This window comes from Prochlorococcus sp. MIT2302, assembly GCF_059772385.1.
The window spans coordinates 1803767-1861437 of the sequence record NZ_CM186285.1 but is presented as its reverse complement, the minus strand read 5'-3'; the positions used below and the strand labels follow the sequence as shown (position 1 = coordinate 1861437).

Here is a 57671-nt window from a genome sequence, read left to right as displayed (position 1 = left end):
GGCTTTGATACTGTTTACGCGATGGCCGATGAGATTGACGACAAATTAATTGGTCTAAACAGTAGCGCTATCAGTCTTGGGAAAGGATCAATAAAAACCGTTTCTTTTTGCTACTTTTCAACCTGTTTCCTTTTAGCTTTTGGTGCTTTCAAAGCAAATTTAGGATTAACGTTTTGGCCTTTTTGGTTGATAGCAGCATTGGCAATGCAAAGAGAAGTTATCTTATTAAATTCAAAACCAAAAGGTATTAAAAGTTCAGGTTCGCATTTCAGTAATCAAGTTCGAATTGGCAGCTTTTTACTTCTCGGCATGGTGTTAAGCAAGCTTATTTAATCAATCTCTTCAGTGATATTCGCAAATGACTGCCCCTCTAAAAAAAGGCGATCTTTTCCACATAGTTGCCGCAAGTTCGCCAATAAGTAAAAAAGAAGATCTACTATCCGGAATAAAAGTCCTTGAGGATTGGGGGTTAATATGCAACGATTTCGATGCAGTAGATAGATCATGGGGATATTTAGCAGGCAATGATGAAGTTAGATTCAATAACTTACACTCAAATAATCATTACCCTCTTTTAGCTTTTGCTAGAGGTGGCTGGGGATCGGCGAGATTACTTGAAAAAAAACAACCATGGAGAGAAGGTTGGTTGATTGGATTTTCTGATTTAACTTCAATACTTCTTGCACGGCTCGCAGGTGGGTTTCAGGGAGGAGTTCATGGTCCCCTTATTACAACCTTGGGTTCCGAACCAGACTGGAGTAAAAACAGACTTAAATCAATTTTGTTTGGTAATTCTGTACCAGATATTTATGGAGACCCATGGGGAGGCGGCATCTCAAAGGGGCACCTAATAGTTGGCAACCTCACCGTACTCACTCACTTGATAGGGACTCAACATCTACCAAATTTCAACAAATCAATACTAATCATCGAAGATATAGGAGAGGCTCCGTATAGAATCGACAGAATGCTAACTCACTTAAGATTGGCTGGAGTTTTACAACAGCTGTCTGGCCTAGGTTTTGGCTCTTTTACTTATTGTGATAACGAGGTAGACGTCGAGGGAACCAAGACGTTTGAGCTTCTTGATATTTTCAAAGATCGAACACAAGATCTTAAAATTCCAATTGTTTCAAATTTGCCAATCGGACATTGCCGTGGGAATGCATCACTTCCACTAGGTAGGCAAGCTATCTTGAATGGCGACTTAGGGAGTCTTAGTCTTTTAAAGTAGACAATAAAGACTCTGCAATCACAAGATCAAATGGAGTTGTCACTTTAATATTCGAAGGTCCAGCATCATATATTTTCACTGGTAATTCCAAGCGTTCAAATAAGGATGCATCATCGGTTACATCCCACCCTTTTGCAATTGCCTCACTATGTGCATGCTTCAGTTTGTTTACGGGAAAACCCTGAGGTGTCTGAGCAGACCACAAATCTGAGCGAGGAGGGCTCTCAATAATCTCACCATCTTTATCAACCTTTTTAATTGTGTCCGTTACTTTTGACGCGGCAATAACAGCTTGGCCCTTGGAAACAATCTTTGAGATTTCATCGAAAACAAATGATTTCACCAAGCATCTTGCTCCATCATGAATCAGGACAGACTTAGCATCACTGGGAAGAGCAGCTAATCCCAACTGAACTGACTGCTGTCTTGTTGATCCCCCATTAATCCATTGAATTGACTTTACTGAGTTATCAAAAATTGAACATATTGAATTTTTGTCTTTCGGTTGTCCAATAATTCCAATCCAAGTAATTGTTTTAGAGTCGAAAGCTGCTTTCAAAGTCCACTCTAAAACCGTTTTACCTGCAACCATCAAAAGGAGTTTATTTCTATCAGCACCCATTCGATTCCCACTTCCTGCAGCGGCAATTAACAAATGCACAACTAATTCCTCTCTATTGATTATCTATTTAATATATTCGACGGCAAAAATGACTATTTTTAGTGTCTTAGCTTAAAGTCTTTTCAAAAAGCAAGTGACTCAATAGTAAGTTAAATAAAATAAATATTCGATTCTAACAATCTTAAAACCATAAAATTATGACATTATCAAATTTACTTGAAGGTCAGACTGCAATTGTTACTGGAGCCAGCAGGGGTATTGGTAAGGCTATTGCAATTCTTTTAGCAAAAGAGGGAGCAGAAGTAATCATCAATTATTCTTCATCTTTGGAGAATGCAAATAAAGTGGTAGCAGAAATAAGTTCTTTTGGAGGGAAGGCATACCCTCTTCAAGCTGATATTTCTGATGAAAATTCAGTAAATGAATTAATCAAAACAGTTTTGGGGAAAAATAATAAAATTGATGTTTTGGTCAATAACGCAGGTATAACTAAAGATGGACTTCTAATGAGAATGAAAACTAACGATTGGCAGAAAGTTTTAGATCTTAACTTGAGTGGTGTTTTTTATTGCACAAGAGCTGTGTCTAGGCAAATGTTGAAGCAAAAAAAAGGAAGGATTATTAACATAACTTCTGTGGTGGGGTTAATGGGAAACCCAGGGCAAGCAAATTATTCTGCAGCCAAGGCAGGAGTAGTAGGTCTTACACAAAGTGCTGCGAAAGAGTTCGCAAGCAGAGGAATTACTGTAAATGCAGTCGCACCAGGTTTTATTTCAACTGATATGACAAAAGATCTAAATAGCGGATCAATTCTTTCTGCTATTCCGCTTGGACGATTCGGAAATCCTGAGGACGTTGCAGGGGCAGTTAGATTTCTTGCAGCAGATCCATCAGCAGCCTACATAACCGGCCAGACAATTCAAGTTGATGGTGGAATGGTTATGAGTTGAGCTAATTTCAATTTTGTATGGGCTGACCTAATTCATCTCTCAATCTTCTTATCCTTTGCAATAATTTTAGTCTTCTACTTCTCGCCGTAGCCGTAAGAAATATCCTCAAAGGGAAATAAATCAAAGTCATAGTCCCGGCCAAGCCAGCCATGAGAATAAAAAATAAAGCCCCAGGGTCATTCATATGTTGACACTAACTACCTTCTGCAAAAATTGGGAATAATTTATGATTTACGATTCGGCTTTCCCCACTTATTTAGCCTCCCCTAATGTGTGTTTCCTATGGGAGATTAAGATTAATTCAAACCAAATATGGCAAAACTTCTAAGTTTTTCGGACGAATCACGTGGTGCTCTAGAAAAAGGAGTAAACAATTTAGCTAATGCTTTAAAAGTCACAATTGGACCTAAGGGTAGAAATGTAGTTATTGAAAAAAAATTTGGAGCCCCAGATATCGTTAATGATGGAGTAACTATCGCTAAAGAAATAGATCTTGAAGATCCTTTTGAAAACATAGGAGCAAAGCTTATTGAACAAGTTGCTTCAAAAACGAAAGAAAAAGCCGGCGATGGCACAACCACTGCAACAGTTTTAGCTCAATTCATGGTTCAAGAAGGGTTGAGAAACACTGCAGCCGGAGCAAGCCCAATCGAATTAAGACGGGGCATGGAAAAGGCAGTAGCTCAAGTCGTTAATGATCTTAAGGAAAAAAGCAAATCAGTCAGTGGTGATGCTATTAAACAAGTTGCAACAGTGAGTGCTGGTGGAGACGAGGAAATAGGTTCAATGATTGCAGATGCAATAGACAAGGTCAGTTTTGATGGAGTAATAACAGTTGAAGAATCCAAGTCTCTAGCTACTGAGCTAGATATCACTGAGGGGATGGCTTTCGATAGGGGTTATAGCTCACCATATTTTGTTACTGATGAAGATCGCTTGATTTGTGAATTTGAAAACCCCTCAATATTAATAACTGACAAAAAAATTTCATCCATCACCGATCTCATTCCAGTTCTGGAAACTGTTCAGAAGAATGGAACACCCTTAGTAATTCTTGCCGAAGAAGTAGAAGGTGAAGCATTAGCTACGCTTGTAGTAAACAAAAACCGCGGGGTTTTACAAGTGGCAGCAGTCAGAGCCCCCTCATTTGGCGAGAGGAGAAAAGCTGCCCTTGGAGATATTGCTGTGCTTACTGGCGGTACATTAATAAGCGAAGACAAAGCAATGAGTCTTGAGAAAGTTCAAATCTCTGATCTAGGTCAAGCCAGAAGGGTAACGATTACAAAAGACAGCACAACAATTGTCGCAAATGAGAATCAAACCACAGAATTATCTAATCGCATTGCCTCTATAAAGAGAGAGCTTGATGAAACAGATTCTGAGTATGACCAAGAGAAGTTAAACGAGCGAATCGCTAAGCTTGCAGGAGGTGTAGCCGTAATAAAAGTAGGAGCTCCTACTGAAACTGAATTAAAGAACAGAAAGCTGAGGATTGAGGATGCTCTAAACGCAACTCGTGCAGCTATTGAGGAAGGGATTGTTGCAGGCGGTGGAACAACTCTATTAGACTTAAGTGAAGGGCTTGAAGATTTATCCAAAAAGCTTGAAGGTGATCAAAGAACCGGAGTTGAAATCATAAAAAGAGCATTGTCGGCTCCAACTAAACAGATAGCTATAAATGCTGGATTTAACGGAGATGTTGTTGTCTCAGATATCAAGAGATTAGGTAAAGGCTTTAACGCACAAACTGGAGAGTATGTTGATTTACTTGAAGCAGGAATATTAGATGCTTCAAAGGTAATACGTCTTGCTCTTCAAGATGCTGTTTCAATAGCCTCACTTTTAATAACAACTGAAGTTGTTATTGCAGACAAACCTGAACCACCAGCAGCACCTGGTGCTGAAGGCGGAGACCCAATGGGCGGTATGGGCGGTATGGGCGGTATGGGCGGTATGGGCGGTATGGGCGGTATGGGTATGCCAGGAATGATGTAAGGAAGTGAAAAGGTCTATACTTTTAAATTAAAAAAGATCAAACATCAAATTAAACTTATTTTCTTAATAACCACTTCCTGAGATAACTATATTTAGGTTTTGGTGGTAGAGGTATCAAAGCTTGAATCTCAGAATTAATTTTCTTGTCTATGATTGAACTCTTAGACTTGTATTCATCATTTTCTTTATTAATTATGTCATAGGATTTCATTTTAAACGATTCATCAATCCCATCCTCAGTTGGCTTAAGTTCTTTGGTTTTGATTTCTTTTTCTTTAGTATCGTTATTATTGATATTATTTGGTTCATCAGCTTCAAAAGAATTTTCTTCTAGTTTATCTATGTTTTGATTATTTAAATTATTAGGTTTTTTATTCAACTGGTTTAAGTCTAGATTTTCCAATTCTTCCAAACTTTCGACTCCAAAACGATGTGCCCATTGAGATTTCAGGAGGGTGTATAAATTACTGTCATTGGCCTCTAGAGCGTCTATGATTTGTTTTTGTAGGTGATACTTTCTAGACTCCAAGGTTCTTCTGAATCGCTAGAATAAGATTATCAAGCAAGTTTGCGATTTAAAAGAGGTCTAATAAGAAAAAACAACCCTATTGTAAGAATAAATAGAATTAATAAGCAAGAATATCCATTTATTTCTCCATAGGGAGCGTTGATTAAAACTAAATTTAGATCTACAGAATTTTTATATGCCATTCGTATCGGTTCAATCGCAAATGTTAATGGATTTATTGATGCCATCCATCCAAGCCATTTAGGCATGAAAGATATGGGGGCCAAAGCTGTGCTTGCGAAAAGAACAGGTAAATTAGCAATAAAGATAATCGCAATTAGCTCTATATGTCCAGGCAATATAAAGGCCAATCCAAGACTTAAACCAGTTATTGCAAATACCAATAACAATAGGGTTATTGCTATCAGAAGGAAACCTCCCAGACTTGGCCAGCCATAACCTAAAAGAGCAGAAGTTGCCATTATTGCGAAACTCTGCAAAAGGCTAATAGAAGTTATATAGATGACTGAAGAAATTACAATTGAACTCCTACTTGTCAATGGAGCAACTAACAATCGATTAAGGAAACCAAATTCTCGATCAAACATCACAGGTAGTCCTGCATTAAGAGCTCCACTAAACGCAGTAAAGACTATTAAACCCGCGCCAAGAAATTCTCCATAGCTACTGTTCCCTGGCAAAAAATCTATGGGAGCATTAGAGAATAACGCTGCAAAAAGCAAAAGCCATATTAAAGGCTGAAGGATTCCTGCAAATAATGTTGAAGGTCTTCGAATTAGTTGAATGAAAAGCCTCCATGTCAATGCAGAAGTCTCTTGTAACATTTCATTCAAATCATTTCTAGATTGCTTATCCTTAGGAATTGATGGATTAGTAGTGATCATGTTTTTAATAATTTAGGAGTAATACAATCAATTAACGCATCGATTTCTTTTTCTCAAGATTTAAATCTCTTTTACCAGCAAGTTCTAATTCAGCGTCCATAAGAGTTTTACCAGTTGCTTGCAAATAAACATCATCTAAGCTTGGTCTACTGTGAGAAAGTGCAAAGACTTCAAAATTTTCTTTTGAAAGATGACTCGACAGATTTGAGATAACATTATTACTTTTAACTAAAAAATTTAAAGAATATCCTTGCTTTTGATTCACTACTACATTTGATACGCCATTGATATTTTTAATTAATCTCCTTACAGATTCAGCCTCTACTTCATCACTAAATTCTCGAACCCTAAGCGTAACTCTGTCACCACCAAGTTCTTTTTTTAAATCATCTGGTTTTCCACATGCAATGACTTTTCCTTTATCAATAATAGCCATCTCATCTGCCAACTCATCTACCTCCTCGAGATAATGACTACTTAAAAGAATAGTAGTTTCCTTATTTCTAAGTTCCTTCAATAATTCCCAAATAACTGATCGACTTTCTATGTCCAACCCAACAGTAGGTTCATCAAGAATCAATAATTCTGGTTCATGCAACAATCCTGAGGCAAGATCAAGTCTTCTTTTCATTCCTCCCGAAAAAGAACCACATCTTCTATCAATCCATTCATGCATATCTAGTCTCTGAATTAATTCGTCAATTCTCTTTCTCTTACGTTTGCTGTCTAGATGATAAAGGTCTCCTTGAAGCTGCAGCAATTCTCTACCTGTAAGTATTTTATCGATTGCAACATCTTGAGCGACATAACCCAATTTGCGCCTAATTTCTTTTTCCTCAAGCAAAGCATCAAGTCCCCCAACCTCAACATGACCAGAATCAGGGGAAAGAAGAGTACAGATAATTCTAATTGCAGTGCTTTTCCCTGCTCCGTTTGGGCCCAACAAACCATACAAAGAACCTTTTGGAACTTCAAGGTTAAGTCCATCTAGAGCCCTGACAGGACCATAAGACTTAAATAAATCTCTTAGTTGGATGAAAAACATCTAAAAACAGATTGCCTAAAAACAAGTTAATATCACCTAGCAAAGTCTAATTAATATCACTAAGCATGGTTATAAAGTTTTTATTTTAATTTTATAGATTTACGAAAATATCATTGAAGAGTCTTTAATTAAAGCTATCAACTGATCATTAAAAACAATTGATACCTCTAATCTACTAATAACAAGCAAAAAACAAACTCCAAACATATAAAGAATAGACCACCTAAACAAACCCTTAGCCCTATCTAAGTCCTCTGGATCATCTCTTAATCTGGAGACCAATTGAAGAAGTCTTGAATTATAAGGTAGTAATAACATTCCATATAACAAGCCTCCTGCGGGCAAGACAAAGCACCCTAAAAAACTTAGAAAGACTGTTAGATAGCCATAAACAGATATAGCTTTTGCCGTAACGAATGGGCCACTTACTGTTGGGAGCATAGGTATACCAACAGATCTATAGTCCTCTCTTAATAATATGGCCAGAGCCCAAAAATGTGCTGGAGTCCAAACCATTACCAAGGAGAATAGCCACCAACCACCCAACCCAATATGGCCTGCTGCTGCCGAAGCTCCTACAAGAGGGGGAATTGCTCCAGCGACTCCTCCGAAAACTATATTTTGAGAAGTTCTAGGTTTTAAGAATGCTGTGTACAGGAGAACATAACTACAAAGTCCTAAAAGAGTAAGTCCTGCTGCTAAGCAGTTAACTCCACTTACCAAAAGAGTTGAAGCAGCAAGTGTACAAGCAATTGCTCCAATAAAAACAGAAGACTGAGAAAGGCGACCAGAGGGCAATGCTCTATTACTAGTGCGTTTCATTCGCTTATCAAGGTCTTGCTCCCACAAGCAATTAAGAGCTCCTGCGGCTGCAGCCGCAAGAGCTCCTCCACCCAAAGTGCATGCCAATCTTGGAGAGGGTAATGGCCATTCCTCCGAAAGAGCCATTCCACCAACAGTGGTTGCCAGTAATAGAGGAATTAATCTTGGCTTGGCAACCTCTAACCAAGCTGGAAGTTTAATACGCTTTCTAGAAGGAACAATTTCCTCGCGATTAACGGGCTGTGAAATTACATCTGATGTAGAGCTAACCATGACATGTCTCCAAAGTTGATTGATTTAAAAGAAATGATTGAGAAGATTCATCAATTCCTCTACCTTTAAAATTCAATGCTGCTATTACGGCCACTAACAAGCAGGCAATTAGTTGATGACCAATTATAAGACCAGGTTGACTCATGCTTAGATGAATAGAAAAAACACCTAATAAGATTTGTAAGATGATCAAAAAAACAATTGTCAAAAGATAAGGCCACTGCTTAGCAAGAACATCTCTCTGAAAAGATGAAACAATTACGAATAAAATCACCAAAAAGCTAACTAGGACAGCACTAGTACGGTGCATTCCTAAAAGATTGCAAGAATCTCCAAAAGCCAAGCATCTTTGAGCTGACCACGAGGTTGCCACCCGACTACCTAATAAAGACTGAGCTACAACTGAAAAAAGAGATAAAAATCCAAAGGAACGAAGCCAAAGTGGAAAAAGTGACTTACCAGGGTTGAGTAGTTGTTGAGTCACGCTACTCATAATTGCAACAAGAGTGAGTGCAACTGCAAGATGAGCCATGACGATTAAAGATGGCAATAGCTGCAGTACCGTCAAAGCACCTAAAAAACCCTGAAAAGCAACCAATAAAGTTAAGAATCCATAGGTCCAAGGAAGCCATGTAGGTAAAGTTCTTGCCCAGCGTAAAGACAGCACAAATTGAGCAATTAAAGCAATCCCTACAAAAAATGCATCTAAACGATGAAACCATTCCAAGAAGACTTGTAAGTTCATTTGCCTCCCAGGCAAAAAAGACCCATAACATAAAGGCCAGTCTGGGCAAGCAAGGCCAGCCTCCATAACTCTTGTTGCACCTCCAATCACGACAAGAGTGATCAGTGCAACTACCACATGAGCGGCAAGTTGGCCCAATCTAAAGAGTGGCTTTGTTGGATAAATAACCTGCACGTATGCAAAAATCCATCAAGATCATTATTAATTCAACGTAGCGATTACTTTGTACACGTCACCTGAATACAAGGACTGCAACATAAAGATTGTCTTTTAAAAAAAATTATTCATCTTGAATTAACAATTAGCCGATACATTAGTTACTTTTGCCCATAACCTATAAATAGAACAGGAGATCTTCTTGCCGAAACTGACGGGCATCTTAACTCTAACGTCAAGTTTAATTCTTGGCGTAGCAGGAGTTTGGATGGCGTACAACGTCAATATGCTTCCCGTGAGCGCGAGCGATAATGCTCCTGTTTATGATGAACTATATCGAGTCCTATTCATTATTGGCTGCATACTTTTCATAGGTATGACTGCTTTAGTAATTTATAGTCTTATTCAATTCCGTCGCAGGCCTGGAGAAACTGGTGACGGGATTGACTTAGAAGGTAATATTTCTTTAGAAATCTTTTGGACAGCAGTTCCTGCAATTGTTGTTTTATTTGTAGGTTTATATAGCTACGATATTTATGATCGAATGGGTGGCATGCAACCTTTAATGCATGATCACAGTGGTCAAATGGATAATCAAGCCGGGAGGTTTTGGGGAGGTATAGGTTCTGGGCCAATTGAATCTTCATCCACAAAAAATTCATCTTCATTACCAATTGAGTTAACTGCAATGCAATTTGCTTTTATTTTTCACTATCCAAAAGGAGATATTATTTCTGGCGAACTTCATGTTCCTGTTGGAAGAGAAGTTAATTTAAGAATGGAGTCTAAAGATGTAATACATGCTTTTTGGGTGCCTCAATTCAGACTCAAGCAAGATGTAATTCCAGGCCAACCAACGATTTTAAATTTTACTCCTACAAAAGCAGGTAATTACCCAATTGTTTGCGCAGAATTGTGTGGCCCTTATCATGGTGGGATGAGATCAAACGTAATAGTTGATGAACAAGAAGACTTTGATAATTGGTTAAAAGAAAACTCTAAAGAGTCAATTTAGATTTATGACTATTTCACTTAAACCAAGTAACTCGCCTCCAGAGAAGCTCCAACCAACTGGATGGCTGAAATATCTGAGTTTTAGTCTCGATCACAAAGTCATAGGTCTTCAATACTTAGTTTGTGGTTTCTTGTTTTATTTAATTGGAGGATCTTTAGCTGGAGCGATAAGGGTAGAGCTCACAAGTCCCCTCTCAGATTTCATGCCTAGAGAGGTTTACAACCAAGTTTTGACGCTCCATGGCACAATCATGATTTTCCTATGGATCGTGCCTGTAGTAAATGGTGCATTTGGCAACTATTTAATACCTTTTTATGTTGGGGCAAGGGATATGGCCTTTCCAAGACTGAATGCTGTTGCCTTTTGGCTAATACCTCCCTCCGGGTTGATGTTGATAACAAGCTATTTCATAAATGGAGCAGCACAATCTGGGTGGACAGCATATCCACCTTTAAGCATTACGACTCCAGCCGCCGGTCAAATAATTTGGATACTAAGCGTATTACTTTTGGGTGGAAGCTCAATTTTTGGTGGTATTAATTTCATCGCTACAATCCTCAAGCTAAGAAGACCTGGACTAAAATTAATGCAATTACCCATGTATTGCTGGGCAATGCTTGGTACAAGTATTCTCGTCGTTTTATCAACTCCTGTTCTAGCAGGTACTTTAATATTGTTGAGCTTTGACATAGTTGCTCATACAGGTTTCTTCAACCCAAGTCTTGGTGGAAATGTAATTGTTTATCAACATCTTTTTTGGTTTTACTCTCATCCTGCTGTTTATATCATGGTCTTACCTGCCTTTGGCTTGGTAAGTGAAATACTACCAATCCATAGTAGAAAGCCACTATTTGGCTATACAACAATGGTCTTTTCAATTATGGGAATAGTTGTTTTAGGCCTAGTTGTTTGGGCTCATCACATGTTTACGAGTGGAACTCCTCCATGGATGCGCTTATTTTTTACAATCGCTACTGCTTTTATAGCTGTCCCTACAGGTATAAAATTTTTCAATTGGGTTGCAACCTTATGGGGAGGGAAAATATCACTTAATGCGGCCATGCTATTTTCCTGCGGATTTATTATTAACTTTGTCTTAGGTGGAATAACGGGAGTTGCCCTAGCTCAAGTTCCTTTTGATGTTCATGTGCATGATACCTATTTTGTTGTTGCTCATTTTCACTACATAGTCTATGGAGGTTCAGTCTTTGTTATCTTCTCTTCTATTTATCACTGGTTCCCAAAATTTACCGGAAAAATGCTCAATGAAAATCTTGGGAGATTCCACTTCATAATTACTTTTATAGGCTTTAATCTTTGTTTTGCTCCTCAACACTGGCTAGGTTTAAATGGTATGCCTCGACGAGTTGCTGAATACGATTCACAATTTCAATTAATCAATCAAATAAGTAGCGTAGGTGCATTGTTAATGGCTCTAAGCACTATCCCTTTTCTATGGAATATTTTTCAAAGCATCCTCTACGGGGATGACGCTGGTGACAATCCATGGAATGCATTAACACCTGAGTGGTTAACAAGTTCACCTCCTCCTGTTGAGAATTGGGAGGGAGAAGCCCCACTAGTTCTAGAACCATATGGTTATGGAGAAAAAAATTCAAATAACACTCAGGAGGTAATTACATGACTTCGATAGTTCCAAAAGAACAATCTTCAGAGAACAAAATCTCAACTGAAGAGCATGAAGATTTTCGTTTGTTTGGTTTAATAGCTTTTTTAATCGCAGATGGAATGACCTTTGCAGGTTTTTTTGCGGCATATCTAACTTTCAAAGCAGTCAATCCCCTTGGTCCTGATGCTATTTACGAACTAGAACTGCCATTACCAACTTTAAATACAGTCTTACTTCTAGTTAGTAGCTTTACATTTCATCAAGCCGGGAAATTCCTAGAAAAGAATGAAGCAAAACAATGTCAAAAATGGCTTCTAATAACAGGCTCTTTGGGAGTGGCATTTTTAATCAGTCAAATGTTTGAGTACTTTACTTTGCCTTTTGGATTAACAGACAACCTTTATGCAAGTACTTTTTATGCATTAACTGGCTTTCATGGGCTTCACGTAACACTTGGATCAATAATGATTATGATTATTTGGTGGCAAACACGTATTCCATTTGGTCGAGTGAATAATGAAAATAAGTTCCCATTTGAGGCAGTAGAGCTCTATTGGCACTTTGTAGATGGTATTTGGGTTATCTTATTCATCATCCTTTATCTGCTTTGAGAGGTAAATATTGATACTAAGCAAGAAACTTTCAATTAATTTGTTGCACAATTCTACTTATTGGTCAGAATTATATTAAATAAAACAGTCTGAAATGCTTGTTGGAAAAGAACTCCTCGATAAAGCAAGATCTTTGAGCAGCCGTCCAGAAGACGAAATAGCTAAAGGATGTGGTTATGTCGGCCCAAGCGGGAGAGTTTTACGTAAAAGTTTTTACCGTGCTCTAGTTGAAGCCAAGGGTTATAAACTTCGCTCAAATGGTCCTGGCAGAGCAGGCAATAGATCTTCAAGAGGAAGACAAGCAGAATTTCGAACTAAAGTTCATGGTAATGGCAATCTTCTTATAGGACATGCCTATACGAAAAAACTAGGTCTAGAGCCTGGACAGGAGTTTCGTATTGATGTACGAAAAGACTCTGGAGCGATAAGTTTGTTACCACTAAAGAAATAATAAATCTTCTAAAGAAATTTATATTTAATAAATATAAATTCCTAGTTCCAACCTTGCTCATTAAGCCACTGAGAGCTAATTAATGGTGGAGTTTTTGAAAAAGAATCATTATTTTGTACCTTTAAAAGTTTTTCTGCATACTTTGCCATCAAGTCAACCTCTAAATTAACTTTTTCGCCAATTTTCAAATACTGCAAGCATGTCTTTGTCCAAGTATGAGGTATTACAGCTACTGAGAATTCACACCCACCATTACATATCTCAGAGATAGTAAGACTAATTCCATTCAGGCTAATACTAGCTTTATCGCACATATACCTACAGAAATTCATATCATCCCAAGATACTTTCAAATTCCAGGAGTTTTTCAAATTTTCAATTGAAATAATTTCACCTAGACCATCAATATGTCCGCTAACAATATGTCCACCTAACCGATCAGACAAACGTAATGCTGGTTCAAGATTTACATAACCATTTTTCTGAGCTTTTTCTGCAAGATTTGTTCTCTTAAGAGTCTCTTCACTTATATTTGCGAAAAAAGAATCATTGATTAATTCAGAAACTGTTAGACAAACTCCGTCTACAGAAACACTATCTCCAAGATTGAGTGGAGAAAAAGGATTACATCCATCAACAATTACCCCCAAATTATTTTTCTTGATCGTGCCAATGGACTGAACTAAACCAGTAAACATTATTGTAACCGCCACTTTTAGAATGCTAGTTATGGTATTTAGAAATGTCTCGAAAAAGTTTATTTGGATTTCATATGTAGTTTGTTATGAATTATTCCAATATAAAGCCAAGGCTTTTTTCTCATCAGAACTAAGTATTGGCAATGACCAACATTTATTCCAAACACTCTCTTCTGGTAGAAAGATAGATTGATACCTTTGAGAAACATTTATATTTTTTCTCCTCAAGTCAGAAAAGCTAGTTGGTGGCAAATAACCTTTACTTATTAGACGTCTTAAATAAGTAGCTCCCCACAACGAATCAACCCACTCAATAGGGAAAAACTCTGGAGGAAGCGAGGGAGAAGCAAGAACCGTCCAATCAAGCGGACTTCCCTCCTTAGGCAAAAGGACAGACAAGCGAGGATCTTCAACAAGAGCTTTAACACAGTTAGATAAGGGTAAAACTGCTGCATTTGCTCTACCTGAAACGACCCAATTTAAAGCATTCCTATCATCATAAGTTTTAGCTTGACTCTTGATTTTCAAGAAATCGTTAACTAAATCTATTTTTTGTGAAATAGAAATCAGAAGATAAGGACTACGAGGAAAAACTATCTGATTTGCAAGTGAATTCGAAAAAATAACTTCCCAAGTATCCTTATTTTTTAAAGCAAGAGAATCTTCATTTCTGAAAAGTATCACCCAAGGACTAACCGCTAACGGTAAAAGCTTTTTTTTATAATCCTCGCCTAACCCTTCGAGAAAAGAATTAGTCTGCTTGCTGAAATTATTTCTAATATTATCTACTTTGATTTCTTGAAATGAATCAATGGCTAACTCAGATATCCAACCATCATTTAAGATTAATAAATCTGTTTTTTCTTGAAGAGTAGAGTTATAAGAAAAATTTTTTAAGTCGATATCTTTTATCGGGAAAAATTCCCAACCTGAAGATAAACTATTTACAAATTCATTAGGAAAGCTATTAGAAACACCTCTCAAAGCCAATTTCTTTTGAGACGTTGAACACCCAGATAAGAAAAATAAAGAAGAGATAAATCCATATTTGATGAACTCTCTCCTACCAAATTTATCAATATTCATATTATTGAAATCCCGTGACAAGTTATTTCGTTATTTGACTTAAAAAGATTAGCAACCTCTAAATCACACTTTTCAACCATTTCTCTCTGAGTCAATCCCTTGATTTGCGCAAGCAACGATAATGCTCCAGCACCAACACCCTCTTTAACATAACCAATCTCATAATCTCTAAGAACTTTTTGATTACTATCATTAAATCTATAACCACTAGCTAGACCTAGGATATTTACTTTAAAATGATTGGCGACATGATTCATTAAATGAATAAAAGAATTTCTATTTTTTGCAGTAGAAAGTGATTCATCTACTAACCATGATGTTGTTCCTATTAAAATTTTTCTAGTAACTTCAGAACGTAGTTTAGGCTCAATTTCATTTAATGCTAAAGCTAGTACTGCCAACATTTGACAACCTCCTCCTAATAGAACATCTTGACCAGATTCTATAGCTCCCATCAAAAGACCAACTGCAATTGGTTGAAATGGATCCCCGACTGCTGCCATGAGATCAACAGAAGATGGATTCTTCTTTAATTTTGCAGCTTTGAGTCCTTGGTTAACTAATTTTGCTTTTAATTCTGAAGGTGGATTCCTATAACTTCCGCTTATAAGACCATTAACATCTATTCCTAATCCTAAAAGAACAGCAAAAGCTGTAGAGGTACCTCCTGGAACACACTCCGTTATTAAAAGAGATTTTTTTAACTTCTTACCTATCTTAAATCCACCATCTAGTAAAAGTTTGACTCTAGTTCTTTCCATTGCACTACCTGAACTCAAGCATCTAGCAGGGCCTATCTCGGGTGACTCTAAGGCTACATGACTAAATGGGGGGGGGTGTAGCAGTCCTGCCGATATAATTGTTGGCTTAATTTTCAAGAACCTTGACGCAACGTAACTAAGCAATGCAGGCGAGACACCTCCAGCTAAAGGAGGTAAAGGCCATCTTTTGGGAATCAAAGGACCTCTTAATAAAAGTTCGGCGTCTGCAACGGCTGTATAACGTCTAGAAACAGGAGTCGAACCAGCCGCAGAAATACCCTCAATCTCTGCAGTTTGAGATCCAGCAAGAATTAAAAAGAATTCCATATTAGTAATATTTTCTTTCAAAATTTTTAATCTTTCATTAACATTTTGCTTTTGCAGGCCATCCCCAAAAGCCAATACTCCTGACGGCAATAAAGTATAGTCAACTCCTTTCATTTTCAATCAATTAGATTCAAGAGAAATTAAATTCTCTAGGAATGCAGGTGGCTCGGGTATAGAGGATTTGAGCCTAGGGAAAATCCAATAAGCCAGCGCATGCAAACAAAGAACGTAAACAATTTCTTGAGTTATAATTAAAAATACTGCAACTATTTGAACTTGTCTCATATCCGGAGTAAAAGAAAGATTAAAAACATCTATCCCTTTGGCGAGTAATCCTGCTCCAGCACGAGTAAGAATTACCCACAAATTCTCACCAACCAACATAGATAAGACAAAGACTCTAACAAGAAAACCCATAGTCCCTATAAACACTCCAACACTCCAACTTAACCACCAATTCCAACCTTTTTGCCAACTATGTCCTAACCACAAGGACAGTAATCCATAAGGGAAGAGCACTAAAGGGCCTCTTAGCGGACCCATCAGAGCAGTTAATAACAATACACATACTGTCACTCCCTCAACCCCTGTTTTAATACCTCTCCGCATTTGAAGAAGAGCCAAGGGCAAGGGCAATGCAAGACGAAATACAGCTCCACCAATCGGCAAATAATAAAGAGCTATCCAAATCAAAGCCGATGCAGCAGCGAAATAAGAGGACTCAACAATTTTCAAGGCTTGTCTCTTGCTAAGAGGAGATTTATAAAGAGAGCTGCTTTTAAAAAAGTTTTTATTATCTAAAGTCAAAATTATTTTCTTTTTAGAGATCTATCATTTGACAACTCCCCGTTATCAAAACGTTCGATTTTTTCCACTTCAAACTGGACTCCTGCTTTCCTTAGAGCCTTTGTAACAGTCTCAGCTGGTGCAGAAGGGTTTGCGCCTGACAATCTTAATATAATTCTGTATGGCTGTGGCGTAAAAATTGTATTCTTTACTGATTTAGTTGATTTTTGACTAAGTCTATCTTTATTAGATATTGAATTCTCTTTGATAATTTTCCCTAAGTCTTTTTCATTTTTTTTCTTCTCAACTTTAATTCTTGATGTGATCTTTGGTATTTGATTTTGTTTTATTGATTTAATATTTTTATCTCCTGAAACTCTTGGATTCTGCGGGGTATCAAAACTATTTTCCAACTTCTCACCAATTACAGTATTTGAACATGATTGAAGTGGAATTAGAATAACTATTAGAAATAATCTAATAAACATTTTCTCAACAAATACTAAAATATCCAAAATTTTATTTAGGTTTAATTACCCTGACCTTACTAGCTCTTGGACGTCCTGCTTTAGCTGTGGAAGACGATTTTCGAGAAGTACTTTTTTTTGAAGATGATGAAATCAAATCTTTCTTATTAGATTTTACTGTCTTTTTTATAGAACTTTTTTTCTTAGATGTTGTTTTTTTACTTGATTTTTTAGCTGCCAATAGTTGAATAGCCTCATCAATAGAGATATCTTCAACGGTTTTTCCCTCTGGAAGAGAGGCATTGATTTTTCCCTGTTTAACATATAAACCATATGGTCCATTAAAAAGTTGGATAGTTTCTGTTTCTCCCTCTGGGACACCAAGTTCTTTCAAAGCGGTTCTTCCACCTCTTCCCCGTTTAGGAATAGATAAAAGCTCAAGGGCTCTTTCTAGGCTTATTTGAAGAACATCATCTTCGCCCTTAATTGAGCGATAATCTTTTTCACCATCAGTTTTACTCCAAACAACATACGGACCAAACCTACCCAAACTTGATTGAACCTTGCCTCCCTCTGGGTGCTCTCCCAATAGACGTGGTAATTGAATTAATCCAAGGGCTTCCTCAAAGGTCAAGTTCTCGGGTTTTAAGTTCTTTGGTAATGAAGTCCTTTTTGGGTTTGGAGCTTTTTTCAAGGATTTATCATCTAGGTATTCTATCGCTTTTTGAACATCAATCTCATCCTCTTTTATATTCTCTGGCAACAAGACCTGAACCTTTGATGAATCCTGCTTCAAATAGAGTCCATATTGACTACTTTTGAATAAGCGAAGATTCCCTAATTTTTTCTTGCCTTTTGGAACTCCAAGATCTTTCAATTCAACAACTAAACCTCGTTGAACAAAATGACCATATCTACCATTCAATAGATATAAATTCTGTCCACTATCAGGATCAATTCCAAGGGACTCAGGTCCCTCAGCTTTTTGTTTTAAGATCATTTCTGCGATATCTTCATCTAGATCTGCGGGAGTAATCTCCTGTGGGAGAGTAGCTGTTATGGGCTTCCCATTTTCACCTAGTTGCTTTGATTCCAAATATGTTCCAAATTTACCCAACCTAACAAGAGACGAAAGTCCCTCCAAAGAAACCGACCGGAATTCCCCTCCATCTATGTCTCCTTCTCTTTGTTGAACTTGATTTTCCAGCCCAGTATCACCTTTATAAAAATCCTTGAGGTATGGAAGCCAACTTACTTTCCCTGTTGATATCTCATCCAGTGTTGATTCCATTCGAGCTGTAAAGCTAGTATCTACAAGGTCAGGGAAATGTTCTTCAAGAAGAGCAGTAACAGCAAATGCTGTAAAACTTGGAGTCAAAGAATTATTATTAAGGACTGAATAGCCTCGATCTACAATTGTTCCAATAATGCTGGCATATGTTGAAGGACGACCTATACCCTCTTTCTCAAGCGTTTTAACTAAAGAAGCTTCGCTATATCTAGCAGGAGGTTGAGTCTGATGCCCAAGTGCCTCAACCTTCTTAGCCGTTAGAGTATCTCCGACATCTAACTTAGGCAAAAGCACTTCTTGACCTTCAAGAGCACTATCAGGATCATCCGTTCCTTCAACATAAGCCCTAAAGAAACCTGGAAAATCAATTCTTTTACCACTAGCCCTAAAGGACACATCCGATGCTTGCAATTCCACTCCAAGCATTGTCAATCTTGCATCGGCCATTTGACTGGCAACTGTTCGTTTCCAAATCAGTTCATACAAAGAAAGATCTCTTCCTTGTAAATTGGAATCTTTGGGTGTTTTAAAGCTCTCACCAGAAGGACGAATTGCCTCATGAGCTTCTTGAGCATTTCTCGTCTTATTGGAAAATTGACGGGGCTTATTACTTAAATATTCAACGCCATACTTTGATTCAACACACTTTCTTGAAGCATTAATTGCCTGATCGGACAAATGAACAGAATCTGTTCTCATGTACGTAATAAAACCTCTTTCATATAACCCTTGGGCACATCTCATGGTCTCCCTAGCTGATAATCGAAGTTTTCTATTAGCTTCTTGTTGTAATGTGCTTGTCGTAAAAGGAGGAACTGGTTTTCGAATTGACGGTTTTTCTTCGACATTGATAACTTTCCATTTATCAGTAATTAGTTTTTTAGCAAGTTCATTAGATTCCTCCTCGTTCAGTAATTTTACCTTTCGACCAGATTTCAATAATCCAGTTGATTCATCAAAATCACTACCACTGGCTATTCTTTGTCCACCAATTGAGGTCATCTTCACCTCAAATTCACTGCCTTCTTTTTCTAATTTTGCTTTCAAATCCCAATAACTTCCACTTCTGAAAGATCTCCTTGCTCTCTCTCGCAAAACCAGCAATCTTACTGCAACTGATTGGACTCTTCCAGCAGATAAACCCCAAGAAACTTTTTTCCACAGAAGAGGAGACAAGGTATATCCAACTAACCTGTCTAATATTCTTCTTGTTTCTTGAGCATGAACTAATTCCATATCAATTTCTCTTGTTTTCGATAGAGCTTTGGAAATAGCCTCTTTTGTTATCTCATGAAAAACCATCCTCTTAACAGGGATTTTTGGATCAAGTACGTTCATTAAATGCCAACTGATACTTTCACCCTCTCTGTCCTCATCAGTGGCAAGCAACAATTCACTAGCGCCCTTCAAAGATTGTTTTAATTCCTTGACAATTTTCTTCTTATCTTTTGGGACCACATACAAAGGATCAAAATCAGCAGTTGTATTAACCCCTATCGTTGCCCACTTTTCTCCCTTGTGCTTCGCAGGGATCTCGGAGGCATTATTAGGCAAGTCTCTAATATGCCCCATTGACGCAAGAACTTGAAAATCCTTAGGCAAAAACCCTCTAATGGTCTTTGCCTTTGTGGGACTTTCAACAATTACCAGAGTATGGTCAGTGGGCATCAGCTCAATTTTCCTTCTTCTTATCTAACGTACTGAATAGTAAAATGCATAGCCCAAAATGATAAAAAAGGCATATTTTATAACTTCGCTAAAGTTATAAAATCAGACACAGCTTCAAAACAATACATAAATGGGAGAACTTTTGTCTTTTCAAATATTCATAAACGAGCCTGTAGAGCTTTTAAATCTCTCTTTAAATGCTAAAGCCGTTCTACCCGAGGCTGCAGTCCTAGTGGCAATGTTAGGGACTCTTTTGGTGGACTTGGCTGGCGAAAAGATTTCAGCCCGCTGGTCTCCGCCTATCTGTTATGCAGGTCTTGGAAGCTCCTTGTTTTTACTACTAATGCAATGGAATGGAGACACTCAAGAATCTTTCTTAGGCGCATTTATTGCAGACAATCTTGCTATTGCTTTTAGAGGGGTAATAGCTCTATCAACTCTCATCTCTTTGTTAATTAGCTGGAGATATGCTGAACAAAACGGGAGTCCCATTGGTGAATTTGCAGCAATATTGTTAGCTGCCACTCTTGGAGCGATGCTTCTATGTGGTTCAACTGATTTGGTAAGTGTTTTTGTTTCTCTAGAAACACTCTCCGTTGCAAGCTATTTGCTCTCTGGGTATCTAAAAAGAGATTCGAGAAGTTCTGAGGCTGCTCTGAAATATTTATTAGTTGGTTCGGCTGCTGCCGCTGTCTTTCTATATGGTGCATCTCTGCTTTATGGAATAAGTGGATCAACAAATTTAAAAGAGATAGGGATAACGTTAATTAATGCTCCAACCCCTTTATCTGCGTTAGCGCTTGTTTTCGTATTATCTACAGTGGCTTTCAAAATTGCTGCAGTCCCATTTCACCAATGGACACCAGATGTATATGAGGGTTCTCCTACTCCTGTAGTTGCCTTTTTATCAGTGGGATCCAAAGCAGCAGGTTTTGCTCTGGCAGTAAGAATACTCGTAGGATGTTTTAGCGCTTTTGACACACAATGGAAATTGCTTTTTACTGTTTTAGCAGTCCTAAGTATGTCGCTGGGAAATGTTGTAGCGCTAGCTCAAAAATCAATGAAAAGGATGCTTGCCTATAGCTCAATTGGACAAGCTGGATTTGTAATGATTGGATTAGTTTGTGGAACTGAAGATGGTTTTGCCGCGATGGTTCTATATATGGCTGCTTATTTATTTATGAATCTTGGTGCTTTTGCCTGCATAATACTTTTCTCAATTAGAACTGGTAGTGACCAAATATCAGATTATGCAGGACTATACCAAAAAGATCCATTAATAACATTAGGATTGAGTTTATGCCTTCTATCTTTGGGAGGCATTCCTCCAATGTTGGGATTCTTTGGAAAGATCTATTTGTTTTTTGCTGGATGGGCAGATGAGCAATACATACTCGTGAGTGTTGGCTTAGTCACTTCTGTTATTTCCATTTACTATTACATATCGGTTATAAAAATGATGGTAGTGACCGAACCCAAAGAAGCTTCAGATGTTGTTAAAGCATATCCGACTATAGAATGGTCAATACCGGGAATGTCTTCTCTCAAAGTAGGGTTGATTTTTTGTGTTCTTGTAACTGCAATTGGTGGAATCATTTCAAACCCTCTCTTTAAATTTGCCGATAGTGCGGTAAACGGAACTCCTTTACTTCAAGAAGCCCTTACTCTTGCAACTAAAAGTTCAATTGGCTAACAAATTAAAATCATTGAAAAAATCTGTTGCTCGTCTAACGAATGTAAATAAATTTTATGGGGAAGGATCGGTCAAAGTGAAAGCTCTTGACGAACTAAATCTTGAAGTTTATCAGGGTGATTATCTTGCAGTTATGGGTGCAAGTGGGTCTGGTAAAAGTACTGCAATGAACATACTCGGATGCCTTGATCGTCCTACTAATGGGACTTATGAATTAAATGGAACTGCAGTAGAAAAACTTGATGATGACTTACTTGCAGATATTAGGAATAAAGAACTTGGTTTTGTTTTTCAGCAATTTCATCTGCTTCAAGAGGTTTCAGCACTAGAAAATGTAATGCTTCCAATGATTTATGCATGCGTCCCCGCTTTAGAAAGGAAGAAGCGCGCTGAAGAGGCTCTTGATCGAGTTGGGTTAGGCAACAGGCTGACCAATCTGCCTAATCAATTATCTGGTGGCCAACAACAACGAGTTGCCATAGCAAGAGCAATAATCAATCAACCATCACTATTATTGGCAGACGAACCAACTGGTGCTCTAGATTCCAAAACTACTGAAGATGTTTTAAATCTTTTTGATCAACTGCATAGTCAGGGAATAACAATTGTATTAGTAACTCATGAAGATAATGTCGCTCAAAGAGCAAAAAAAATAGCAAGATTTAGAGATGGTAAGGTAACAGAGATTACTGAAAATTAACTCAGGTAATCATATTGAAGTTGACAAAAATTTCTCTGTGTTTTCCTCAAAAATAATCAGTCTACCAATCGAGTCTATACCTTTGATATCCCACTGCTTGCCAGTTTGATTATCAATATATTTTTTTGACCACAACCTTTCTTCTACTTCACTGCATAGAAGATTTTTATTTTCTAAAAAATCTAAAGATCTTTCTATTGCAAGTAAAACTTCTGAAGACCAAAAATTGATATTCATATTTTTATCTCCAACAATTTGTTTAAGCGAGATCCCTTCTTTAGGAACATTGTTAAAAACGTTTAAACCTACTCCAACTCTCAATAATCGAAGTTCCCCACCTCTAAAAAATAGTCTAGGTAAAATTCCAGCTAATTTTCGACCATCAACTAGTAGATCATTCGGCCATTTAATACTGACATTAACTCCTATCTGTTCAATTCTCTTAATCAAAGCCAATGCCACAGCTAACCCATAAAGCTGTGAATTATTTTCATACGGCCCCTCTCTCTTAATAGCTGCACTAACCCAAACCCCTCCCTTTGGTGCTTGCCAAATCCGACCAGCTTGACCTTTACCAAATCTTTGACAAGAAGCAAACATTGCTTTTGGCTGATTTTTTTTTACTGGTTTCTCTGCAATCCAATTCGACAACTCTATTTCAGTGCTAGCACAAATAGGTTTTAACATTAATCGCCATGATCTTGTAGAGGAGTTATTTAATTTGTGATATCTAGAAATCAACCCTACACCGCTATAGATTTTTTGATTACTCATATGGCAAGGTCATTTATTCTTAAAAAAATCAAGCCTTATCCATTGACTTCTTCAGCTCCTCTAATTCAATTTCGACTTCTTGAATTTCTACAGTCTTTACTTCATCAACATCTAAATCGGATGGAGGCAAAGCTATTGCCTCAACTCCTGATTTTAATTGACTCCTCAATGTCTCTAATTCTTTTTCTATATCACCTCCTCCCTCCAGGGCTGCGAACTTACTTTCTAGATCCTCGCCAGCCAACTCTAAGGCTGCTTGCCCAGTCGCTTCTAATGCCTCTACTTTATCTTCCATTCTCTCAAATGCAGCCATAGCAGACTTGCTACCCAAATCTCCGACCGCACTTTGAATTTTTTGCTGAGCTTTGGCAGCTTGAGCTCTTGCTTTGAGCATATCTTTTTTCGTTCGGGCCTCCGCGATCTTTCTTTCTAATAACAAAAGACTTTTTCTAAGTTTTTCAACTTGACCAATTTGTGTTTGAGATTGAGTTGTTAAAGATTGAAAGGTTTCCTGAAAGGTTTTTTTTCTACTTAATGCTTCTCTAGCTAGATCATCCTCTCCTTTTTTCAAGGCTAATTCCGCTCTAGACAACCAATTTTGAATTTGCTCTTGTGCTTGATTTGCCTGATTCTCTAATCTTTTTTGACTCGCAATGGCAATAGCTACCGCCTGACGAAGCTTCACCAAGTCATCTTGCATATCAGCAACAGACTGATCAAGTATTTTTGTTGGATCTTCTGCATCACTCACAAAAGAATTTAGATTTGCCCTTAGCAAGCGACTTAACCTATCTAATAATCCCATTAGGATTTTTCATGCAATCTTAAAAATATTAGCTAGATTTAAGCACTTACTCATCATTAGTGTCTATTTTACGTTGATTTTAGAAGACTTAAAGCATAAAACAAAAGCAAAAAGGGAGAAATCAATATATACATGCTTAGAAGAAATCAAGTCTTCATGGGAAGGAAATGTAGGAGGCCTTATTCAAGATTGGGTAGAAATAGCAGGTGAGCAACTAGCATTAAACTGCACGCCACTTAACATAAAAAATAAAGTTCTAACTATTGGAGCAAGCCATCCACAATGGAGACAAGCGCTTTTATATAACCGTTTGGAGTTAATTGAATCTTTAAAATCACATGGATATCAAATAAAAGAGATCCGGATTAGACAATATTATCCAAGTAATTTAATCAAACGAGAAACTGAAAAAGAAATTTGGGAAAATCATCCAAGCAGAACTGACAAAAATGGAATCACCAATTGTCCTTTTTGCAAGGTACCGTCTCCTAAGGGAGAAATTAAATTGTGGGGTAAATGTAGTTTTTGTAGAAGAAAAGAATTGAGAATAGATTGAGCTATTCAACTTAGGCTTCAAGTAACAAAATTCCCATTTGCCCTATTGCTAATGTTTGATATTCTGCTTTCTTGAAGCCAGCAGAAAGTGCTAATTGAATTTGTTTTGCCCCTGAGGGGAAATTAACTAAGCTTTTTTTTATATATAAATATTCCTTTCCTAATCCAAAGAGTGATGCGATTGGAACGACATAAAGACTTAGATAAATTTTTTGGAAAAGACCTTGCATGGGATATCCTTCAAAAGATCGAAAATCTAATATTCCTGCCCTTCCACCTGGTTTCAAAACTCTAAAAGCCTCTCTAAGCCCCTCATAAGAACTAGAAAGATTCCTTAAACCATAAGCCATCAATAGCCCATCATATTCATTGGATTTGAGATTAGTTTGGAGAGCATTAGCATTTATCCATTTAATTGAAGAATATTTTTTTTTAGATCTTTCTCTCGCAACTAATAAGGCTTTAGAAGCTGTATCTACCCCTGTAATATTTTTCGAACTTTTCATATATCTAGCCAAAAGTATTGACATATCTCCAGTTCCACAACAGAGATCTATCCATTTCTCACCAAAAGTCGGATTAAGAATATCCAACAATTTTCTTTTCCAAAACCTATGTAATCCAAAGCTAAATATATCATTTAGAAAATCATATTTTGAAGAAATTGAATTAAACATTTCCTCAATAGCCTTAGTATTACCAGGTCTCATATAAATATAGAAAAATATTTAACTTCCATAAAACATGAACTCATAATTTTTTTTATCAGTGTTTTCATAAAAATCTTTATCATTCTATTGGTCTTATGGATAAATTCTCTTTAATTAAATATTCTTTTATTTCTCTGATAGTTAATTGTCCATCATGTAAAAGGGAAGCTAACAGAGCAGCTGAAGATTTTCCTTGAGTAAAGGCCTCTTTGATGTGTCTCAAGCAACCAGCACCTCCTGAAGCTATTACTGGTATTGGAACTTTCTCCGAAATTGACCTAGTAAGTTCTATGTCATAACCATTTTGAGTTCCATCACCGTCCATTGAAGTTACTAGGATTTCCCCTGCACCAAGCTGAAATACTTTTTCTGACCATTCAATGACATCTAAACCAGTATTTGTTCGTCCACCACTTACATAAACGTCCCACTTATTAGGAATATCTTTGTTCTTTTTTGCATCTATCGCAACAACAATGCATTGAGAACCAAAACGATCTGCCCCTTGAGAAATCAAGGAAGGGTCTTTAACCGCACTTGAATTTAAACTAACTTTGTCAGCTCCTGCTCTTAATAATTCATTTATTCCATTCAATGAACTTATGCCTCCTCCAACAGTAAAAGGAATGGTTACAGCCTCGGAAGTGCGTCTAACCATTTCAACCAAAGTAGATCTTTTTTCGTGTGTAGCTGTTATGTCAAGAAAGACCAATTCATCAGCCCCAGCCTTGCTGTATCTGCATCCCAATTCAACTGGATCCCCCGCATCACGCAATCCAACAAAATTAACACCCTTCACTACTCGACCGTTTGAAACATCAAGACAAGGAATCAATCTTAAAGCAACCATGATTTTTAAACAGAGGAACTGTTAGGGTGCCCGAAATTAATCAATTTAATTCCATGGCTAAGCCAACCTCCCTTTCAAGGATAGGTTCAAAAATTAAGATTAATATTGAACGTGTAAGAGATCGCATACCTTCTTATTTGATAGACCAACTATCAGAGGACCCTCGAGGTACTGTAATTGACTATAAAATGACTGATGGGAGGGGTGGAATTGGAGTGGTAATTAAAATGAATGATGGAAGCAAGCATTGGTTCTTTGAAGATGAAGTTTCTTAACCCTGAGATAAAAAAGTGAGTGATGCAAGGCAACTCCTTGGAATAAAAGGAGGTTCTGAAACAAAAAACATCTGGAAGCTTCGTTTGCAACTAATGAAGCCCATCACATGGATTCCATTACTTTGGGGAGTCATATGTGGAGCGGCTGCTAGTGGCAATTTCCATTGGGAATTAAGCAACGTTCTGGCTTCGATAAGTTGCATGCTCATGAGCGGGCCCCTTTTAACTGGATACACGCAAACAATCAATGATTACTTCGATAGAGAAATAGACGCAATTAATGAACCTAATAGACCCATACCCTCAGGGGCGATTTCCCTTTTTCAAGTCAAATTACAAATTTGGGTTCTACTAATAGCTGGTCTAGGTGTTGCTTATTTATTGGATTTATGGGCACATCACACAATACCTTCAGTCCTATTTCTAGCATTGGGTGGATCATTTGTAAGTTTTATTTACTCAGCCCCTCCTTTAAAACTAAAACAAAATGGATGGCTTGGAAACTATGCACTTGGTGCTAGCTATATAGCTCTACCTTGGTGGGCGGGACAGGCTCTATTTGGACACTTAACCTGGACAACAGCCATACTAACTCTTGCCTACAGCTTGTCAGGCTTAGGAATTGCTGTGATAAATGATTTCAAAAGTGTTGAAGGGGACAAAAGCCTAGGACTTGATTCACTCCCAGTTGTTTTTGGTATCAAGAATGCAAGTCGTATTAGCGCCGGAATGATTGATATTTTTCAGATAGCCATGGTCGTAGTCTTAATAGCAATTGGACAACATTTTGCATCTGTCATTCTGGTTTTACTTATAATCCCGCAAATAACATTTCAAGACATATGGCTATTACGTGATCCATTAAAATTTGATGTTAAATACCAAGCCAGTGCACAACCATTTTTGATTTTAGGAATGCTTGTAACAGCAATAGCTATAGGACATAGCTCCTTAATTAGTTTATAAAATCATGTATAAAATTTAAGACTATCTAAGATTTTATTTACTTCTATATATTTATGAATTTTTAAATTTATTTAAAACAGCGACATAAAATCCATCTCCAATCTCTTCTTCTCCTGGCCAAATTTGTTTTTCATATTCTAGTAAAAATTCAGACCTTAATTGAAGAAAGTTTTTTATCTGATTAAAATTTTCATCAGGATGAATAGTGCAAGTGGAATAAACCAATTTGCCGCCACTTTTTAACAAAGGAGATAACGAATTTAGTAGCTGACTTTGAAGCGAAACAAGCTCCTGAATAATTTCTTTGTTCATTCTCCATCTTGCATCAGGATGGCGGGCAAGAGTGCCTAGTCCAGAACATGGAGCATCGATTAGTATTCGGTCGAAAAACCCTATCCATTCAGGATGTTTTATTAACAATTCATTAGAATCAGCAACCATTAGTTCTAAACAACTGATTCCAAGTCTCTCTGCATTGGCGGATATTTTTTTAGATCTTCGTGAGGATCGATCAATAGACCAAATGCTGCCATTATTATTTATTAATTCAGCAATATGTGTTGTTTTACCGCCTGGTGCAGCACAAGCATCAAGGATCTTTTCTCCAGGCAAAGGTTTTAACAATGGAGCAATTAGTTGTGAAGATCTATCTTGAACACTCCATTTCCCTTCGTCATAACCTGGCCATTTTTTAGGCTCACCAATACCAGCAGGAACCTCCAATCCATAAGGACAGCCTGAAATTAATTGATTTTTAATACCAAAGGCATCAAAAATTTCCTTCACATCTTTTATGTCTGCACGTAATTTATTAACTCTGATATCAATGGGACTAACACTATTAAAAGCTTGCGCAATCTTTTGAGCATCTTCGACTCCCTTCCAAGCAATCAATTCATCTGCCAACCAAAGAGGTAGAGACTCATTTTTAGCTAAATCTAAACTAGGGTTTTTAGACTTGGGTAGTGATTGCCCTCCGTTTTTACTTCGAAGAGCCGATCGCAAAATACCATTAACAACAGGAGCAAGCTTTTTCAAATTAAGAGTTTTAGCAAGCTCTACAGTTGTGTTGATAGCAGCAGCTGGAGGTATTCGCTCCATTTTCAAGATTTGATAAAGCCCAAGATGTAATAACCATCTCAACATCGGAGGTTGCTTTTCAGCAGGTACTTTTCCTAAGAAATCTATCCAGCGATCTAAAAAATATCTTTGACGAATTGCACCATAAGAAATTTCAGTTATTAAAGCTTTATCAATCGACTTGAGCGAATAAACTCTAAAAGTCCTATCTAATGCAACATCTGCAAATGCTCCTCCACCAACTGCTTGAATAACTTCCAAAGCAGCTTTTCTTGCTTCTAATCCTTTTATCTGCGAAAGATTGTTACTCAAAAGCAATTATTCAAAACCAGCTAACAGTAATCCATAAACGAAATCAATTTGGCTCAAAAAATCAAGAAATCATTTATTGCAGACACTTTCAAAGGAAGTGGTCACGTGGTACAACCAAAGAGGTGTAACATAAGATACTTTTAAACTTGTCATAAGAGAGTTAGGTTTGAATCATCTTCTTATATTGTGAGGACACAATGAAGCTTTTTCAACGTTTATTAGTAGCTCCTGCTGCCTTGGGCCTAATGGCTCCTGTTGCAGTTAACGCAGATACTGCATTCTCATCTACCACATCTCTTTCTGGTGGTGCTTATTTCACTGTCGGTTCTGTTTCTGACGGCGGAACAACAGACACAGAAGAAGAGCTTTATATGCAATATGCATATAGCCTTGATGTATCTTCTAGCTTCACAGGCGAAGATCTTTTCTACGCAGGTATCGTAGCTGGTAATGCTAGTGGCCCACTTGCAAGCATGGATAGTGCTGAGACAGGTGATCTAGATGTTCAGTCTTTATTTTATGCGTTCCCTGTTGGCGATCTAGAAGTAACTGCTGGTCCTTTAGTTGATCAGGATGATGTTGTTGCTGCAACAACATCTGCTTATTCAGATGCTTTCAGACTAGGTGCTATGCCTTACTCTTTGGCTGGCAACGAAACTGGCCCAGGAGTTGGTATTGCTTACTCTAACGACAACGGCGTAGTTGCTTCTGTCAGCTTTGTATCTGTTGGTGGTACTGACGCAACCAAAGGTATCAATTCTGATGATGCTGATGATGTTTCAACTTTCACTCTTGGCTACAACGGTGACGGCTTTGGTGGCGGTCTAGTAATCGCTTCTAACGACGGCGATGCTGGCGCTGGATACGACACATTTGGTGGTGGTATCTACTACAGCCCAGAGTCAATTGATGCGACATTCAGCATTGCTTATGACACAAATGATCCAGAAACTGGTGCTGATGCAACTGATTTGTTCATCGGTGTTGACTACGAAGTTGGTCCTGGAACACTAAGTGCTGCTTACAACACAACTGATGTTGATGGTAGTGATACTTTAGATTCAACAGGATTTGAAGTTTCTTACACTTATGCATTGAACGACAATGTATCAATCACTCCTGGTTTCTTCACAGTAGAAGATACAAGTACTGGTGATGATGATTCTGGTGTTGTTGTTGAAACTGCATTTAGCTTCTAAGAACATAGAAACTTAAATTTCTCAAGGAAAAAGCTCCTGTCCAATGGGCAGGAGCTTTTTTTTGTGTAATATTTTAATTAATAGTTTTTTTTTTAATCAAGTTGTTCATTTTAATTGATCCATAAAACAATTAAAACTACCCATCCAATTAAAGAGCACCAACTCTCCCTATAAATAGTTAGAAATGCCTCTATTGCCTAGACGTTTTGAGCGTCTAAAATCAGTGCTTAATAAAAGAATTTCTGATCTTACTGTCTTAATTGAAAATGTCGAAAAGCCTCATAATCTCTCAGCCATAATCAGAAGTTGTGACGCTGTGGGTGTTCTTGAGGCATATGCAATCTTTAACAAAGAAAAATATTTAACTTTTAATAGCACCGCTCAAGGAAGCCAGAAATGGGTCAAAGTAAACCAATATAAAGAGACTACCGAAGCAATAAAAGTTCTTAAAAAAAAAGGTTTTAAATTGTATGGTACCAACTTGAATCCTAAATCAATTGACTACAGAAAATGTAATTTCAATGGGCCAACAGCATTTGTTCTAGGTGCTGAGAAATGGGGTATTAGTGAGGAGGCGACGAGTCTAGTAGATAATCATATACATATTCCAATGAGAGGAATGGTTGAATCGTTGAATGTATCAGTCGCAGCGTCAGCATTATTGTTTGAAGCGATTAGACAACGACAAGTAGCAAATATAATTCCTGAAGAAGGGGAGGGCATGAGCAAAGAAACATACAAAGAAAAGATCTTTGAGTGGGCTTACCCAGAAGTCGCAAAATGGTATAAAAGAGAAGGTAGAAAATATCCAGATCTTAATGAAAAAGGAGAAATTATAGACACTCTCCCAAGAACAGAAAAAATGAGATATTAAATCAAGACTTCAAATACAATTAATTCTATTAGCTAGTTTCGCTTATTAATTTCTCTAAGCCTTCTCCAATAAAGGATAGCCCCAAGACCAGAACGAACATAGCGATACCAGGATAGAGCGCTGTCCACCAAATACCAGTAGGCAATGCAACTAATGCCATATTTAAATCACTTCCCCATTCTGGAATATTTTCAGGAAGACCTAATCCAAGGAATCCTAATCCCCCAAGGACTAATACAGCATCCGCAGCATTTAGTGTTAAGACCACAGGGACAGAAGTAAGAACATTTTTCAGAAGGTATTTTCTTATTACCCATAAAGGGGAAGCCCCCATTGATATTGCCGCCTCAATATAAAGTTCTGATTTAACCTGTGAAGTCTGGTTTCTAACAAGTCGAAAATATTGAGGGATATAAACCACGCACAATGCTATTGAGGCATTTAATATGCCTCTTCCTAATAAAAATGCCATCACCACAGAAAGGAGGAGAACAGGGATGGTATAAAGAGTGTCCATAAGAAGGACTAAAATTCTATCCAAAACCCCACCAATGTAGCCACTTACAAGTCCCAAAGGTATCCCTACTAAAACGGCAAGGGAAACGGCGACAAAAACCACTTGTAACGCAACTCCACTCGCAGCCAAAGTTCTAACACAAACATCTCTTCCTAGTCGATCTGTTCCACACCAGTGACCCAAAGATGGGGCTGAAAAAATCGGATTCCCTAAGCCAAATTGACCATTAGGTACAATCCTAAGAGATATCAATAAGGGGATAAAAAGAGAAATCACTACATACACGAATAAAATGATCAATCCAGCGAACAATAATCTTGTCGACATATCCCTTCGTCCTAAAAAATCTCTTGTATTCAATGATCAAATAATAAGACCTAATTAAATTTAGCTTTAAAAGGTAGAAAATAAAAAAATAATTGCTTAAATAAAAGAATACAAACAATTTAAGATGAATTTAAAAAATGATGGTCTCACTGTTGGTGAGCTTTCAATAACCATTGCAGCAATAATAATAATAGGTTTTATATGGACAAATCTAACCAAAGACAAAGGAAATAAGGAAGTCTCTTATTTTATAAATAATTCAAGCGAGGTCAGCTTAGGCTCTATCCAAAACAAACAAAATCATAAAAATATCTATTAATCATTATTTAATTTCAAGACAGCCATAAAAGCCTCTTGGGGAACATCGACTTTCCCCATTGACTTCATCCGTTTTTTCCCTTTTGCTTGTTTCTTTAACAACTTCTTTTTCCTTGAGATATCGCCTCCATAACATTTAGATAAAACATCTTTTCTTAAAGCACTAATACCTTCACTTGCAATAACTCGACTACCAATTGAAGCCTGCAAAGGAATCTTAAATTGCTGTTTTGGAATAAGTTCTTTTAATTTCTCAACAAGTCCTTTACCAATACCATAAGCGTTATCTTTATGTACAATTGTCGTTAAAGGATCTGCCCGCTCTGAATTAATTAAAACGTCTAATCTAACTAGATTATTTGGCCTATAGCCAATCAAATGATATTCCATAGAAGCATATCCTTTAGTTCTACTTTTCATTTGATCAAAGAAATCGGTTACAACTTCTGCAAGGGGTATTTCGTAAATAAGCGTAACCCGATCAGTCGTTATGTATTTCATATCAATAAAGTCTCCTCTTCTTTCCTGACAAAGACCCATTAAAGTTCCGTTGTAATCATTAGGAGCATAAATTTCCATCCGAACGTAAGGTTCTTCTATGGTTTCACGGTTTTGAGGATCTGGAAGTGTAGCTGGATTATCAATCATCAAGACTTCCCCATCAACCATTTTCACTTTATAAATAACTGAGGGTGCCGTAACAATTAAATCTAAGTCGTATTCACGTTCTAAACGCTCTTGAACAATTTCCATATGCAATAAACCTAAAAATCCACAACGAAAGCCAAACCCCATTGCACTACTTGTTTCAGGTTCATACTTCAGGGCTGCATCGGAAAGCTGCAATTTATCTAGAGCCTCTCTTAGATCTGGATATTTATCTGCATCCGTAGGGAACAACCCACAAAAAACCATTGGCTTGGCTTCGGTATAACCTGGCAAAGCTTCTTGAGCAGGCCGATCCTGCAGAGTGATCGTATCTCCGACTCTTGCATCAGCTACTGCTTTGATTGATGCAGCTAAATATCCAACTTCACCTGCATGGAGAGAATTTACTTTTACCTGATCAGGAGCCATAACACCTATTTCATCTAACTCATAACTTTTTTTACTAGCCATAAGTAAAACCTTGTCTTTCTTATTTATGCCACCACTCATGATTCTGAAATAAACAATCACCCCTCTATAAGGGTCGTAATAAGAATCAAAAATAAGTGCTTTTGTAGCCTGATCAGGATTATCTTGAGGAGAAGGTATTCTATCTACTACCGCTTGCAGTATTTCTTGAATGCCAAGTCCTGTTTTAGCAGAACAGGAAATTGCTTTGGATGTATCTAAACCAATAATTGATTCAATCTCACTTTTGATTTTCTCAGGATCAGCACCAGGTAAATCAACTTTATTAAGCACAGGAATAATTTCCAAATCATTTTCCAAGGCGAGATAAACATTGGCCAAAGTTTGTGCTTCAACTCCTTGACTAGCATCGACGACCAGCAAGGCACCTTCACAAGCCTGCAATGATCTACTCACCTCGTAGGAAAAATCAACATGCCCTGGTGTATCAATCAAATTCAAGACATATTCCTCTCCATCATCAGCTTTATAATTCATACGAGCAGCCTGTAATTTTATAGTTATCCCTCTCTCTCTCTCTAGATCCATATTGTCCAAGAATTGTTCTTGCATGTCTCTGGAGGAGACAGTGCCAGTATCCTGAAGAAGTCTGTCTGCCAAGGTTGATTTGCCATGGTCAATATGAGCAATGATGCAGAAGTTCCTTAAACGAGAAATGGGAACATTAGTCATTCGAAAGCAATTAGAGGAACAGGATCTTTGTTTATCAATTCAACTTTGAATAAAGATTAAATATAACTCACTAATACTAAAGTTTTAAATTAATTTAAGTAAGAAATCGTTTCTTTTGCGAATTGCCAAAAGTGCTTCTTGATTTGAATTAATATTTGACCCAAGACTTGGAAAAAGCTCTAACATTTTATTTTTCCATTTCCTTGATTTCATTTTTTCAGACCAGCAACGGTTTAAAACTTCAAGCATGATTGTTACTGCTGTGCTAGCGCCAGGAGAAGCCCCAAGCAAAGCAGCTAAAGACCCATCCGAGGAGGTAACAACCTCTGTCCCCATTTTTAAAACGCCTCCTTTTGGGGTTTGTTTTATGATTTGGACACGCTGTCCTGCGATTGAAAGTTTCCAATCATTTGGTGAAACCATAGGGAGAAATCTTTTTAAAGTTTCAATTCGATCTTCATTTGTTTGTGTTAATTGATTTAACAAGTATTTTCCTAAATCAATATTTCCAAATCCTGCTTGCAACATAGAAAAAAGATTAGTTGCTTTAATCGATCTAAATAAATCCAATTTTGACCCATATTTTAAAAAATTTGAACTAAATCCTGCAAATGGACCAAACAAAAGAGACCTTTTCCCGTCTATCCATCTTGTATCTAAGTGAGGCACAGACATTGGTGGAGCTCCAACTGCTGCGTTTCCATAAACTTTTGCATTATGTGTCTTTGTTGATTTTTCCTCTTCACAAATCAACCATTTGCCGCTGACAGGAAAACCTGCATATGACAATCCTTCTGGAATTCTCGATTTTTGCAAGAGAGTCAAAGCTCCTCCTCCAGCCCCAAGGAAAACAAACTTTGATCTAACAATTCTATTGTTCTCTACTCCTCCTTCCAAAGATAAATACCAATCTCCTTCATTATCTTGTTGAAGATTTTCAACATTAGTGGAGTAGTTAATCTCAATAGAATTTGCCTCTTCAATTTGCTTGATATATGAGCGAGTTAAATTACCAAAATCAATATCAGTTCCTCTTTGAATTCTTGTCGCAGCAATCTTCTCACTCTGTTTCCTACCTTCCATAATCAATGGAATCCAATTTTTTAATTCACCATGATCCTCAGTAAATTCCATTTGTGCAAAAGCGGCATGAGAACTAAGTTCAGAAAATCTTTTTTTCAGCAAAGAAATATCTTTATCTCCAAAAACAAGACTGATGTGTGGCAACTTATTTAAAAAAGTTTTTGGCATCAATTTCCCTTTTTCTGTCAAAGATGCCCAAAATTCCAAACTTTGCTCAAAGGATTTATTTATTTGAAAAGCTTTGCTAGTACTAATAGATCCATCCTCTTGGCTTGGAGTGTAATTAAGCTCACAGTTAGCAGCATGTCCTGTTCCAGCATTATTTTTAGCGCAGCTACTTTCCAAACCAGCAGAAGGTAATCTCTCAACTAGCAGCAATCGTAATTCCGGCTCAAGTTCATGTAGAAGGACTGCAAGAGTAGAGCTCATGATTCCTGCACCGACTAGTATTGCGTCATAAGTATTTGCTGAATCTGAGAAACTGGTATTAGGCAAAATCTTTATCAAGATTACATATAGACTATCCTGCAATTAACTAAGCTAAGCAAAATCAAATTAAGGAAGTTAAAATGACCGACGAAACTCTTGCACTAACTACAGAAAACGTTGAAAAGGTTCTTGATGAATTAAGACCTTTTCTTATGGCTGATGGAGGTAATGTAGAGATAGCTGAAATAGATGGGCCAATAGTCAAAGTTAGACTTCAAGGGGCTTGTGGGAGTTGCCCTAGTAGCACGATGACCCTAAAAATGGGTATTGAAAGAAAACTCAGGGAAATGATTCCAGAAGTTAGCGAGGTAATACAAGTTTTATAAATTTATTTAATAAAAAATCTTTAGTTTTTTAATTTAGAGAACTTAATTCCCTTTCAATTGCAGACTTATAGTTAAGACAATCCAAAGGAAGACCGTTATAAATTAGATAGCCGATTGGTGCTATTAAACCAACGGTAAAAATGAGATTAGAGATTTCTAAACCTATTTTTCCAAGCAAAAAAGTTATCGCATATAGACCTAAGAGGTAAGCATGAAAAATCAGAAAATCCTTTGTATTTTGAACAGGCCATCTAAAGATTGAGCCTAAGAAAAACAAAACACCTTTCATCACTCTTATTAATAGTTGAATGATCATACATAATCTTTAATCATTTTCACCAATAAGTATGTATCTAAAGACGAAAAATGATGTATCAATTAATTTGTGAATTTTGATTGGTTTTTAGAATATTCTTCCTTAAGTTTTTTCATTCTTCTTGCCCATATCACTGTCGCAATAACAACCCATAAGAAGAAGCCACCCAAAGCAATAAGGCTAGCTGTGTAATGCATGAAAAAAAACTTTTAAAAAGTCAGAATCGAAGTCTTTTGAAGCCAAAATATTCCTGTCACTATTGATAATGCTCCTATTGATCTCATCAAGAAAGGATAAAACATTTTATTCGCTTTACTAGTAGCAAAAGATATACCCAAAACAACGCATCCCATTGCAAAAACTGATCCAAGTAAATATGCAAAAAGATAAGCAACAGCTCCAAACAAAGGTAGAGCCAATGCGGGAATAACCGCCACCAAATGACTTGCCCCAGCGAAGCCGTGCAAAACACCTAAACCCGTTGCAGCATGTGTATGACTTCCCCGAAGCTTATTTCCAGGAGAATGGAAATGAAAATGTTTATGAGTTTTTTCTTCTCCATGCATATGCTGATGCATGTGAATGTTTACTTTTAAGGAAGTACTTATAGCTAGAAACCCCACAATTAGAAGACTTATACCAACAAGAAACTCTGCATATGAAGACATTAATTCAATATCTATTAAATCCTTAGCCAAAATCCCAAGTATTGAGAGGATTAAAACCCCCGCAGAGTGTCCGACCCCCCATGCCAGGCCATCAATTAACGCCACTTGAGGTTTTCGAATCGATGACGGAGCCATTGCGACCATGTGATCAGCACCACTTACTACATGCACAGCTCCAGCTGCAAATCCAGTTACTACACTTATCAACATGAGTATGTATGGGTTAAAAATTCTTTAATTAAGTAGATATTCCCCTCGAACAAAATGTTTTCATAAGACAGGTTTCTCTAATATTACATCTCAGTACTTTGTTATTTGAAAGTAAATTTGTATAAGTGAATATTTATCAAAAATAAAAAAGTAGCCTATTTAGTTTTTAGGAAATTTGATCTTTTTGAAGTTTTCCTGACATCTCATAGGCTTCTGAACTACCTCCATGTCCATGTGCAATTCCCAGTTCATGCATTTTGGCATGCTCATCAATGGTATCTCTAAGCTCTTTTGATCCTGAACCGAATGTTGAATATACGCCATAGGCTACTGAGCCAGCTAATAGAACAACTATCCCCCCTATAAGCATTAATAAGGTCGGATCAGTAGTTGAAGTTTCCATGCGTAATCTTTATTTTCTGGATTCTACTGTACGAATTCCGACTTTGAGAGCCACAAACAGAAAGTATCTCAATTGTCCTATTATTATGTTTAGCTAGATGGATAAATAAATCAAAGAACGTTAGAAAACTTACAATAAACAATGTAATTACTAATGTTCAACAGTAAAATATCTAATTTTATTTACCTAACGAGATGATTTTATTTTTAGATTATTAATTAAGACTACATTAAAGAGTGGAATTGTAAGCTAAAAGGCCGAAAAAGCCCAGTATCAAAAGGATGCTAGCAATTCTGCTAAAAGTTATGGGGCCAAAATCGATTTTCATATTGAGACTTGAATTAGGACTTACTATAATATGAAAACCTACAAAAAGTGAGGCACTTTTCATAGAAAGCAATTTAAAAGTTCAGCAAAAATATAATTTTCACTAACTTGCCAGATCCTAGCAAAAGCTAATCACTATACGCTTTTTTGATTGTTCACTTCTAAATGGTGCTCATGAGCATCAATCTCTTTCTCACTTTTTTTTATTTGCCCATCAAACATAACCATCCATTCTTGGGCTTTAATTTTTTTTTCTTTTTTGATATTCATAAACTAATTAAAAAATAATAACCATCATACTTGAATAACATATTTTTTGATTTAAAATTACTCCACAATGACCTTAAGGAAGTTAGGCATTAAGGTTGAAATCGCTAGATAACATAATCAAATTGGTAAGTTAGCAAAAAAAAAGTATTCTTAATTACCACAACTTAAAGAAAAAATATGGCACCCGTATTGTTTAAAGATAATATGCCCGCTTTGCAAAATAAAGACTATTTCAATTATGGAGGTCAAGGCCCACTCCCAACTCAATCATTAAGTGCAATAACTTCGAGTTGGCAAACAATTCAAAATTTAGGTCCATTCACAAATAATGTTTGGCCATACATTACGAAAGAAGTCATAACCACAAAAAATCTTATAGCGGAGATGTGCTCAGTTAATCCAAAGAGAATTGCATTTACTGAAAATGTCACCTCCGGATGTATCTTACCTCTACTAGGACTGCCATTTATTGATGGTGATAACTTGTTGCTTAGCGATTGCGAACACCCGGGGATAGTCGCGGCATGCAAAGAACTAGCTCGAAAAAAAAATCTAACAATCACAATACTACCCGTATCAAAATTATGCAATGGTAACGACAAGAAAGATGAGACGTATAACAGAGTAGTTGGATTAATAGATGAACATCTGCAAAAGAATACAAAGCTCGTCGTTCTTTCACATCTTCTCTGGAATACAGGACAAATCATGCCAATTGAACTTATTTCCAAAAGACTTAAAGAACATTCAAGTAAACCTTATTTATTAGTTGATGCTGCTCAAAGTTTTTGTCACATACCACTGAAAGGTGCTTGTGACAATGCCGACATCTATGCATTTACAGGACATAAATGGGCTTACGGGCCTGAGGGGCTTGGAGCTGTTGCTCTTTCAAAGAGAGTTTTAGAAGAGTCAAGTCCAACATTAATAGGTTGGAAAAGCTTAAAAACTGAAGAAGGAATATATGTCGATAATAAAACTCCTTTTCATTCTGATGGTAGACGTTTTGAGATAGCAACTTCTTGTGTACCTCTTTTGGCAGGCCTGAGGAGCTCTCTAAAAATGCTTAGGGATGAAGGTAATGAGACGGAACGCTTTTGTAAAATTAAAAATCTCAGCGCTATCCTGTGGAAAAAACTAAACCAAATCAAAAAAATTAAACTTGTTTTAAATAGTCCTCCACCTTCAGGAATTATAAGTTTTACTATTAATGGAAATGATTCTCCTGAAGAGGTTGTCAATTATCTTGGTCAAGAGAATTTATGGATAAGAGTTCTCGAAGATCCCAAATGGCTTCGTGCTTGCGTTCATGTAACAACAGATTTACAAGAGATAGATAACCTCGTCTTTGGCTTAAAGAATTTCATCTCTACAAAATAATCAATATGAATTTTTTTTTAAAGATAATGCTTTTTTAGCTTGTTCACGATCGTCAAAATGAATTGTCTGATCTTTTAAAATTTGATAGTCTTCATGACCTTTCCCTGCTATTAAAACAATATCGTTTTTCTGAGCTTTTGCTACGGCTAATTGAATTGCTATGGCTCTATCTGGCTCAACAGAAATTTCAGAATCAACAGTTATACCTTTTTCAATATCTCTGATGATTTCGATTGGGTCTTCTTGCCGAGGATTATCAGATGTCACAACTATATAGTCTGCAAACTTAGCAGCAACTTCCCCCATCTCAGATCTTTTACCTTTATCTCTATTACCACCACAACCAAATACACAGATTAATTTTTTTTTCGTCAATGATCTCGAGGCTATTAAAGCATTTTGCAAGCCATCCGGCGTATGTGCATAATCCACTATCACTCGTGGATAGCCTTCTTTGACTTTAAATCCATCCATATTAATCAGCTCCATTCTCCCTGGTACTCCAGGGAACTTCTCTAAAGCTGCCAAAAGTTCATTCAAAGGTAATCCCCTTTGAACTAGGACTCCTACTGCTTGAAGAGTATTCATTAAATTAAAATCACCAATAAGTGGTGAAAAGAATTTCTCTACCCCATAGGGCGTATGCAATTTCCCTTTGCATCCATCTTGCATAATTTGAAGATTACTTATATGTAAATCTGGTTTCTCTCTGGTTTGAGAATTCTCTTTTAATGAGCATGTCCAACATTTTTTATTTAGCTCTTTTGCTAATAATGCGCCCCATTTATCGTCTATATTAATTACTGATCTAGGGCAATCGTCTTCTATTAAATGTGAACGAAACAAACTAGCTTTAGCCTCAAAATAAGATTCCATTGAATCGTGATAATCTAGATGGTCCCTTGAAAGATTTGTAAATATTGCTCCACTAAAATCACAACCAGCAACTCTATTCTGAGACAAAGCATGTGAACTTACCTCCATTACTGCATATTGAACCCCGGCCTGAACAGCGTTACTAAGTTGAGCCTGCAAAGGGACCGCAAAAGTAGTTGTGTATTTTGAAGTTTCCTCATGGTTAGGCCATCGATTAATTAACGTTCCAAACAAGGCGGATGGATAGCCAAGCGAAGCAGTCAAAAACTCAATTAAAAATGAAGTAGTCGTTTTACCGTTAGTACCAGTCACGCCTATTAAACAAATCTCACTAGATGGTTTACCCCAAAAATCTGCAGCCAATTTTCCCATAAACAGTGATACAGGATCCGGAATAATAACTACTGGGTCTTCATTAGTTGGTGGACTCAAAATAGATGCATTTCTACTGATAATGGCTGCACAAGCACCTCTCTCAATCGCTTTTGCCCAATAAATCCCTCCATCAACTTTTTCACCTTTTAAACCCAAAAACAAATCACCTTTTTCGATTGCCCTAGAATCAAATGAAAGATTTTTTATTTCTGGATTCGCTAAGCCTGAAGGGACTTGAAAATCAATTGCCTTTAATAAAGTGTGCAGATAACGCGACAAAACAAACCTCTGATGATGAAAAATCAATGAAGGATCAGTTCAAGTATAAAAAGATCTACATAAATTTCACAATAAAATAAATCTACTTATGATTCAGTAATTAGAAATTAATTCAATCTTTTTTATAAAATAACTTTATCTACAAAAACAATAAATTATGTTTGTCTCTTGGAAATTAACAAAGTAGTTTAATAAAATAGGAGTTGATTATTTTCTTAAGCTGTTTGGTAAAAAATATTCAAATTCTTTTGTATCCAAGATAAAAGCATTTCTTCCTTTAAACGAGGAGAGACCCTAGGTAATTCAATCTTTTTCGATAGACTAGCTGAGTCAAGAACTATTACTGGAACTTCGTTTGTATACTTAATTTGAATATCTAAAGACACTTTTTCACAATCTATATCAACAATGGAGAGCACTATAGAAGGTTTTAAATTTTCTAAACATAAATTAGACAATTTTTCTTCAAGTGTTTGACACAAACAGCACCCTTTACGTGTATATAGAATTAATACCTCTGAGTTCATTTATCTGGAACCGGGTCACACCCACAAGGAGTAAAAGGATGACATTTGCTTAACCTTTTCAAAGTCAGCCATCCACCTCTCCAAGGACCATGCTTATTAACAGCTTCTATCCCATAAGCACTGCAACTAGGGATAAATCGACAACTGGGTCCAACCAATGGTGAAATCCACTTTTGATAAAAGGAAATTAAACCAACAAAAACAACTGCAATCGTTTTATTGATCTTTGTGAGCATCTTTATATAGAATAAAAAACTGGAGAATAAGGTGCTAATGGATTTACTTCCAGGTTACCCTTTCCAGTAAACGTTTCCAGATTAAACCCCTATGTCTAGATACCGCGGACCTCGCTTGAGGATCACGCGACGCTTGGGAGACCTGCCTGGTCTCACCCGGAAGGCCGCAAAAAGGTCTCATCCCCCAGGTCAGCACGGCCAAGCCCGTCGCAAGCGCTCTGAATACGCGATCCGACTCGAAGAAAAGCAAAAACTTCGATTCAACTATGGTATTTCCGAACGCCAGCTTGTTCGTTATGTAAAAAAAGCTCGTGCTCAGGAAGGGTCCACAGGAACAAATCTTTTGAAGCTTCTGGAAAATAGACTTGATAATGTTTGTTTTAGACTTGGATTTGGACCTACCATTCCAGGTGCAAGACAACTAGTAAACCATGGACATGTAACTGTTAATGGCAAGATCACTGACATTGCAAGTTACCAATGCAAGGCTGGAGATGTCATTGCTATTAGAGATAACAAAGCTAGTAAGCAATTGGCTCAAGCTAACTTAGAATTTCCAGGTCTTGCCAATGTTCCTCCACACCTTGAACTAGATAAAACAAACCTCTCGGCAAGGATATCTGCAAAAACAGATAGGGAATGGGTTGCTATTGAAATTAATGAATTGTTAGTTGTTGAGTATTACTCAAGAAAGGTATAGGGCTATACATAGCTTCTTTCTCATTAAATTTAATTATAGAGCCCCTTTTTTTAGGGGCTTTTTCATGTTTTTCTATAGCCTATAGAAAAACAACTCAAAGGATATGGGATCAGTAAAAAAAAGAGGCAAGGAGTTCAGCACTGGAGTAAACACAAGAGTCATTCATCACAAAGAAAATTTTTCTGGAGAGACAGGATCAATAATGCCCCCGATATTCCCAACCTCAACGTTCGTACATGGCAATCAAGGTGGTTTTGACTACACTCGTTCAGGAAATCCAAATTTTCGAATTCTTGAATCAGTTTTGTCTGATCTGGAAGAATGTCAGTTCGCGAGTGTATTTAGTTCTGGAGTCGCTGCAATTACAGCAATAGTTTCCTCTCTTAAGGCTGGAGACTTAATCCTTTGTGAGGAGAACCTTTATGGGTGCACGGTGAGATTATTTGAACAAGTTTTTAATCGCTTTGGATTAAAAACGCAATGGATAGACTTTACGAAATCCAATTTTCAAGAAGTCATTTCAAATCACAAACCCGCGATGATTTGGATCGAAAGTCCAACTAATCCACTTCTTAAAATCATTAATATTGAGGAAATTTGTCGGTTCTCAAATAAATTGCAAATTCCTGTTGTTGTAGACAACACTTTTGCAACTCCTCTATTACAAAAGCCTCTTAAGCTTGGAGCGACTTTGTCTCTGACTAGCACGACCAAGTATATCAATGGTCACTCAGATGCACTTGGGGGTGCGGTTTGCACCGAGAGTAACGTATGGAGAGACAAGCTAAATTTCGCTCAAAAAGCTCTTGGCTTAAATCCTTCTCCTTTTGATTGCTGGCTTATTACTAGAGGGATCAAAACTCTTCCACTCCGCTTAGAAAAACAAATTAATAATGCATTTAAAATAGCTAATCAATTGGCCGAGAATCCAGCAGTAAAATTAGTTAGATATCCCTTCAGAAGTGATCATCCACAACGTGAATTAGCACAAAGGCAAATGGCTATGGGAGGAGCAGTTGTTACTGCCACTTTAGAAGCAACTCAAGCCCAAACTTATTCATTTTGTAAAAATCTTCATTATTTCAAAATGGCAGAGAGTCTCGGAGGAATTGAAAGCCTTGTTTGCCACCCAGCGACAATGACCCACGCTTCAGTTCCCCAAGAAACAAAATTAAAGATTGGAATTACTGATTCACTTATTCGATTTTCCGTCGGATGTGAAGATATTGAGGATCTAAGTGCTGATTTAAATCAAGCATTAGGGAACATCTCTTGACTGAACGAAATTTACTTAATGACCCTTGCTGGAGTGCCAAAGACTTAGGGGAGCCTCTTCCTAATCGGCCACATGCCGTATCTGTCGCCTTGCCAAGATGGGAAGATGTCATCGCCTACGAAGAAAAGGTTCCAGCCTGCATAAATTCATTAAAAGCAATCTACCCTAGATTTGGATTTAATCCTTTTGTTGCTGAGGTGGCCAAGAAATCACTTTTATTTCATAATGAATCTCATCAAAGTAGCTGGCCTTATCCCAATAGCGTCTCTGCTTTAAGTGCACAAAAATATTGTCTTCAGAAAGATTCTGATTGTTTTTCAAAAATAAAAGATTTTCTTGGTATTTCCTGTCTAATTGTTGACCAAAGAAGTGATCTTGCTGCGAAAGCCTTCTGGCAACACACTGGTCTTGGGCTGTCGTCACGTGAAGCGGCAATTGCCCTTGGGAAAGAAAAAAAACCCTCCATTTCTGAAGGTCATTACGCACGAGAAGAGATTCTTAAGCGATTAGCAAATATATATAATTGCGATAAAAGTCTAATACGACTACATCGTTCAGGCATGGCTGCCTTAACGACTATTCTTTCAGCAATAAGTTGTATTAAAGGAACTTCTTCGACACTACAAATAGGCTTTCCATATGTTGATGTACTTAAACTGCCTCAGATCATTTTCCAAGGAAGCGATCTCATCGTAAAAACAAAATTAAGCAACATAAGAGAAGAGTTAAATAAAAAAAATCCAGCTGCATTAATCATAGAGATCCCTAGCAACCCATTATTACAATGCGTTGATCTCATATCTATTTCTAAGTTAGCTCAAGATAAGAATATACCAATCATCGTTGACGATACGATCGGTTCATCTCTAAATGTTCATCTAACTCCTTATGCAGATGTTGTTTTTAGTTCACTTACAAAAAGCTTCGCTGGAAGAGGAGATATTCTTGCTGGCAGTACTGTCGTAAGTCCTTATTCCAAATGGAAAAAAGAATTAGCTGAGATAATTCCTAAAGTTGCGTTATCTACTCTATCTGATTCAGATGCTATCGAGTTAGAAAAAACCAGTCGAGACGTAAAGGATCGCTTGCAAAGATTAAATATATCTTGCTTAAAGCTCAAAGAAAAATTAGAAACAAAAAAAGAAATTTCAAAGGTCCTACATCCTCAATATTGCAAAAATTTCAATTCACTATTAAAGAAAGGAGGTGGTTATGGATGTCTATTATCATTTGAACTTAAAGGTGGGATTGAAGAATCAAAAAGAGTTTATGATTCATTAAGAGTAAACAAAGGGCCAAGCTTAGGTACAAATTTTACATTGGTTTGTCCCTATGTTCAGTTAGCTCACTATAAAGAATTGAAATGGGCTGAAAGTTATGGAGTCTCGGAACACTTATTAAGAGTGTCAGTAGGGCTAGAAAATGAAGATGAATTATGGTCAAGATTTAATTCAGTAATATAAAAAAATCACTAATAAAAATTGTATAAATAACCAATTAGCAAATTTTTTATATAGATTTAGAGTATTAGTTAATTAAGTCATTTAAAAAAATGTCAAGAATCTATGAAGACAATAGTTTTGCTATTGGTCATACACCATTAGTCAAACTTAATTCGATCACAAAAAATGCAAAAGCGACAGTACTTGCAAAAATAGAAGGCCGTAACCCTGCCTACAGCGTCAAATGCAGAATTGGAGCAAATATGATCTGGGATGCTGAAAAGAAAGGTTTGCTCAACAAAGACAAAGTCATTATTGAACCCACATCTGGAAATACTGGGATAGCCCTTGCTTATACAGCTGCTGCGCGAGGTTACAAGTTAATCCTCACGATGCCTGAATCTATGTCAATTGAACGTCGCAGGATGATGGCTGTTCTTGGTGCTGAATTAATACTTACTGAGGCAGCAAAAGGAATGCCTGGCGCCATTGCGAAAGCGAAAGAAATAGCAGATGGCGACCCTCAAAAATACTTCATGCCAGGACAATTTGATAATCCAGCCAATCCAGAAATACATTTCAAAACAACAGGTCCTGAAATTTGGAATGATACCGATGGTCAAATAGATGTTTTAGTCTCTGGCGTCGGGACCGGTGGTACAATCACAGGTGTTTCTCGTTACATAAAACAAGAAAAAAATCATTCATTATTATCTGTTGCCGTAGAGCCCACTCATAGCCCAGTAATAACACAAACTCTAAATGGAGAAGAAGTAAAACCAGGACCTCACAAGATTCAAGGCATTGGGGCTGGTTTTATTCCTAAAAATCTTGACTTATCCGTAGTCGATCAAGTTGAGCAAGTCTCCAATGACGAGTCTATTGCAATGGCATTACGCTTAGCACAAGAAGAGGGTCTGCTAGTTGGTATATCATGTGGTGCTGCTGCTGCTGTAGCTGTAAGGCTGGCTGAAAGAGAAGAGTTCTCAGGAAAGACAATCGTTGTAGTTCTACCTGACCTTGCCGAAAGATATATCTCATCCGTAATGTTTGAGAATGTTCCTACAGGCGTTATCAAAGAACCATCATTAGCTTGACTTTTGATTTTATATAACTGACTCCGGTGTTATCAACATCGCGTCTCCATAAGAGAAAAATCGATATTTGTTATTAATAGCATGCTTATAAAGTTTCAACATACGTTTTCGACCAATTAGAGCGCTAACTAAAAGTAATAGAGAACTTTTAGGTAGGTGGAAATTAGTGAGCAATCCATCAATGACGGAAAATTTAAATCCTGGTTTGATTACCAAATCCACTTTTCCTTCATACGGCTTCAAAGTTCCACTTCCTGAAAGGTAAGCAGCCTCAAGGGCTCTCACACTTGTAGTGCCAACAGCAAAGACTTTCCCCCCATCCTCCTGACAATTAGTTATCGCTTTGATGGTCTCTTCAGTAACCTCTATCCACTCACTATGTAAATGCAACTGAGATAGATCTTCTTTCTCTAATGGTCTAAAAGTTCCTAAGCCCACATGCAAAGTAATTTGAGCAATTTTAATACCTCTCGTTTTTAAATTTTCTATAAGTTCATCACTTAGATGTAATCCCGCTGTGGGAGCAGCTATGGCTCCTGGTTTCGAAGCAAATCTAGTCTGATAGCTTTCCTCATGACCACTAGATTTGTCCTTATCTATATATGGAGGCAATGGGACTTCTCCACATAAATCAAGTAAATTTTCCATTTCAGTCCAACTAGTAAACTCATTTGAAAATTGAATAATTCTTCCGCCTGTTCTCTCATCCTTATCAATAACTTTCAAGATTAAAGAATTATCCGATGACGTATCTAACCACAATTGATCACCTCCTCTCATACGCCTAGCAGGACGACCAAGACAAAGCCATCGTCCATCCCCCCTCGGTTCCATTAGCAATAATTCACCTGCCCCTCCTCCTGACAATCGAATTTTCAATCTTGCTTTAACAACTCGCGTATTATTAACAACTAAAAGATCGCCAGGCTTCAAGATATCCTTTATGTCCCATACCTTTGCATGCACAAGGTTTAGAGAGTCATCGAGGCCATCTTTAACAATCATTAATTTGGCATCATGCCTACTCTTAGTAGGTGATTGAGCAATTAAGTCAATTGGTAAATCATAGTTATATGAGCTTAAAAGATTATCTTTTTGATCTAACACATCAAATCAGATTAAAGTAAGAAAAAACTAACTTGTGGCTCAACTAATTAAACTCAAGACGAGAGGCTATAAGGTTTCTTTTCGATTAAGTATGCCAAATCCTTCAGGAATAGTGCTCCATCAGCTCCATAGATCACTCTATGATCAGCGGTGAGATTTACTTGCATCTGCTTTTTGATTGAAATCGAACCATCTTTAGAAGCAACAACTTTAGACAATGAGGCTCCTACCGCTAAAATTGCCCCAGTCCCTGGGGGCAGAATTGCATCAAAACGATCCACACCAAACATACCTAGATTCGAGAGTGTAAACGTTCCACTGCTATATTCTTGCGGTTCTAATTGCTTATTCCTCGCACGCTTAACAAGATCAGCCCATTGCAGGGATAAATCAGCAAGGCTCGTCTTATCAGCATTTTGCAGCACTGGAGTTATCAACCCTCCGTCCTCCATCGCAACTGCAACGGCTACATTTATTTGTGAAGGATAGGCAATCCCCTCAGAACTAAAAGCCGCATTCACCTGAGGGTGTCTAGCCAGGGTTAAGCCAACTGCTTTAGCAAGTAAAGCAGTCATAGTTACTCCATTCGGTTTAACCTGTTTATAAAGATCATCCAATTCATCAGTAAGAATTGAGTATCCGACTCTGAAACAAGGATTATTCAAACTTTCCTCCATGTTCCGATTTACAGCTTGTTGAAGAGTATTGAATGCAATTGTTTCCCCTCTAGATCCAAAACTTTTCCCTGGAGCAGGTGGCTTACCAGAGTCAACAGATTTTTTTTCTATGCGAGGCACGTCAGAAACGATTTTTGCTGGAGCATTACTTTCTGCAATCCAAGGAACGCTTATGGGTTGCCCTTTTGCACTTTGAACATCCTCAGCTTGTATTCGTCCATGAGGTCCTGAACCCCTAACAGTTGCCAAATCTACTCCCATTTGAGAAGCAAGTTTTTTGGCTCTTGGGGAAGCGACTATTCGACCATCATTTAAAAACTGATCCTGATTTACAGAGGATTCTGAAACAAGAGGTGCTGGAGATGCATTTGTAACTACTGTCGCTTTAGGAGGTTCAATAGAGGCTTGTTTTTCTTGAACTTGAGGCGATGAACTCTCTTTTTCTTGACTACCTGATTGAGGGGAAGGAGAAGGTGCATTTGCTTGAGCTGCAGCGATCTCATCTGCTGTCTCAACGATCAATCCGATTGTCTCTCCAACAGGTGCAGAGCTGCCTGCAGGCATCACAATCGAAGCAAGAAAACCATCTTGGAAAGACTCAACATCCATATCAGCTTTATCTGACTCAACAACTAAAACGGACTCACCTCTTTCAACTTTATCTCCAGGTTTTTTTAGCCACTCAACTATTTTGCCCTCAGTCATAGTTGAACTTAAAGCAGGCATAAAGATGTCATGAGTGGCCATAATTTGTTCCTATTTCCTTTATGGAGAGTTTGTAGCAAGGCTTCAAAACTTTCTGGAAGCTTTGCAAGTATCAATACATACCAATGTTAGTTCTACATGAGTGTCCTTACAACGATAGTTTTTTTTATGTGGATTTCTTCTTAATATCAAAAATTATTTTTGGATTAATTGTAGTTCGACCAAATTTCAATCTTGATCAATTGCCTCTACTAAGCCATCTCTGACCAAAATACTCACACCCATTTTACTGACTAAGTTATCACCAACTTTTAAATCACAAAAGCTGTCAATTTGTCCTTGCTCGACGATTTGTTCCATCTCCAACTCACGAACTTGAGATTGCTGTGACAGAAGATTTCTTTTTTGTTCCTCAAATTCTGATCTCTTAGAAGCAACTTGATTCTGAACTTGAGCGACTTGCTCTTGAACTCTTGGGTCAAGAGGATTAGCGCTCTGACGTCTGATACCATCAATAATCTGTTGTCCTTCTTTTTCTAATTCACCAAGTTGCTGATCTATTGCTGATATTGCATTGCTTAATTCACGTTCAGCCTCCTCTTTCCATGAAGGTGTTACAACTGCTCTGACAGTTATTGAACGTTTTATAGAAATTGAGTCCACCTGATCAATAAATCATGATTCGACCCATACAGTCTCAGTAAAACATAGTATTGGTCAATTTAATTGGCCAAACAAACAAATTACAAACCATATATTTCATTTATAAGTTTCAAATCACGTTGGATAATTTTTTCACGTTTTTGCTTAAGAGTTTGCGTTAACAAGCCATTTTCTATTGTAAATGGCTCTACCAAGGCAATTGAAAATAATCTCTCTTCTCTTCTAGATCCGATACGATTTGCCAGAGCTTGATTCATTGCCAATTTTAGAGATTGTCTTAATTCATAATTTTCAGAAGATATTCCAAGAACAACTTTTGAATTCACACTCCTTTCTGCCAGCCATTCTTTTACGTGATCAATTCTTGGAACAATCAAAGCAGCAAGATATTTTTGATCTTGACCCAATAGCAAAGCCTGCTCAATTAATGGACTAGCAATCAAACATTCCTCCAAAGGTCCGGGCTCAATATTTTCCCCACTACTTAGCACAATCGTATCTTTTGCTCTTCCAGTCAGGATTAGGGATCCATCAGAAAGCAACATCCCTAAATCTCCAGTATTAAACCAGCCGGTAGCATCTAAAACCTTCTTCGATTCAGATGGTTTTCCTAAATAACCAGACATTATTTGAGGACCACGGGCAAGAACCAAACCTTTTTGACGCAGTTTTTTTATTTGGAATGTTTCAGGATCTACTATTTTTATCTCAGTCTCTGGCAATGGTTGACCTGCACCCCCGCGTATATTTCTCCAAGGCCGTCTACATGTCAAGACTGGACTAGTTTCTGTTAAGCCATAACCAACTAATAATTCAACACCTAAAGCCTCAAAGAAAGAATCAATATGAGGAGCAATTGCACCTCCACCACTAATAGGGAATCTCAATTTTCCTCCACAAATCTTGGTAAGGATTTTTGGCCATAAATAAATAGAGGAAATTCTATGAATGGGGTACCGTAAAAGAATCTCTATACAAGAGATAATTTGTTCAAAACTAGAAACCCTCTCAATAGTTAAAAAATAAAGTTTTCTTCGTGCCAATTTATATGCCTTACTATTAGAAATCGCATTTTTTATTAAGGTCTTTCTCAGTCTCGGCATTTTATCCACAGCATCCTCAAACCCTAACTTTATTGACTCCCAAAGCCTTGGTACTGTTGCCATTACTATTGGCTTAACCTTTGGCAAATCTTCCTTAAGATGCCTAATTGATGTATATGTTTGAGTACAACCACAAGAAAAAAAATAATATTCTGCACTACGTTCATATGAATGCCAAATTGGTAAGACACTTAATACAGGCGAGGCTGGAGAAGGGTTCGCTACGCAAGCAAGAGACCTAATTTGATGTAATAAATTAGAATGTGTTAGTGGAACTCCTTTAGGTTTACCAGTCGTTCCAGAAGTATATAAAATGGTTGCTATTCTTTTTGTTTGCCTATCAATTATTTTCTCCTGTTTGCTTACGTTTTCCATATTTAATCCTTTCTTCAAAAAAGTCTCCCATTCAAAAACGCCTTCACAAGCTTTACCCTCAAGTTGCAGAACAAATTTCAAACTATTGATTTGATCATCATTAAGCGAAAGTCTTTCCCATACATCGGAATTTTGAACAATCAATCCAACCGCATTTGAGTCTTCAAGTATATATCTAAGTTCACTTGGTGGAGCAGTCGCACCTCTAACAGAGTCTGTTGCACCTATTCGCATAAGACCTTGATCGGCGATGAGCCATCTAGGACTATTTTCGGCAAAAAGAGCGACCACCTCATCAGGTTCTACTCCGATCTGAGAAAAAGCAGATGCTGCCATTGAAATATTGTCTGCAAGTTCTTCATATGTAAAACTTTCTGGGTGGAAAGTATGTGGTGAATCAACCGCCAATACCTCCCCTAACTGAATTTTTAATATTTCCCAAATCTCGTCAACTTGAGTGATCTTATTAAGATGAGATCTTCTATTAATTGCTTGTTCCTCTTTACTATTAGGGATCCAAAAAGCCAAAGCATCCTCAGAAGACAATATATTTTTTTGTGAGTTAGTTTTTGTCATAGCCAAAAAATAATTTGTTATTTTTTTAGTGATCTTTAAAGAGGTTGATTTATTTTTCCCAGTTCAATTTAAAACGTCTCTTAACAGATTCTCTTAAAAGAGGCGTAACGTCACAGACTTTGATGCCAGGTATCCAATCACTCAATTTCCCTACTTTCACTTTATCTAGTCCACAAGGAATTATCTTTTCAAACCCAATTAGATCACAATCTACATTTAGTGAAAATCCATGCTGAGTCACCCATCTCTTGCAACCAATTCCTATCGAACCAACCTTTTTGTCTTCACACCAAACTCCTGTTAAGCCATCTAACCTCTTCCCCTCTATTCCCAACAAGTCAAGGACATCAATCAGCACTTGCTCCAATTCTCTCAAATACCAAAATAAGTCTTTTTTGTGAAGACTTAAATTTAGAACCAAATATCCAACGATCTGCCCAGGCATGTGATGCGTAACTTCACCTCCTCTATCAATACTAAAAACTGGCAAAGGAGAATTATTTTCTTCGAACAACAAATTTTTTTTATCGCTACCTCTACCCAGTGTGAAACAAGAAAAATGTTCAAGAAGCCATACTGCTTGGGGTGAGAACGGTTCCTCAATAAGGTTTTTTTGAAAATTCTTCTGCCAACTTAAGGCAGTCTCAAATGGCACAATATTTTTAGGTTCAAAAAGAAAAGCGGAAGAAGATTGTGCAAGTTGAGGGGTTAGATCTAAGTTGATATTAGGCCCTGACTCAGGCGAAACAGAATGAAGCTTCTTATCCATGGACGCAATCTTGAATTAACTCCATCACTTCGTGATTACACCAAAACAAAAATTGATAAAGCAACTCACAATTTCCAAGAGATGGTACAAGAAGCTGATGTCCACCTCTCAGTCGCTCGAAATCCTCGCGTGCCACAACAGACAGCTGAGGTAACTGTCTTTGCAAACGGAACGGTAATAAGAGCCCAAGAAAGAAGTGAAAATCTTTATGCAAGCATCGACTTAGTAGCAAATAAACTTGCACGGCAATTACGTAAGTACAAAGAGCGACATAACAGTCACAATGTTCATAATAATCAGTCAATGAAATCAGTCCAAAACGAAGAAACTGAAAATTTTTCCTCCTCGGATCATTCGCTCATTGAAGGTAAAGAACCTCATTTACCTAGCCCAGGAGTAAGACGCAAATATTTTGAAATGAATCCTATGACAATTGATCAAGCAAGAGTCCAATTAGACTTGATTGATCATGATTTCTATTTATTTAGAGAGGAAGAAGGGTCAGCTTTACGAGTTATTTACAAGAGAAATCATGGAGGATATGGCGTAATCCAAGAAAAAATTTAGAAACTATTAGTCAAATGAGTATTAACAGCTTAGAAGAAGCTCATTCCAATATTGCTAATGTGATTTATCAAGCAGTTTTAAATCCTCATTTTGATAAAGAAACGATTGTTCAAGTTTGTGATGCATCCAAGCAAAATGGCTTTGCAGGTTTATGTACTAGTCTTTCCAATCTATCAATTGCACGTGAAAGGTTAGGCAGCAAAAGTACTACAAAATTAATCTCAGTAATCGCCTTCCCTTTTGGGTTTATCCCAACTTCTAACAAACGAAAAGAAGCCGAGTATGCACTAGAGAAAGGAGCAGAAGAGTTAGATCTTGTTCCAAATTATTTTGCTTTAAAAGAAGGCAATATAGAACTATTTGCTGAGGAAATAAATCAAATCAGTGAACTTGGAATTCCCGTAAGAGTAATAATGGATGCAAATATAATCTTACACTTATCAAAACTTTCCTTAGCAATTGATGCATTAATTGATGCGGGCGCAATTGGAATTCAAATAGGTAATGGTTTTGGGCCATCTTTCTCAAAGGATCAAACTAATCATGTCTCTAAAATTGTTAAAAATCGCTGTTCAATTAAGACTGTCGGTGGTATTAAAACTTTTGATAAAGCAATAGAAATTATTGAAGCAGGGTCAACATATATTGGAACAAGTTTTGGTTTTGAAATTACTCAAGAACAAAAGAAAAAGGAATAATGAATTCAAATCAAAGAATAAAAGGTCTTTCTTTAAAAGTTGGTCCACTAGGTGAAAATGACAGGCTTTTAACGATACTTAGTGAAGAAAATGGGATATCACGTCTCGCAATACCAGGAGCAAGAAAACCGAAAAGTAGACTTGGAGCCACATCACCGTTTAATTTTTTAGATTTACACATAGTCGGAAAAAAAAATCTTAGACGAGTTACACAAATAAAAATTATTAAGAGTTATGGAAATCTTGGAAAAAACATCGAAACACTTTCAGCCGCACAAGCAATTTCCGAGCTGATTATGATTTTAGTTGGGAATGAAGACCCGCAAAAAGATTTACTGAAACTAGTTTTAATCCATCTAGATAGACTAAATGAATTACATAAAACAAAATTTGAAACATTAGAAGCTCTAGCAATAAGTATTCAATCATGCATTCATTTATTGGCTCTAGGCGGATATTGCTTACCACTTCAAAACTGTTGTTACTCAGGCTCCAAGCTAATACCCCCTATTGGCGAGTGGAGTTGGAAATGTAGCTTTATTCCTGCAGAGGGTTTTGCAATTGGAAGAATTCCTAATGCAATCACTGAGCTTAATCCATCTGAACTTGCTTTACTTCAGAGACTACTACTAGAAAAATTACCTTTTCACAGTAATGGAAAATTATTAGGTCCTAAAAATGTCTGGTTAAAACTACTAAAAATTGTTGAGACCTGGATTGAAACTCATTTACAAAAAAGAATCACATCTCTTCAAATGATGAGAGAGGTAATAATTTGCAATGATCTAAATACTAATTAGAACAACATATTTAAAAGAAATTATTATTTATGAATTATTTAACTATTACAATAGTTAGAGAAGAAACTTATGATAGCTGCTAATTTAAAATACCGATTTTTTTAGAGTTGACTCATATCGCCTGGCTAGGCAAAAAAACACCTTTTTGCGGGAACGTCTGTTACGGGCTTAGCACGACTGAAAAGCTTAGGGAGAGGGGATATCAAACAAGTTTTATTCACTTTGATAACCCAACAAGAGATGGGAATAATAAAACTTCCCTATTGGCCAATGATCCTGATGTAAGTCTTCCTTATTTAATTAAATCTCAGGTTTACACAATCCCTTCATTAAATGCTCAAAGAGAGCTTAGAGAATCTCTTTCGAGACTTAAACCTGATTTAGTTCATGCAAGCCTGACTCTTTCTCCTTTGGATTTTCGACTACCTGAGCTTTGTCATCAACTTAATTTACCCTTGATCGCAACTTTTCACCCTGCTTTCGATTCGAAACTAAGAAATCTGACTGCTAATACACAGCAACTTACCTACCAACTTTATGCACCATCATTAGCCAAGTATGACAGAGTAATTGTTTTTTCAGATTTGCAAGCAGAGGTACTTGCCAAACTAGGCGTTAAAGAGAGCAGACTCGAAGTAATCCCCAATGGAATTGATATAAAGAAATGGAACCCGCTGAAACCAAGTAATTCACAAAACGAGCTTCAACATGCAATAAAAAAGAAGCTCGGTTCTGAGAGAATATTTATCTATATGGGTAGAATAGCCTCTGAAAAAAATGTTGAAGCCTTACTACGAGCATGGAGATTCGTCCAGCCAAAAGGATGTCGACTAGTAATAGTAGGAGATGGGCCACTAAGGCCAACGCTCGAAAATCATTCAATGTCTAATAAAGAAGATAATGTTATTTGGTGGGGATATGAGGCCGATCAAAATAAAAGAGTTGCTCTTCTTCAAATCGCTGAAGTTTTTATACTCCCAAGTCTTGTAGAGGGATTATCTATCGCCTTGCTTGAAGCCATGGCAACTGGAACAGCATGCATCGCGACAGATGCTGGAGCAGATGGAGAAGTGCTTGAAAATGGAGCAGGAATAATACTTAACACTGAGGGAGTTACCTCTCAATTAAGGACCCTTTTACCTGTATTACGTGATCAACCAGTACTTACAAACGAATTAGGTAGACGTGCTCGCATGAGGGTAAAAGAAAGATATACACTTCAACAAAATATTGACTCACTTGAAACTCTATATGCGGACGTACTTAAATCATCTAACTCGAAATCTCCTCAGCCAATTGACGACTCTTCTGAGCAGCTAAAACAACTGCTTCAATTAAGGCGGATCTCAAGCCCGCAAGTTCAAGGTGTCGAAGAGCGCTGATTGTAGTACCTGCTGGAGAGGCAACCATATCTTTAAGTTCAGCAGGGTGCAAACTTTTTTCTCTTAATAGCGATGCAGTACCTGAGAGGGTTTTATGAGCTAATTGATTGGACAATTGTCGTGGTAATCCTGCTGCCACAGCACCATCAGCCATTGCTTCAAGCACTAAAGCTAAATATGCAGGTCCTGAAGAAGTTAAAGCCAAAAAGGCATCAAGCTTTTGCTCCTCTAACTCATAAATGTCACTAATAGGTTCAAAAATCTTTCTAACGACTTCCTTCTGATCCAAAGTTATACTACCCTCCCAGGCCAAGCCAGTAAGACCTTGACTTACAAGACAAGGAGTGTTTGGCACTGCTCTTACACATGTGTGTAAGGGGAAAGCTTTCTTAAGAGTTTTCAATGTTATTCCAGCTAAGACGGAAATTAACAATGGTTTGGGGAAGAGAGCTTTCGATTGGAATGTTGAATCTGATTCTTTGATTTTGCTGAATTGTTGAGGTTTTACAGCCAAAATTTTCAAAGGGGCATTCCATATCTCTTTCGAGAAAGAATCTTCACTCGATACGACTTTTATTTCTTTTGGAAGATCTTTTAACGCAGGCTCAATACTTGAGCTTTTACCAACAATTCCTAAAACATTTTCAGGTTTGTATTCACCTCTTTCCAAAAGAGGTGAGACAATAGCTTTAGCCATACTGCCAAGGCCAATTATCCCAATAGAAATTTCCAATCTATTTAATCACTCAAAGAGCTGTCGCTACTGTCTCCCCCCACGCAGGCTCAGGAGCAGGAGAGGTTTCCTTAGACATCAAGTCATGACCTTTATTAGTCATATTTGAAGGGGAAGCTTCCTCTTGGAATGAATTAGTTACTGTCACACAAGAAGGCGCAAAAAGGAAAATACTTTCTCCAACTCTTTCTTGATGTCCATCAATAGCAAATGTTCCACCTGCAACAAAATCAACCGCCCTTTGCGCCTGATCAGGCTCCATCATTGTGAGATTTAAAATAACTGTTTTACGCTCTCTCAAAGCTTGGATTACTCTCGGCATTTCATCAAAGCTACGAGGTTCCATCAAACTAACTTCAGAATCATTTGTTGAAATCCCAGGCATACCTATGACATTTGAAGAACTATAACCACCCCTCCCATCAAAAGGATTGGGCTGGGAGATTGTTGCCATTTCTCCGTTTCCTACTTTGCTCCCTTTATTAAAATTCTCAAATTCTTCACTTGTGTCGTAATCGAGCTCATCAAAATCACTATCTAAAAAGTCATCACCAGCGACGACAGCACGAAGACGGGAAATAAGCGACACCAGTTAATCCTCTCGGGATGATTTGTTAAAAGTTGGATAAGCCAACATCGGATACATCTTCAACGAAATGAAGGATGAACCATATACTTAAATAACGAACCTTATCTAAAGGGGCAAGCTTTTTTATTAGTTTTTTCATATCTTCGACAATTTCTCTAAGTTCGACGTTTGCCAAACAAAAAAGATCCCAAACGAATCCAAGTAGCGCCAACCTCAATAGCCTCTTCCCAATCATTGCTCATGCCCATTGAGCAATCCTTTAAACCCAAATGATTTGCAAGGTTTCTACATTCATGAAATAAATCTTTTCTTTGATAGGAATCAAGATCAATTGGTGGAATTGTCATTAGGCCGATCAAATTAACATTTTTCAAAGCAATAATCTTAGACCAACTGTTCAAGAGATCTTCCTTTGAAAATCCCCCCTTTTTGGGATCATTCCTAAATTTCACTTGTAAAAATAAATTTGGAGTTTTTTGCTCTTCCAACGAAATTCTAGAAATTCGCTCAAGCAACGACAAAGAGTCAACAGAATGAATAAAGTCGAATTCTTTAATAACTCCTCTGACTTTATTTTTCTGCAATGTACCGACAAAATGCCATCGGAGTTGCTTCAGATCATTCAGTTCGTTTTTTTTGGGGAGAGCCTCTTGTAAACGACTTTCTCCAAAATCCACCTGACCATAACCAGAAAGTTTACGAATGGATTCTTGATCATGTCCCTTGCTCACTGCAAGTAAACTCACCTCTAAGGGTAGTGAATTTATTATCGACTTAAATTCATGAGAGTCAATTACCATCAAATCGACCAAATTTACAGAAAAGTTTGATTAAATA

64 protein-coding genes (2 of these 64 running past the window's edge) are annotated in these 57671 nt (G+C 37.3%); 26 read left to right on the top strand and 38 right to left on the bottom strand.

From position 1 onward, the window contains the following. Together AC6EI2_RS10730 and AC6EI2_RS10725 are read left to right on the top strand one after the other, a co-directional pair. Positions 1-333, top strand: the final stretch of a protein-coding gene (locus AC6EI2_RS10730) for a 4-hydroxybenzoate polyprenyltransferase (RefSeq protein WP_498463492.1). It extends 534 nt beyond the left edge of the window; 333 of the gene's 867 nt are visible here — the last part of the coding sequence; its start codon lies off the left edge, out of view; its stop codon occupies positions 331-333. 25 nt (positions 334-358) lie between these two features. Beyond that, positions 359-1234, top strand: coding sequence for a S66 peptidase family protein (locus AC6EI2_RS10725; protein WP_498462302.1), 876 nt, complete (start codon positions 359-361; stop codon positions 1232-1234). Here the strand turns inward: AC6EI2_RS10725 and ispD are convergent. Next, a complete protein-coding gene (ispD, locus tag AC6EI2_RS10720) occupies positions 1218-1895 on the bottom strand; it encodes a 2-C-methyl-D-erythritol 4-phosphate cytidylyltransferase (RefSeq protein WP_498462301.1) in 678 nt (225 codons plus the stop codon). The two genes, AC6EI2_RS10725 and ispD, sit on opposite strands and share 17 nt — an antisense overlap. 158 nt (positions 1896-2053) lie before the next feature. Here ispD and fabG point away from each other — a divergent pair, with 158 nt between their 5' ends. After that, positions 2054-2806: a 3-oxoacyl-[acyl-carrier-protein] reductase gene (gene fabG / locus AC6EI2_RS10715; RefSeq protein WP_498462300.1), complete on the top strand. Its 753-nt coding sequence runs from the start codon at positions 2054-2056 to the stop codon at positions 2804-2806. Between the two features lie 7 nt (positions 2807-2813). On the opposite strand, the gene AC6EI2_RS10710 is transcribed toward fabG, so the two are convergent. Then, the gene (locus AC6EI2_RS10710) at positions 2814-2990 is read right to left on the bottom strand and encodes a hypothetical protein (protein WP_158466132.1); all 177 of its coding nucleotides are present in this window, start codon (positions 2988-2990) and stop codon (positions 2814-2816) included. 128 nt (positions 2991-3118) lie between these two features. Between AC6EI2_RS10710 and groL the strand changes: the two genes are divergently transcribed. After that, positions 3119-4801 carry a chaperonin GroEL gene (gene groL / locus AC6EI2_RS10705; protein ID WP_498462299.1) on the top strand — a complete coding sequence of 561 codons (1683 nt, stop codon included), beginning with the start codon at positions 3119-3121 and terminating at the stop codon, positions 4799-4801. A 55-nt stretch (positions 4802-4856) separates the two neighbouring features. On the opposite strand, the gene AC6EI2_RS10700 is transcribed toward groL, so the two are convergent. From AC6EI2_RS10700 to AC6EI2_RS10680, 5 genes are all read right to left on the bottom strand, one after another. Next, positions 4857-5330, bottom strand: a complete 474-nt coding sequence (locus AC6EI2_RS10700) for a hypothetical protein (RefSeq protein ID WP_498462298.1) — start codon at positions 5328-5330, stop codon at positions 4857-4859. A gap of 29 nt (positions 5331-5359) precedes the next feature. Further along, positions 5360-6214 carry an ABC transporter permease gene (locus tag AC6EI2_RS10695; RefSeq protein WP_498462297.1) on the bottom strand — a complete coding sequence of 285 codons (855 nt, stop codon included), beginning with the start codon at positions 6212-6214 and terminating at the stop codon, positions 5360-5362. 31 nt (positions 6215-6245) lie between these two features. After that, complete coding sequence (locus AC6EI2_RS10690; protein ID WP_498462296.1) at positions 6246-7259, bottom strand: ABC transporter ATP-binding protein; 1014 nt, start codon at positions 7257-7259, stop codon at positions 6246-6248. 99 nt (positions 7260-7358) lie between these two features. Then, positions 7359-8354 (bottom strand): heme o synthase, encoded by a 996-nt coding sequence (locus tag AC6EI2_RS10685; RefSeq protein WP_498462295.1) that lies wholly within the window; start codon positions 8352-8354, stop codon positions 7359-7361. Next, positions 8347-9273: a COX15/CtaA family protein gene (locus tag AC6EI2_RS10680; protein ID WP_498462294.1), complete on the bottom strand. Its 927-nt coding sequence runs from the start codon at positions 9271-9273 to the stop codon at positions 8347-8349. Before AC6EI2_RS10680 ends, AC6EI2_RS10685 begins: the two co-directional genes overlap by 8 nt. Positions 9274-9457: 184 nt before the next feature. On the opposite strand from AC6EI2_RS10680, the gene AC6EI2_RS10675 reads away from it, so the two are divergent. From AC6EI2_RS10675 to AC6EI2_RS10660, 4 genes are all read left to right on the top strand, one after another. Continuing rightward, positions 9458-10270: a cytochrome c oxidase subunit II gene (locus AC6EI2_RS10675; protein ID WP_498462293.1), complete on the top strand. Its 813-nt coding sequence runs from the start codon at positions 9458-9460 to the stop codon at positions 10268-10270. A 4-nt stretch (positions 10271-10274) separates the two neighbouring features. Next, complete coding sequence (gene ctaD, locus AC6EI2_RS10670) at positions 10275-11915, top strand: cytochrome c oxidase subunit I (protein ID WP_498462292.1); 1641 nt, start codon at positions 10275-10277, stop codon at positions 11913-11915. Then, positions 11912-12511 carry a cytochrome c oxidase subunit 3 gene (locus tag AC6EI2_RS10665; protein WP_498462291.1) on the top strand — a complete coding sequence of 200 codons (600 nt, stop codon included), beginning with the start codon at positions 11912-11914 and terminating at the stop codon, positions 12509-12511. Before ctaD ends, AC6EI2_RS10665 begins: the two co-directional genes overlap by 4 nt. 94 nt (positions 12512-12605) lie before the next feature. Continuing rightward, positions 12606-12962, top strand: a complete 357-nt coding sequence (locus AC6EI2_RS10660; RefSeq protein ID WP_498462290.1) for an AbrB family transcriptional regulator — start codon at positions 12606-12608, stop codon at positions 12960-12962. Positions 12963-13003: 41 nt separating this feature from the next. Here the strand turns inward: AC6EI2_RS10660 and AC6EI2_RS10655 are convergent, their stop codons facing one another. The 6 genes from AC6EI2_RS10655 to topA all read right to left on the bottom strand — a co-directional run bounded on the left by AC6EI2_RS10655 (position 13004) and on the right by topA (position 20046). After that, positions 13004-13660: a riboflavin synthase gene (locus AC6EI2_RS10655; RefSeq protein ID WP_498463491.1), complete on the bottom strand. Its 657-nt coding sequence runs from the start codon at positions 13658-13660 to the stop codon at positions 13004-13006. A gap of 84 nt (positions 13661-13744) precedes the next feature. After that, on the bottom strand, positions 13745-14746 hold the full coding sequence (locus AC6EI2_RS10650) for a hypothetical protein (protein WP_498462289.1): 1002 nt from the start codon (positions 14744-14746) through the stop codon (positions 13745-13747). After that, positions 14743-15948 carry a nicotinate-nucleotide--dimethylbenzimidazole phosphoribosyltransferase gene (locus tag AC6EI2_RS10645; protein ID WP_498462288.1) on the bottom strand — a complete coding sequence of 402 codons (1206 nt, stop codon included), beginning with the start codon at positions 15946-15948 and terminating at the stop codon, positions 14743-14745. Before AC6EI2_RS10645 ends, AC6EI2_RS10650 begins: the two co-directional genes overlap by 4 nt. 6 nt (positions 15949-15954) lie before the next feature. Continuing rightward, positions 15955-16641: a DUF2232 domain-containing protein gene (locus AC6EI2_RS10640; RefSeq protein WP_498462287.1), complete on the bottom strand. Its 687-nt coding sequence runs from the start codon at positions 16639-16641 to the stop codon at positions 15955-15957. Positions 16642-16643: 2 nt separating this feature from the next. Next, on the bottom strand, positions 16644-17108 hold the full coding sequence (locus AC6EI2_RS10635) for a hypothetical protein (RefSeq protein ID WP_498462286.1): 465 nt from the start codon (positions 17106-17108) through the stop codon (positions 16644-16646). Between the two features lie 31 nt (positions 17109-17139). Further along, positions 17140-20046, bottom strand: a complete 2907-nt coding sequence (topA, locus tag AC6EI2_RS10630; protein ID WP_498462285.1) for a type I DNA topoisomerase — start codon at positions 20044-20046, stop codon at positions 17140-17142. A 130-nt stretch (positions 20047-20176) separates the two neighbouring features. On the opposite strand from topA, the gene AC6EI2_RS10625 reads away from it, so the two are divergent. Both AC6EI2_RS10625 and AC6EI2_RS10620 read left to right on the top strand, forming a co-directional pair. Beyond that, positions 20177-21739: an NAD(P)H-quinone oxidoreductase subunit N gene (locus AC6EI2_RS10625; protein WP_498462284.1), complete on the top strand. Its 1563-nt coding sequence runs from the start codon at positions 20177-20179 to the stop codon at positions 21737-21739. Positions 21740-21752: 13 nt separating this feature from the next. Then, positions 21753-22439, top strand: a complete 687-nt coding sequence (locus AC6EI2_RS10620) for an ABC transporter ATP-binding protein (protein ID WP_498462283.1) — start codon at positions 21753-21755, stop codon at positions 22437-22439. Between the two features lie 9 nt (positions 22440-22448). On the opposite strand, the gene AC6EI2_RS10615 is transcribed toward AC6EI2_RS10620, so the two are convergent. Both AC6EI2_RS10615 and AC6EI2_RS10610 read right to left on the bottom strand, forming a co-directional pair. Beyond that, complete coding sequence (locus AC6EI2_RS10615; protein WP_498462282.1) at positions 22449-23213, bottom strand: biotin--[acetyl-CoA-carboxylase] ligase; 765 nt, start codon at positions 23211-23213, stop codon at positions 22449-22451. Positions 23214-23241: 28 nt separating this feature from the next. Continuing rightward, on the bottom strand, positions 23242-24018 hold the full coding sequence (locus AC6EI2_RS10610) for a PspA/IM30 family protein (protein ID WP_498462281.1): 777 nt from the start codon (positions 24016-24018) through the stop codon (positions 23242-23244). Between the two features lie 73 nt (positions 24019-24091). On the opposite strand from AC6EI2_RS10610, the gene AC6EI2_RS10605 reads away from it, so the two are divergent. Continuing rightward, the gene (locus AC6EI2_RS10605) at positions 24092-24574 is read left to right on the top strand and encodes a DciA family protein (protein ID WP_498462280.1); all 483 of its coding nucleotides are present in this window, start codon (positions 24092-24094) and stop codon (positions 24572-24574) included. Between the two features lie 10 nt (positions 24575-24584). Here AC6EI2_RS10605 and ubiE read toward each other — a convergent pair whose 3' ends face one another. Both ubiE and hisF read right to left on the bottom strand, forming a co-directional pair. After that, the gene (gene ubiE / locus AC6EI2_RS10600; protein WP_498462279.1) at positions 24585-25250 is read right to left on the bottom strand and encodes a bifunctional demethylmenaquinone methyltransferase/2-methoxy-6-polyprenyl-1,4-benzoquinol methylase UbiE; all 666 of its coding nucleotides are present in this window, start codon (positions 25248-25250) and stop codon (positions 24585-24587) included. A 112-nt stretch (positions 25251-25362) separates the two neighbouring features. Continuing rightward, positions 25363-26133, bottom strand: a complete 771-nt coding sequence (gene hisF, locus AC6EI2_RS10595) for an imidazole glycerol phosphate synthase subunit HisF (RefSeq protein WP_498462278.1) — start codon at positions 26131-26133, stop codon at positions 25363-25365. Between the two features lie 53 nt (positions 26134-26186). Between hisF and petP the strand changes: the two genes are divergently transcribed. Both petP and chlG read left to right on the top strand, forming a co-directional pair. Further along, positions 26187-26408: a cytochrome b6f subunit PetP gene (petP, locus tag AC6EI2_RS10590; protein ID WP_011823230.1), complete on the top strand. Its 222-nt coding sequence runs from the start codon at positions 26187-26189 to the stop codon at positions 26406-26408. 15 nt (positions 26409-26423) lie between these two features. Further along, positions 26424-27374, top strand: a complete 951-nt coding sequence (gene chlG / locus AC6EI2_RS10585; protein ID WP_498462277.1) for a chlorophyll synthase ChlG — start codon at positions 26424-26426, stop codon at positions 27372-27374. Positions 27375-27425: 51 nt separating this feature from the next. Here the strand turns inward: chlG and AC6EI2_RS10580 are convergent, their stop codons facing one another. After that, the gene (locus AC6EI2_RS10580; protein ID WP_498462276.1) at positions 27426-28772 is read right to left on the bottom strand and encodes a 16S rRNA (cytosine(967)-C(5))-methyltransferase; all 1347 of its coding nucleotides are present in this window, start codon (positions 28770-28772) and stop codon (positions 27426-27428) included. Between the two features lie 191 nt (positions 28773-28963). Here AC6EI2_RS10580 and AC6EI2_RS10575 point away from each other — a divergent pair, with 191 nt between their 5' ends. After that, a complete protein-coding gene (locus AC6EI2_RS10575; protein WP_498462275.1) occupies positions 28964-29965 on the top strand; it encodes a porin in 1002 nt (333 codons plus the stop codon). A 184-nt stretch (positions 29966-30149) separates the two neighbouring features. Beyond that, positions 30150-30839 (top strand): tRNA (guanosine(18)-2'-O)-methyltransferase TrmH, encoded by a 690-nt coding sequence (trmH, locus tag AC6EI2_RS10570; RefSeq protein ID WP_498462274.1) that lies wholly within the window; start codon positions 30150-30152, stop codon positions 30837-30839. A 28-nt stretch (positions 30840-30867) separates the two neighbouring features. Here trmH and AC6EI2_RS10565 read toward each other — a convergent pair whose 3' ends face one another. After that, positions 30868-31683: an ABC transporter permease gene (locus tag AC6EI2_RS10565; protein WP_498462273.1), complete on the bottom strand. Its 816-nt coding sequence runs from the start codon at positions 31681-31683 to the stop codon at positions 30868-30870. 124 nt (positions 31684-31807) lie between these two features. Here AC6EI2_RS10565 and AC6EI2_RS10560 point away from each other — a divergent pair, with 124 nt between their 5' ends. Beyond that, positions 31808-32002, top strand: a complete 195-nt coding sequence (locus AC6EI2_RS10560) for a hypothetical protein (RefSeq protein WP_498462272.1) — start codon at positions 31808-31810, stop codon at positions 32000-32002. Here the strand turns inward: AC6EI2_RS10560 and lepA are convergent. Continuing rightward, positions 31999-33810: a translation elongation factor 4 gene (lepA, locus tag AC6EI2_RS10555; RefSeq protein WP_498462271.1), complete on the bottom strand. Its 1812-nt coding sequence runs from the start codon at positions 33808-33810 to the stop codon at positions 31999-32001. The genes AC6EI2_RS10560 and lepA overlap by 4 nt on opposite strands. Positions 33811-33894: 84 nt before the next feature. After that, positions 33895-35322: a malate:quinone oxidoreductase gene (locus tag AC6EI2_RS10550; protein WP_498463490.1), complete on the bottom strand. Its 1428-nt coding sequence runs from the start codon at positions 35320-35322 to the stop codon at positions 33895-33897. Positions 35323-35462: 140 nt separating this feature from the next. Between AC6EI2_RS10550 and AC6EI2_RS10545 the strand changes: the two genes are divergently transcribed. Then, a complete protein-coding gene (locus AC6EI2_RS10545; RefSeq protein WP_498462270.1) occupies positions 35463-35708 on the top strand; it encodes a NifU family protein in 246 nt (81 codons plus the stop codon). A 28-nt stretch (positions 35709-35736) separates the two neighbouring features. Here the strand turns inward: AC6EI2_RS10545 and AC6EI2_RS10540 are convergent, their stop codons facing one another. The 5 genes from AC6EI2_RS10540 to AC6EI2_RS10520 all read right to left on the bottom strand — a co-directional run bounded on the left by AC6EI2_RS10540 (position 35737) and on the right by AC6EI2_RS10520 (position 37902). Beyond that, complete coding sequence (locus AC6EI2_RS10540) at positions 35737-36024, bottom strand: hypothetical protein (RefSeq protein WP_498462269.1); 288 nt, start codon at positions 36022-36024, stop codon at positions 35737-35739. Between the two features lie 62 nt (positions 36025-36086). Beyond that, positions 36087-36221, bottom strand: coding sequence for a hypothetical protein (locus AC6EI2_RS10535; RefSeq protein ID WP_498462268.1), 135 nt, complete (start codon positions 36219-36221; stop codon positions 36087-36089). 12 nt (positions 36222-36233) lie between these two features. Next, positions 36234-36902, bottom strand: a complete 669-nt coding sequence (locus AC6EI2_RS10530) for a hydantoin utilization protein A (RefSeq protein WP_498462267.1) — start codon at positions 36900-36902, stop codon at positions 36234-36236. A gap of 166 nt (positions 36903-37068) precedes the next feature. After that, positions 37069-37305 (bottom strand): photosystem II reaction center protein PsbN, encoded by a 237-nt coding sequence (gene psbN / locus AC6EI2_RS10525; RefSeq protein WP_225866589.1) that lies wholly within the window; start codon positions 37303-37305, stop codon positions 37069-37071. Positions 37306-37767: 462 nt separating this feature from the next. Continuing rightward, positions 37768-37902 carry a hypothetical protein gene (locus AC6EI2_RS10520; protein ID WP_498462266.1) on the bottom strand — a complete coding sequence of 45 codons (135 nt, stop codon included), beginning with the start codon at positions 37900-37902 and terminating at the stop codon, positions 37768-37770. Positions 37903-38079: 177 nt separating this feature from the next. Between AC6EI2_RS10520 and AC6EI2_RS10515 the strand changes: the two genes are divergently transcribed. Next, complete coding sequence (locus tag AC6EI2_RS10515) at positions 38080-39282, top strand: aminotransferase class V-fold PLP-dependent enzyme (protein ID WP_498462265.1); 1203 nt, start codon at positions 38080-38082, stop codon at positions 39280-39282. On the opposite strand, the gene AC6EI2_RS10510 is transcribed toward AC6EI2_RS10515, so the two are convergent. From AC6EI2_RS10510 to yidD, 3 genes are all read right to left on the bottom strand, one after another. Then, positions 39283-40812: a UDP-N-acetylmuramoyl-L-alanyl-D-glutamate--2,6-diaminopimelate ligase gene (locus AC6EI2_RS10510; protein ID WP_498462264.1), complete on the bottom strand. Its 1530-nt coding sequence runs from the start codon at positions 40810-40812 to the stop codon at positions 39283-39285. Between the two features lie 215 nt (positions 40813-41027). Next, entirely contained in the window at positions 41028-41339 is a 312-nt protein-coding gene (locus tag AC6EI2_RS10505; protein ID WP_498462263.1) for a glutaredoxin family protein, read from the bottom strand. Then, the gene (yidD, locus tag AC6EI2_RS10500; RefSeq protein WP_498462262.1) at positions 41336-41575 is read right to left on the bottom strand and encodes a membrane protein insertion efficiency factor YidD; all 240 of its coding nucleotides are present in this window, start codon (positions 41573-41575) and stop codon (positions 41336-41338) included. The genes AC6EI2_RS10505 and yidD overlap by 4 nt, the downstream gene beginning before the upstream one ends. A gap of 91 nt (positions 41576-41666) precedes the next feature. On the opposite strand from yidD, the gene rpsD reads away from it, so the two are divergent. From rpsD to cysK, 4 genes are all read left to right on the top strand, one after another. Next, a complete protein-coding gene (rpsD, locus tag AC6EI2_RS10495) occupies positions 41667-42275 on the top strand; it encodes a 30S ribosomal protein S4 (RefSeq protein ID WP_498462261.1) in 609 nt (202 codons plus the stop codon). 103 nt (positions 42276-42378) lie between these two features. Continuing rightward, positions 42379-43551: a trans-sulfuration enzyme family protein gene (locus AC6EI2_RS10490; protein WP_498462260.1), complete on the top strand. Its 1173-nt coding sequence runs from the start codon at positions 42379-42381 to the stop codon at positions 43549-43551. Beyond that, positions 43548-45014, top strand: coding sequence for a PLP-dependent transferase (locus AC6EI2_RS10485; RefSeq protein ID WP_498462259.1), 1467 nt, complete (start codon positions 43548-43550; stop codon positions 45012-45014). The genes AC6EI2_RS10490 and AC6EI2_RS10485 overlap by 4 nt, the downstream gene beginning before the upstream one ends. Before the next feature lie 89 nt (positions 45015-45103). Further along, positions 45104-46090, top strand: coding sequence for a cysteine synthase A (cysK, locus tag AC6EI2_RS10480; protein WP_498462258.1), 987 nt, complete (start codon positions 45104-45106; stop codon positions 46088-46090). A gap of 9 nt (positions 46091-46099) precedes the next feature. Here the strand turns inward: cysK and queA are convergent, their stop codons facing one another. The 5 genes from queA to lipB form a co-directional block, all read right to left on the bottom strand. Next, positions 46100-47197, bottom strand: coding sequence for a tRNA preQ1(34) S-adenosylmethionine ribosyltransferase-isomerase QueA (gene queA / locus AC6EI2_RS10475; RefSeq protein WP_498462257.1), 1098 nt, complete (start codon positions 47195-47197; stop codon positions 46100-46102). Positions 47198-47250: 53 nt separating this feature from the next. Continuing rightward, on the bottom strand, positions 47251-48621 hold the full coding sequence (locus AC6EI2_RS10470; RefSeq protein ID WP_498462256.1) for a dihydrolipoamide acetyltransferase family protein: 1371 nt from the start codon (positions 48619-48621) through the stop codon (positions 47251-47253). 186 nt (positions 48622-48807) lie between these two features. Next, complete coding sequence (locus AC6EI2_RS10465; RefSeq protein ID WP_498462255.1) at positions 48808-49242, bottom strand: YlqD family protein; 435 nt, start codon at positions 49240-49242, stop codon at positions 48808-48810. Positions 49243-49322: 80 nt separating this feature from the next. After that, positions 49323-51296 carry an AMP-binding protein gene (locus tag AC6EI2_RS10460; RefSeq protein ID WP_498462254.1) on the bottom strand — a complete coding sequence of 658 codons (1974 nt, stop codon included), beginning with the start codon at positions 51294-51296 and terminating at the stop codon, positions 49323-49325. A 49-nt stretch (positions 51297-51345) separates the two neighbouring features. Continuing rightward, a complete protein-coding gene (lipB, locus tag AC6EI2_RS10455; RefSeq protein ID WP_498462253.1) occupies positions 51346-52065 on the bottom strand; it encodes a lipoyl(octanoyl) transferase LipB in 720 nt (239 codons plus the stop codon). Between lipB and hpf the strand changes: the two genes are divergently transcribed. The 4 genes from hpf to AC6EI2_RS10435 all read left to right on the top strand — a co-directional run bounded on the left by hpf (position 52048) and on the right by AC6EI2_RS10435 (position 55512). After that, positions 52048-52632: a ribosome hibernation-promoting factor, HPF/YfiA family gene (gene hpf, locus AC6EI2_RS10450; protein WP_498462252.1), complete on the top strand. Its 585-nt coding sequence runs from the start codon at positions 52048-52050 to the stop codon at positions 52630-52632. The two genes, lipB and hpf, sit on opposite strands and share 18 nt — an antisense overlap. A 14-nt stretch (positions 52633-52646) precedes the next feature. Further along, on the top strand, positions 52647-53330 hold the full coding sequence (locus AC6EI2_RS10445; protein ID WP_498462251.1) for a beta/alpha barrel domain-containing protein: 684 nt from the start codon (positions 52647-52649) through the stop codon (positions 53328-53330). After that, the gene (gene recO / locus AC6EI2_RS10440) at positions 53330-54130 is read left to right on the top strand and encodes a DNA repair protein RecO (protein WP_498462250.1); all 801 of its coding nucleotides are present in this window, start codon (positions 53330-53332) and stop codon (positions 54128-54130) included. Before AC6EI2_RS10445 ends, recO begins: the two co-directional genes overlap by 1 nt. 107 nt (positions 54131-54237) lie before the next feature. Continuing rightward, complete coding sequence (locus tag AC6EI2_RS10435; RefSeq protein WP_498462249.1) at positions 54238-55512, top strand: glycosyltransferase family 4 protein; 1275 nt, start codon at positions 54238-54240, stop codon at positions 55510-55512. On the opposite strand, the gene proC is transcribed toward AC6EI2_RS10435, so the two are convergent. The 4 genes from proC to AC6EI2_RS10415 form a co-directional block, all read right to left on the bottom strand. Next, positions 55403-56245, bottom strand: coding sequence for a pyrroline-5-carboxylate reductase (gene proC / locus AC6EI2_RS10430; RefSeq protein WP_498462248.1), 843 nt, complete (start codon positions 56243-56245; stop codon positions 55403-55405). The two genes, AC6EI2_RS10435 and proC, sit on opposite strands and share 110 nt — an antisense overlap. 13 nt (positions 56246-56258) lie before the next feature. Further along, positions 56259-56834: a cell division protein SepF gene (locus AC6EI2_RS10425; protein ID WP_498462247.1), complete on the bottom strand. Its 576-nt coding sequence runs from the start codon at positions 56832-56834 to the stop codon at positions 56259-56261. 155 nt (positions 56835-56989) lie between these two features. Further along, positions 56990-57634, bottom strand: a complete 645-nt coding sequence (locus AC6EI2_RS10420; RefSeq protein WP_498462246.1) for a YggS family pyridoxal phosphate-dependent enzyme — start codon at positions 57632-57634, stop codon at positions 56990-56992. A gap of 14 nt (positions 57635-57648) precedes the next feature. Beyond that, on the bottom strand, positions 57649-57671 hold the 3' end of the coding sequence (locus tag AC6EI2_RS10415; RefSeq protein ID WP_498462245.1) for a PipX family protein. It continues 244 nt past the right edge of the window; 23 of the gene's 267 nt are visible here — the last part of the coding sequence; its start codon lies off the right edge, out of view; the stop codon is at positions 57649-57651.

Coding starts and splice junctions, on each gene's coding strand:
- AC6EI2_RS10725 (WP_498462302.1), top strand. CDS start 359: ATGACTGCCCCTCTAAAAAAAGGCGATCTTTTCCACATAGTTGCCGCA.
- fabG (WP_498462300.1), top strand. CDS start 2,054: ATGACATTATCAAATTTACTTGAAGGTCAGACTGCAATTGTTACTGGA.
- AC6EI2_RS10710 (WP_158466132.1), bottom strand. CDS start 2,990: ATGAATGACCCTGGGGCTTTATTTTTTATTCTCATGGCTGGCTTGGCC.
- groL (WP_498462299.1), top strand. CDS start 3,119: ATGGCAAAACTTCTAAGTTTTTCGGACGAATCACGTGGTGCTCTAGAA.
- AC6EI2_RS10695 (WP_498462297.1), bottom strand. CDS start 6,214: ATGATCACTACTAATCCATCAATTCCTAAGGATAAGCAATCTAGAAAT.
- AC6EI2_RS10690 (WP_498462296.1), bottom strand. CDS start 7,259: ATGTTTTTCATCCAACTAAGAGATTTATTTAAGTCTTATGGTCCTGTC.
- AC6EI2_RS10685 (WP_498462295.1), bottom strand. CDS start 8,354: ATGGTTAGCTCTACATCAGATGTAATTTCACAGCCCGTTAATCGCGAG.
- ctaD (WP_498462292.1), top strand. CDS start 10,275: ATGACTATTTCACTTAAACCAAGTAACTCGCCTCCAGAGAAGCTCCAA.
- AC6EI2_RS10665 (WP_498462291.1), top strand. CDS start 11,912: ATGACTTCGATAGTTCCAAAAGAACAATCTTCAGAGAACAAAATCTCA.
- AC6EI2_RS10660 (WP_498462290.1), top strand. CDS start 12,606: ATGCTTGTTGGAAAAGAACTCCTCGATAAAGCAAGATCTTTGAGCAGC.
- AC6EI2_RS10655 (WP_498463491.1), bottom strand. CDS start 13,660: ATGTTTACTGGTTTAGTTCAGTCCATTGGCACGATCAAGAAAAATAAT.
- AC6EI2_RS10650 (WP_498462289.1), bottom strand. CDS start 14,746: ATGAATATTGATAAATTTGGTAGGAGAGAGTTCATCAAATATGGATTT.
- AC6EI2_RS10645 (WP_498462288.1), bottom strand. CDS start 15,948: ATGAAAGGAGTTGACTATACTTTATTGCCGTCAGGAGTATTGGCTTTT.
- AC6EI2_RS10635 (WP_498462286.1), bottom strand. CDS start 17,108: ATGTTTATTAGATTATTTCTAATAGTTATTCTAATTCCACTTCAATCA.
- topA (WP_498462285.1), bottom strand. CDS start 20,046: ATGCCCACTGACCATACTCTGGTAATTGTTGAAAGTCCCACAAAGGCA.
- AC6EI2_RS10625 (WP_498462284.1), top strand. CDS start 20,177: ATGGGAGAACTTTTGTCTTTTCAAATATTCATAAACGAGCCTGTAGAG.
- AC6EI2_RS10615 (WP_498462282.1), bottom strand. CDS start 23,213: ATGAGTAATCAAAAAATCTATAGCGGTGTAGGGTTGATTTCTAGATAT.
- AC6EI2_RS10610 (WP_498462281.1), bottom strand. CDS start 24,018: ATGGGATTATTAGATAGGTTAAGTCGCTTGCTAAGGGCAAATCTAAAT.
- ubiE (WP_498462279.1), bottom strand. CDS start 25,250: ATGTTTAATTCAATTTCTTCAAAATATGATTTTCTAAATGATATATTT.
- hisF (WP_498462278.1), bottom strand. CDS start 26,133: ATGGTTGCTTTAAGATTGATTCCTTGTCTTGATGTTTCAAACGGTCGA.
- petP (WP_011823230.1), top strand. CDS start 26,187: ATGGCTAAGCCAACCTCCCTTTCAAGGATAGGTTCAAAAATTAAGATT.
- AC6EI2_RS10575 (WP_498462275.1), top strand. CDS start 28,964: ATGAAGCTTTTTCAACGTTTATTAGTAGCTCCTGCTGCCTTGGGCCTA.
- trmH (WP_498462274.1), top strand. CDS start 30,150: ATGCCTCTATTGCCTAGACGTTTTGAGCGTCTAAAATCAGTGCTTAAT.
- AC6EI2_RS10565 (WP_498462273.1), bottom strand. CDS start 31,683: ATGTCGACAAGATTATTGTTCGCTGGATTGATCATTTTATTCGTGTAT.
- AC6EI2_RS10560 (WP_498462272.1), top strand. CDS start 31,808: ATGAATTTAAAAAATGATGGTCTCACTGTTGGTGAGCTTTCAATAACC.
- lepA (WP_498462271.1), bottom strand. CDS start 33,810: ATGACTAATGTTCCCATTTCTCGTTTAAGGAACTTCTGCATCATTGCT.
- AC6EI2_RS10550 (WP_498463490.1), bottom strand. CDS start 35,322: ATGAGCTCTACTCTTGCAGTCCTTCTACATGAACTTGAGCCGGAATTA.
- AC6EI2_RS10545 (WP_498462270.1), top strand. CDS start 35,463: ATGACCGACGAAACTCTTGCACTAACTACAGAAAACGTTGAAAAGGTT.
- AC6EI2_RS10540 (WP_498462269.1), bottom strand. CDS start 36,024: ATGATCATTCAACTATTAATAAGAGTGATGAAAGGTGTTTTGTTTTTC.
- AC6EI2_RS10535 (WP_498462268.1), bottom strand. CDS start 36,221: ATGCATTACACAGCTAGCCTTATTGCTTTGGGTGGCTTCTTCTTATGG.
- AC6EI2_RS10530 (WP_498462267.1), bottom strand. CDS start 36,902: ATGTTGATAAGTGTAGTAACTGGATTTGCAGCTGGAGCTGTGCATGTA.
- psbN (WP_225866589.1), bottom strand. CDS start 37,305: ATGGAAACTTCAACTACTGATCCGACCTTATTAATGCTTATAGGGGGG.
- AC6EI2_RS10520 (WP_498462266.1), bottom strand. CDS start 37,902: ATGAATATCAAAAAAGAAAAAAAAATTAAAGCCCAAGAATGGATGGTT.
- AC6EI2_RS10515 (WP_498462265.1), top strand. CDS start 38,080: ATGGCACCCGTATTGTTTAAAGATAATATGCCCGCTTTGCAAAATAAA.
- AC6EI2_RS10505 (WP_498462263.1), bottom strand. CDS start 41,339: ATGAACTCAGAGGTATTAATTCTATATACACGTAAAGGGTGCTGTTTG.
- yidD (WP_498462262.1), bottom strand. CDS start 41,575: ATGCTCACAAAGATCAATAAAACGATTGCAGTTGTTTTTGTTGGTTTA.
- rpsD (WP_498462261.1), top strand. CDS start 41,667: ATGTCTAGATACCGCGGACCTCGCTTGAGGATCACGCGACGCTTGGGA.
- AC6EI2_RS10490 (WP_498462260.1), top strand. CDS start 42,379: ATGGGATCAGTAAAAAAAAGAGGCAAGGAGTTCAGCACTGGAGTAAAC.
- cysK (WP_498462258.1), top strand. CDS start 45,104: ATGTCAAGAATCTATGAAGACAATAGTTTTGCTATTGGTCATACACCA.
- AC6EI2_RS10470 (WP_498462256.1), bottom strand. CDS start 48,621: ATGGCCACTCATGACATCTTTATGCCTGCTTTAAGTTCAACTATGACT.
- AC6EI2_RS10460 (WP_498462254.1), bottom strand. CDS start 51,296: ATGACAAAAACTAACTCACAAAAAAATATATTGTCTTCTGAGGATGCT.
- hpf (WP_498462252.1), top strand. CDS start 52,048: ATGAAGCTTCTTATCCATGGACGCAATCTTGAATTAACTCCATCACTT.
- lipB (WP_498462253.1), bottom strand. CDS start 52,065: ATGGATAAGAAGCTTCATTCTGTTTCGCCTGAGTCAGGGCCTAATATC.
- AC6EI2_RS10445 (WP_498462251.1), top strand. CDS start 52,647: ATGAGTATTAACAGCTTAGAAGAAGCTCATTCCAATATTGCTAATGTG.
- recO (WP_498462250.1), top strand. CDS start 53,330: ATGAATTCAAATCAAAGAATAAAAGGTCTTTCTTTAAAAGTTGGTCCA.
- AC6EI2_RS10420 (WP_498462246.1), bottom strand. CDS start 57,634: ATGGTAATTGACTCTCATGAATTTAAGTCGATAATAAATTCACTACCC.